The sequence below is a fragment of the Nostoc paludosum FACHB-159 genome (assembly GCF_014698835.1).
In the GTDB taxonomy this organism is placed as follows: domain Bacteria; phylum Cyanobacteriota; class Cyanobacteriia; order Cyanobacteriales; family Nostocaceae; genus Nostoc; species Nostoc paludosum.
In genome coordinates this window covers 1-57,671 of sequence record NZ_JACJTU010000038.1, presented here as the reverse complement: position 1 = coordinate 57,671, position 57,671 = coordinate 1, and the positions used below count along the sequence as shown (strand labels likewise).

Below are 57,671 nucleotides of genomic sequence, written 5' to 3'. Positions count from 1 at the left end.
CATAAGCCGGACGTAGCATTACGCATTTTTCCAAACCTGGGAGACTCCGCAACATTTGTAGTTGCAGATTTTCTGGCAACCCTGTAGAAAAGCCTTGAATATAAAGTTCGGGTATATCTCGTCCTTCGGGTTCAATAAAGATTTGATGGCTTTCTTTATCAGTAAAACGAACAATCTTATCTTCAATACTGGGACAATAACGGGGCCCTTTGGCTTCCACCCAACCACCATAAACTGGCGATAGGTGTAAATTTTCCTGAATTAAACGATGAGTTTCAGTGGTTGTACGGGTAATGTAGCAAGGCATTTGTTCGCGTTCTACCCACACATCAGGGTCAAAGCTAAACCAGCGCACATCTTCATCCCCTGGCTGGATTTGCATTTTACTGTAATCCACCGATCGCTTGTCTACCCTGGCTGGAGTTCCGGTTTTGAGTCTGCCGGTTTCAAATCCCAAGCGATTCAGCGTTTGTGTTAATCCCTCAGCCGCAAATTCACCAGCTCGTCCGGCTGGCATTGATTTATTACCTACCCAAATTTTCCCACCCAAAAATGTGCCAGTTGTCAAAATGACGGCTTTGCATTGGAAAGCCACGCCAAAATAAGTTTCCACGCCGATGACTTCATCGTTAGCACCCAACACCAAATCTACTGCCATACTTTCACGGATGGTCAGGTTTTCTTGGTTTTCCACAATATTTTTCATCACCGCTGCATATTCGCGCTTGTCAGTTTGGGCGCGTAAAGCCCAAACAGCAGGCCCTCGTGAAGAGTTGAGGATGCGCTTTTGCAAGTATGTACGGTCTGCCATTTTGCCAATTTCCCCACCCAGTGCATCTACCTCATGGGTCAACTGGGATTTCGCTGGCCCACCCACTGCTGGGTTACAAGGTTGCCAAGCGATTTTATCCAAATTGAGTGTCAATAGCAAGGTACGACAACCGAGGCGGGCAGAGGCGAGAGCTGCTTCGCAACCGGAGTGACCTGCACCGACGACAATCACATCAAAAGCGTCTTGGAATTCAACAAGGTTGTGCATGGTCATACTTACAGGAACAGCAAGCTGAAAGTTCTCTCCAATTTTAACCTTTCCAGTGATTTCATGGATGTAACTTTACTAATAAATAAGTTATCAAATTTACTATTACTCAATAACAAAGAAATTTCTATTTTTTACAAAGATTTCTCATTTTGTCAGTGATAATCACAAGTTGATTTCTGCCGTGATGTAGATTAAACATCTTGCCAAAATAGATAACTTGGAGATATGGCGACAGATACACACAGATATAGTGGGGGCGCACAGTTGTGCGCCCTTACCTGTGTAGATAATTTGGGGATAAATTATTGTTATTAACTCATAATTTTTAACCAATAAATACCTGATTGCCACAAAAACTTTCTGAAGATTAATTCTAATTATATTTAGGTAAATGTTAAAAATGAAAGCTATCGCGAACAAAAAGTATTTCAATAAGAAAATTGTCAAAATTGCAACTTTTATCACTATAGTAATTTCGATGATTTTCGTGCTAGTAGCTAGTCATGAGATTAGCCATCATAGTTTGGGTAAAACTGCCCAACCATTAAACGCATGTTTAACCACTGATTTAGTATCCTGCACAGATACTTCAAAAGATTTATCCCCACAACCATTTATTCCCGACCAAAAATTAAACGAGCAACAGCGTTTTTTAGCAGCGATCGCCAAAAATTTATCGACAATTCCCCAGCCAAATACTTATGAATATACTTTGCTACGTACATACGGCTCAGTTTTTGTCAATCAAGATATAGGAATTAAATTACCACCAAAAGAAATTTTTGCTAATGAAAAAGAAACCCAAGATTTCCAGAATACTTTAACAATGGGTCATGTTGATGGAACTAAAGATTGTTATTTACAAAAATCAGCGGCAGATGCTTTGAATAAAGCACGAAAGCTAGAAAACATTCCACTTAAATCTGGTTATGGTTCTGGAGATTGTACTCGCACTTTCAACACGAATTTAAGATTTTGGCATAAATATGCAAATAATCAAACTTTGGCAAGAGTTCAACAAGGAAAAGAAACAAAAATTCTCGGTGTAGTTGCACCCCCCGGAACTTCACAACATCTCTGGGGATTAGCGATTGATTTACGCGTATCCAGTCAACAACAGAGAAAAGCGCTAAATGAAAATGGCTGGTTTCAAACTGTAGAAAACGATGTCCCACATTGGACTTATATAGGTTTATCTGAAGACAAATTACCTTTGTTTGGTTTGAAAAATAAACTTGTTCGGGGTATTAGTTATTGGTTGACCCCACTTTAAGTCCTGTTAAAAGCTAGGAGACGCGATGAATCGCGTTTCTACAAGAGTTAGGTATTAAAAATCATAATTTATATAATAAAATCTTCTTCCTCTTGATTAAGAAGGTTTTGAATTGTGGCTCCTGAATTCTTCTGTTAGATACTACACAAATTTGGGAATACTAAACCAAAAGGTGTATTGTCAGGGATTTAGGTATGCCAAATGAAGCTGCTAACAACGAGCAAACTTTCTTGATTAGTTTATTAAAAGCAACATATCAAAATCAGGAGTTATATCCGATTTTGCAAGATAACTTAAGTAAACTGAATGATAATTTGGCTTTAATGTTGCGAAAATGGGTAAGCGATCGCTTTGCTAAAGAACCTGCCAATGCTATTAATATAGCTAGAGTTATTGTCAAACTGAGTACAACGATTCAAAGTTTTGAACAAGGCAATCCTGCGATTAATTTAGAAATTGCGATCGCTGGTTATGAAACTGTTTTACAAATTTACAACCGCGAAAAATTTCCTAAAGAATCTAATATCGTCCAGCAAGCTTTGATAACTGCTTATCAGCAACGCCAACATACCCTTTCCAAAACTCTTGGTGAACTCCAGCAGCAGACTGTTCAAACTCAGACTCAAATTAAGATAGTAACTGAGCAATTACAGCAAGAATTACAACAAGCCAATTTACAATTTAAAGATTTAAACACAATAATTAGGCACTTCAAACAGCAAGCAATTAGTTCGGATTCAACATCTTTAATAACTGAACTTCATGATTTAAAACAGCGCCAGATTCGTTTAGAGGAGTTTACTAACACGGCGAATGATTTACCGAAAATTGAGAAGTTCAATACAGCTATTTTTTATGATATTGAAAATTTAACAATGGGCAGAAACGAGCCTAATTTAAATTTTTCTTTAAAACAAATTCAAACTGATGTAGAAAAAGTTGGTATGGTGAATAAAATTGCTATCCAATGTGCTTATGCTGACTGGAGTGATTCGCGTTTAAGGCTACTCAAGAATCAGATTCAAGAACTGGGAATTGAAGCAGTCCAAATTTTTGATTACAGTCATAAACGCAATGCAGCAGATATGCAACTGGCAATTGATGTCATGGAATTAGCTCAGAGTCGCCCTACATTGGAAGTTTTCGTTATTGTATCAGGGGATGGTGCGTTTGCTGCTTTAGCTAAAAAACTCCATGAATATGGAAAGTCTGTAATTGGATGTGCTTACGAAGGACAAATGAATCGTGTCCTTAAATCGGTTTGCGATCGCTTTATACCTATACCTGCTCCCCAAGTTAAAATAGAAGATATTCAAGTTACTGAAGTAACTGAAGATAATTTATTCAATGATGAAATATTTGTCAAAACTAATAAAATTTTACAGGAATTGCAGCAAAATAGCCAGCAAGCTAGTCAACTTCAAAAAGCAGGCATTTCCATGTCTCAAATTCATCAAATTTTGAGAAATAACATCCCAGATTTTGATGAAAAATGGAAAAAATATAATAGTAAATTTACTAACTTTATCAAGAGAATTATTGAAGAATCAAATACTGGTTTAGATATTAGTAACAATAAACTTATTTGGAAAGAAAAGTTAAATACAATTTCTCATGGCTCATCAAAAAAAGCTATCAAAGGTCTAAATAACTCTAGTATTAACTTAAAAGAAATTGCCGTAACTGCTAAAGTTTAAGTTAGTTATACCAAATAATCAAAAATGTGCTTTTTTTGACATAAAATTAGTGCGTTTACCTGGAGTTTAACTTTTTTATCAGCAATTTCAATTACTTGATAAAGCAAACTATTAAAATTTACATTCGGGCTGCGATAATAATTACTACAATAAAATAGTCACACACGCGAACTCTGGAGTTCTGGTAGTGGGTTTATTTGATGATTTGAGTCGGTTTCTAGAAAACCGTTTAGAAGAATTCTTGCGTAACAATCCACATTTGGAGTTAGAGGCGCTGTTAGAACAGCTCCGCGAGCAAGAGGAAGATACATTAAAGCTGATTGCAGATTTACAATTACAAGAGAAGCGATCGCAAGATGATATTCTGGCTACAGCTCAAGAAATCCAGCGTTGGCACATCCGCGTTCAAAAAGCCAAAGACGCTGGTAGACAAGATTTAGTAACTGCGGCAAGCGAACGAGAAGCAGCCTTGTTACGAGAAGGAAATCAGCGCTGGGGACAGATGCAAGGGCTGAAAGAACGCATTAACCAATCTCAAGAATTACTCCGGAAAATTCAGCAGCGACGACAAGAGGTGCAAGCCAAAGCCGCCGAAGCACAAACAGCCCGCGCCAAAGCCCAAACCCAGCAACGCTTAGAAACTAATGGCTGGTGGAATCAAACCACCAGCGATTCTAGTAGTTTTGACGACTTAGAAGAAAAGTTCCGCCGTTGGGAAACACAAGACGAATTAGAGCAAATGAAGCGGAATATGGGAAAATAATCCCAAACTACAGAGCATTAAGGATGAAAGTTAAATACTATTTATCATTTCATCCTTCATATTTCTTATTTTATTGATTATCTGTATTGCCCCTCACAAGTTTAACTATAATTAATCTGATTCAATTTATAAAAATCACAGATCCCTGCCTTCTCTAAGAAGTCGGGGATCTCTTTGTTGACAAGCAAGTCAATTATAGAAATTGTATTGAATTTACTAATCAGGATTTATTTTGATGATAAATTCTAGGAAAGCCAAGTTTTACCTTTTCTTTGTACTACTCCTATCTCATTGTCAGAATACCTAAACTTGTTTGAGTAACCGCTAAGGAGGAAAAGATATAGGAACTTTTGTAGTTAAAAAAGAGTAAGTGCAATTAAAATCACTGTTTTATAGCATCCGTAAATGATTTGCCAGACATGCTGCTTTGTGCTGTTATCCCAGTATTTCCTACATGTTCTCAATGAGAACTGAGGCATGGAAAATAACATGTTTTTAGAATTTTTAGCTAGCCTGCAACGATTATTTGTTGGTTACATTCCAGCCGCTGTATTAGGTAGTTTCATCGGATATTTCATCGGTATGAATAGCATGGTTTATCAGCTATTCAGGCGGATATTTCAGATACCACATAGTATTCCCCCTATAGCTTTACTACCGATTACTTTATTAGTATTTAGAGAAAGTGAAGCTGCTGCTATTGTCGTAATTTTTTTTGCAACTCTCTGGACAGTCATCATTAATACTGCAATAGGCCTGCGACATTTTCATAGACAAAATAAGAACTTTCGAGTAGCTATATTTCATATATTTCATGCTCTGAAAGTTGGGATTTGGGTAGCCTGGTTTACAGTGATTGCCATAGAAATGTTGACAGGGCCAAAAGGACTTGGCTTTCTTCTCTGGGATAGTTATAAAGCTGGTAACATCGATTCCATAATCGAGGCAATACTTTACATTGGTATTATTGGTTTTTTGCTGGATCAGTTGCTAGATTTTGCAGCATATATTCTCTCACAAATGGTTACAGATGGCAAAAAATCTTCGTAGTAAAATTTTTAATTTTAGATTGAAAAAGCCTTCGTAACCTGGATTTAGTGAATCCATATACGGCGATCGCTTTTGAAATTAGTATAAAATTTATCAGCAAAATCCAAAAGGAAGTAAGATTTTCGCCTGACAAGATTGGATGGTTTATTTGTTATAAACCCATTACGCGATTGAAATATTTAGCGTGATTCTATTTTAGACACTCGCTCCTCTAGTTTATTGACTTGTTGTTTCAATTCAATTACTAAAGTTGCAAGGCGATCGAACATAGGATCTTGCCGTGATAAATTCTGTCTGGAACCTGTTGATTGTCGTGGAGTAAGTGTTGTTCTTGGGGATGGCGATCGCCCACCTCGATTTATTTGAGATTCTAGCTGGTTTAACCGCGACTCAACACGATTAAAGTCCGCTTCCAAGTTGTTTAGACGCGACTCTATTTGCTGCGATGAAGCAGTGTTTGAAAATAACCCACCCCAGATAATTACTCCTAAAATACCAGCAAGTATTAGCAGCTTGATTTTATTCATATTAATATCTTGCACTGTTCTTCATAACTGAGAATTCAGAATTCAGAATTCGGAATTCAGAATATGCTCATGCCTAAACTCAGGGGTTCCGATAGAGTACTCAGGCTTTGAGCAAACACTCAGCATTACCCAGATTATAAAAATTACTGAATTCTGACTTATGACTCCTGAATTCTGAATTCCGACTTGTTATTTATCCTGTTCTAAATTAGAAAATAACCTCTGCCAATCGATAGAGTTAACAGTATTATTTCCCTCTTTCACCTCAAACGTGACATTACATGCCTTTGCTATTTTTAGTACTTGCACGCAAAGTTCTGCGACATCTTCACGGCTAATTTTGCCTTTAATATTATCGCCTTGCTCAAATATTAATTCCTTACCCCCTGCTTCCTCAGTTAAGGCACAAGGTCGAATAATTGTATAAGGAATTCCACTTGTTCTTAAACTATCTTCTCCTTTGAGTTTCCAAGTTAAAATTCCTCCCAATTGGTCATTTAATCTCACTGCTGGGGGTTCTTCATCTAAATTAATGCCAGGACGCCCAGGACGAGTTACGCCTGCTGAACTGACAAGGATAAACTGGGGAAATTTTTCGCCGCCGTAAGCTTTAATTGATTCTAACTGGAAAGCAAAACCACCTGGAGAAAATTTAGGATTTAAAGCGCCGTCATATTCAAATTTGCTCAACATCAGTTGGAATGAACAAATTCTACTTTGTTCAATTGGCGGTGCATCTTTGACAACTTTTGCCCGAAATACAGGAACCAAATCTTTAAAGGGAACGTGAATATCAACCCAGGTATTAGCTACAGTATCGAAAGAATAGCTATAGCCAATGCCATCCCATTTTGTATCTGTTCGGAGAAAGATTTTATAACGCTGACCGTCACCTTTGACGCGCAATTTCACACCTTCATAACCAGATAAATTAAATGGTGGAGCGAAATTCTTAGTTCTCACAGAAGCAAATCCGCCAGAGTTCGCAGTGGAAACATTGCCAGCAAACAAAGCTGTATTTTCCACTAATTGGATATTACTAGCACTCACGCCACCCATCACGACATCATCCAGCGCTCCCCAAACATCTTTTAATTCTGCTGATGGTTTTGTAAAATCAAATATTAGTTGTTCGTTTGCTTGGGGCAAATATTTTGCTGCTGCTTGCACTAAGTTTTTGACACCTTGATATTCGACATTTTCTGGAGTGTCACCAACAATTTCTGGCTGGTAAAACTTAACACCTTGGTAGTATTTTTCTCTATCTGCTGTGTCTCCCTCTACTGGTTGTACGCGCACTGCCGTGCAACAAATTACAGCTTCAATATTAGCCATAACTACAGGAGTTAAAGTTTCTGGTTTGGTGATATCTGCAACTACTAAGTCAACATCATTACCAAGAATTGACCGTGCTTTGTCAATATCTCTCACCAATGCGCGAACTTTATAACCGCGTTCGAGCGATCGCTTTACCACTCGCTTACCTACACCACCTGTCGCACCTGCTACTAATATTACACCCACATTTCTTCCTCCATTGGGTCTATTTCGATCATCCTGAGGACGGCCTTGGATTAATTGCTGTACCCAGTTAAGGAAAGGAATTACCTCAAAGTAAGTCAGGGTTTCGATAAACCTGCCTAAGTCCCATTGAGAACGATTTTTGTCAGTCATATTTGCGTCCTCATAACTTTCTTCACTCTAGCAATTTTGGGGAGTAGCGAGTGGGGGAAATGAGGAGCAGCATGGGCAATGTATGATTTATAACTCCAATGCGAGGTTTAAGATATGAATCCACGCGTAGCAACATCGTAATATAAAAGCGGATATTTATAAATTCAGCTAATCGTGGCGATGTCTACGGCCGGCTACGCCTACGCATTTAAAAATCCCATTGATGACTATCAACATCACCATCTAGGTGTTAGAGATTGGGTACTGGGTATTAGAAAATAGTAATTTTATTTACTAGTCCCCAGCACTACCTCAAAGCTTCGTCTAATTACTCACATTTTAATAATTTAAATTTTGCTGATAAATTCCTAAGAAATTTCTCAAAAAAATATCAGCTTTCTAAACATTACTCCTTATATTTATATAATTTTTAAAATAATTATTTAAGTAATAATACATTTAAAGCTGAAACCAAAAGCTATATTACTGATTGATGTATTGTGTATTGAAGCCATGAAAATAAAACATTTGTTAATTGTAAGTTTGTTTTCTCTTGCCATAGCTAGCTGTACGACAGAAGTATCAAATAAACAGCCTAATAAAACTCCTGCGCCTGTTAGTACATCTGTTACAGCATCTTCAACTCAGACCAAGCCTTTAGGCCAATCAGCAGAATCTCAAAATTCAGCTGTTATCAAGTCAGGGACGTTTGTTTCTGGAGAACATACAACTCAAGGAACAGTCCGTATTACTAACAAAGACGGCAAATCATCTCTAGAGCTTGACCAGTCATTTACAACCTCTGAAATGGGGCCAGATTTGGTAGTAATTTTGCATCGTTCAGATAACGTCATCAATTCAACTAAGCCACCATCGTATCCTTTAAAAAAAGGAGACTATATCGTTATTGCTCCTTTACAAAAATATAGTGGCGCTCAAGCTTATTCCATTCCTCAAAACATCAATTTAGCAGACTATAAATCTGTTGCTATTTGGTGTCGCAAGTTTAATGCTACTTTTGGCACTGCCAATTTGAGTTCGTAAACATTAAATTAACTCAAAGCTCAACAATAAATCACAGATAAAATATTCCTTCGCCTGCTGAACCTTTGCAGGGATAAAAAATAATGCAATTTTAGGTTTCGTATTATGAATACGAGGGCGATCGCTATAATTTATTTTTTAGAACAATTTCCCCTTTGTTATTAATCTTCACCGGATTTTTAGGAAAAGCTTGATTATTCAAGTAACGCAAAAGTTTCACAGTCGTAAAATGCCGATCTACTTGAGGAATTCCCTGCTTATCCATGCGAATAGGGATAACTTTACTTGATACCAAATTTCCAGATGAATTGAGTTTGACTTCTAAAATTAGGGAGTCACCAGCTTGAGCATTTGTAGATAAAGTCCGATATCCCAAAAAATTTCCTAAAGAATAGGCTATGATTTTATTCTTATAAATTTCCATCGCTCTCGGAACGTGAGGGCCGTGCCCCAATACTAAGTCTGCTCCTGCATCAATCATTTTTCTGGCAAAATTGATTGAATTACCTCGGTTTTCTCCATAAAAAAACTCTGTCTGATTTTTAACGTGTAATGCCTCGGTTCCTTCGGCTCCAGCGTGCATCGATACTATTACAATGTTGGCATTCTTTTTGGCTTCTGTTACAAGTTTTTCGGCTGCTGCTAAATTATGGATGGAATTATACATTTCATAAGGAGAAAAACCAATCATCCCTACAGGTATATTGTTAGCTTTTAGATAGAGAATTTGGTTTTTATGACCTAATGTAGCAATACCCGCAGCCTCAAGATTCTTCTTTGTATCTTTGAACCCTACCAAGCCAAAATCCATTGCATGGTTATTCGCCATATTGAATACATTAAAACCAGCTTTAGCAAATAGCTGAGCATATGCAGGTGGGGAGCGAAATGCAAAAACTTGTTCTCGATTAATATCTTTAGTAGTGTATGGATAATTAGTTAAACTACTTTCAAAGTTACCAAACAAGATATCAGATCCTTGCAAGTGGGTTCTCACTGATTTTGGTAACAGTCGATCTCGAAAGCGGGGTAATCTGTAGTTAGGAAAATTAGTACCAGGAATAATATCTCCAACAGCTTTAATGGTAATTGTGCCTGCAAAGGTTTGTTTTTTTGATGTTGGCTGTGTAGATTCAGGTATGGTCAATGGTAACAAACCAGGTTGAGCAGGTGTAGTAGCAGCATTTGTTCGCTGGGATTGCCCCAGCCGAATTACGATTCCTGCACCAATACCCAGATAAAAACAAACACCAACAAAAGCGAACGAAACTGCTCGCCCTAAGCTTGTATTAGCCATCGTTCACTCCTCACACGATGGCATTAGTTTATCCTAAAAATCTGTGTTCGCGATGTATATTTTAGTGTTTCCTAGCAAATATCAAGCTAAGTAATTACTGAAGTATTGTCGTTCTAACTTGCGTGCAATACATCTAGTAATTAGAAGGTCACAGCCGAAACTTCTGACTTTTAGTATGAGTTGTAAGACTATGTTGTTAACGGAGAGGGGGGGATTCGAACCCCCGTTGAGTTTCCCCAAAACGCATTTCGAGTGCGTCACCATGAACCGCTCGGACACCTCTCCAGTTATTTATTCACAGATTTGAAATTTATTTACGTTCAAATCTTCTAACATCAGGGAAATATCTAGTACATCCCCTTTGATATAATAGCATTCAAATTAATCAAGCGATCGCCTGAATTCAGCTTCACTAAGGCATGTAGAGATCTGTATAGCTATATATAATATGCGAATGTACAAATCGGGATGACTGGATTCGAACCAGCGGCCCCTTCGTCCCGAACGAAGTGCGCTACCAAGCTGCGCTACATCCCGCCATAAAAATGGCATTATAAATCCAAAATATCACAAGCTGTGCCAAATGACAAAATTAGATCTATATACGATCGCTTCACCAAAGGCTTTGCTTGCTACCATAAAATTTGTATAACTTTAGTGGTAAAAGCGGATTGTGACTGTAAAACCAGACTGGTTGCGGGTGAAAGCACCTGGGCGTGAGCGCATCGGTAACGTTAAAGACATTTTGCGGGATTTAGCCCTCAATACAGTTTGCGAGGAAGCGTCCTGTCCGAATATTGGTGAATGCTTCAACGCTGGTACTGCCACGTTTTTGATTATGGGGCCGGCTTGTACGCGTGCTTGTCCCTACTGCGATATCGATTTTGAAAAAAAACCCAAAGCACTAGACCCCACCGAACCTGCACGACTAGCGGAAGCTGTTCGCCGCATGAAACTTAATCATGTGGTAATCACTTCTGTAAACCGAGATGATTTGCCAGATGGCGGTGCATCTCAATTTGTGGGGTGTATTAATGCAGTTCGTACCATATCACCCAACACTACAATTGAAGTACTGATTCCTGACTTGTGTGGTAATTGGGATGCTTTAGAGTTGATTCTCCAAGCTGAGCCAGAGGTGTTAAACCATAATACGGAAACCGTCCCACGCTTGTATCGTCGGGTACGTCCCCAAGGGAACTACGATCGCACATTAGAATTATTGCAGCGAACTCGCCAACTTTCTAAGAGCACCTACACTAAATCCGGTATCATGGTTGGACTCGGTGAAACTGACGCCGAAATTCGCAAAGTAATGCAAGACTTACGAACTGTAGATTGCGACATTTTAACAATTGGGCAATACCTCCAACCCAGCCAAAAACACCTGAAAGTAGATGAATTTATCCACCCAGAACAATTTGCTGCTTGGAAGGCATTCGGCGAAGAAATAGGATTTTTACAAGTTGTTTCTTCACCATTGACAAGAAGCTCATATCATGCAGAACAAGTCAGGGAATTAATGGAACGTTATCCGCGCTCAAAAGTTAGGAGTTAGGAGTTGGGAGTTGGGAGTTGGGAGTTGGGAGTTAGGAATTAAAAGTTATGAGTGAGCAGATGTACTCCAACTCAAAATTCTCCCTTGCAATTCTGGGTGCAGGTGCTTGGGGTAGGGCGCTGGCAAATCTAGCAGCTGCGAACGGCCATGAGGTGCGTCTTTGGTCGCGTCACAGTTCTCAAACTCTCGAAGCAGTACTCAAAGATGTCCAAATAGTCTTGTCGGCTATCTCTATGACAGGCGTCAGAGATGTTGCTTACCAAGTCCACTCTTTCCCCCTTTCTCCAGAGACAATTTTCATCACAGCAACCAAAGGGTTAGATCCTCAAACCACCTGTACGCCATCGCAAATTTGGCAAACAATATTCCCTAACCATGCAGTAGTTGTTCTGTCAGGGCCGAATTTATCTAAAGAAATTGAACAAGAATTACCAGCAGCAACGGTGGTAGCGAGTAATATTCCCAAGGCTGCTGAAGTAGTGCAGTTAGTATTTTCTTCACATCGTTTCCGGGTATATACCAATCCCGATCCCCTTGGTGTAGAACTAGGGGGAACTCTAAAAAATGTTATTGCGATCGCTGCTGGTGTGTGCGATGGTTTACAACTGGGAACTAATGCCAAAGCTGCTTTAGTCACCCGTGGACTTACAGAAATAATTCGCGTCGGTAACGACTGGGGCGCAAAGACGGAAACATTTTATGGTTTATCCGGTCTAGGAGATTTGTTAGCAACCTGCAACAGTCCCTTAAGTCGCAATTACCAAGTCGGCTATCAGCTAGCTGGCGGTAAGACACTCACAGAAATTCTGGCAAATTTACAAGGAACCGCTGAAGGAGTTAACACTTGTCGGGTTTTGATACAACGAGCCAAGCAACAAAACATTGCTGTGCCAATTACCGAGCAAGTTTACCGCTTACTTCAGGGTGATATCACAGCCCGACAAGCACTTGATGAACTGATGCTGCGAGATATCAAACCTGAGTATAACTACTAGCAGGCAGATACGGCGACATAGGGAAAAAGGACACGGAGGCGCAAAGATACGGGGACACGGGGAATCGATAGCAAACACTCTCCGCGTCAGAGCGTTTCTTTCTCCCTGCATCTTCTTCCCACACTAATCAGTTCTCCCCAATCTATTAGTTAAACTTATTCCCAAATAATCCTGAGAAAAAATTGCTAAATCGTCAGGATATTACTTTGGTAGCCATGTAAATGTGACTATGACAAATATAAACAAGATATTCACTGAATTATGTTTATACAGTGTTACAAAAGTAACTATCAAAAACCATCAAATTTGAAATCTTAACTAAGTAGTTTAGATCTTGAAAGCCTAGCTGCGGATTTGAATAGCTATTGGTTCAATCAGAAGCTTAGCAGTCGATTAAGTTCAGTAATACTGTATTCAATAAAACCATTACCCTAATTTTCTCAAAAAATTAATTGTAATGGAATTCTCTACCGTGTTAGTTCATCGCAAATCACGGGAACAATAGCAACAGTTGAATAGCTGACCGTAATCTTAAGCTGACCCTAATCTATTGTTACCTGGAGCCATTGAGACGCTTTATGCCAGCAACATCTTTTTATGCAGATGCCGCCTACAATACCCAAAAGTCCCGCCAGGTTTTGGACTCGGATCTCACGGTTGATGAGAGTGAGCTATCGGTAGACGATCTACAAGAGTTAGAAATGGCTTCTGTAGACCATGCTAACTTTGCTGCTAACGCCAACCGCCGTAGTACAGATCTTGTACGTCTATATCTTCAGGAAATTGGTCGGGTTAGGTTGTTAGGGCGGGATGAAGAGGTTTCAGAAGCTCAAAAAGTTCAGCGCTACTTGCGGATGCGGATAGTGCTTGCTAATGCAGCAAAGCAAGGAGATGAGGTAATTTCACCTTATCAGAAGTTAATTGAAGTTCAAGAGCGTCTGACTTCAGAACTAGGACATCGACCGTCTTTGGAAAGGTGGGCTGCCACTGCTGGTGTCATGGTATCGGATCTCAGACCGATTTTGGCAGAGGGCAAACGTCGCTGGGCTGAAATTGCCAAGTTGACAGTAGAAGAATTGGAACAAATCCAGTCCCAAGGACTCCAAGCAAAGGAACACATGATTAAGGCTAATCTTCGCCTGGTTGTGTCTGTTGCTAAGAAGTATCAAAATCGTGGTTTGGAATTGTTGGATTTAGTCCAAGAAGGTACTTTAGGTCTAGAAAGAGCTGTAGAAAAATTTGACCCAACTAAGGGTTATCGCTTCAGTACCTATGCTTACTGGTGGATTCGTCAGGGAATTACACGGGCGATCGCTACTTCTAGTCGCACAATCCGCCTACCTGTTCATATTACAGAAAAGTTAAACAAAATCAAAAAAGCCCAACGCAAGATTGCTCAAGAAAAAGGTCGCACCCCGACTCTAGAGGATCTAGCAACTGAGTTAGAAATGACACCTACACAAGTACGTGAGGTTTTGTTGCGGGTTCCTCGCTCCGTGTCTTTGGAAACCAAGGTAGGAAAGGATAAAGATACTGAGTTAGGAGAATTACTCGAAACTGACAATGTAACTCCAGAAGAGATGTTAATGCGAGAATCTTTACAAAAAGACTTGCATCATCTTCTGTCAGATTTGACTAGCCGCGAACGCGACGTAATTTTGATGCGATTTGGTTTGGCAGATGGTCATCCTTACTCTTTAGCAGAAATTGGACGCGCTCTCGATTTGTCACGGGAACGAGTAAGACAAATTGAATCCAAGGCTTTGCAAAAGCTACGCCAACCCAAGCGCCGCAATCTCATCCGCGATTATTTGGAGTCTCTAAGTTAGTTAACGATCATTTATCATTAGTCCTGTTTCACAAAGTCTGAACTCGGCTTGCCGCGCTCAGACTTTGTGTCTTGTTATTTGAAAACTTTGCCTCACAAGTGACTAGCAACAAAGAACTGTATTCGAGCTACAGACACAAAACTTATCACAAGCTTATAGCTAATTATTTGCATCTGAGCTTACAGCAGTTTCCCCAGACCTTTGCTCAGAATATATTGAAGGTGGGGATCGATTGCGAGCTGATTATTCATAAATTTTTGATGAATTTTTCTTGAGCCTTTAGTAAAGATTCTCAATAAGCAATGATTGTTGCAAATTGCTCCCAAGATTTGTTATATTCTCAACTAACAAGCTTTGTTGAGAAATATTAGCTATGACCGCCTACACAACTACTTCACTCAAAGCAGAACTGAACGAAAGAGGCTGGCGTTTAACTCCCCAGCGCGAAACAATTTTACACATTTTTCAGGAACTTCCGCAAGGTGAACATTTAAGTGCGGAAGATCTTTATCATCGGTTAGAAACTGATGGCGAAGGGATCAGTCTGTCAACTATTTATCGAACTTTAAAGTTGATGGCGAGAATGGGGATTCTCCGGGAATTAGAACTGGGTGAGGGACATAAGCATTATGAACTCAACCAGCCCTATCCCCATCACCACCATCACCTAATTTGTGTTCGTTGTAACTCAACGATTGAGTTTAAAAACGACTCAATTTTAAAAATTGGGGCGAAAACTGCTCAAAAAGAAGGCTTTCACCTGCTTGACTGTCAAATGACCATCCATGCTGTATGTCCCAAGTGCCAACGAGCGCTGATGCCGCTTTAGCAGTTGGGTAGATAAAAAAACGAAACTACTCAAATTAACCAAATAAATGGAATTTTGAGCAGTTCCTTTCTTTGCTGTTACTGGAGGCAAGCAACCAGTTGAGGACTGATACTAACAACACCAAAGCGGATGCTAAAAGCGTCCGCTCTTAAGATCCTTGAGGCTAATGCCGTAGAATTCTTGGGCTTGTTTAATTGCTTTTTTGGTGTCATCTGCCATTACACCATTGAGCTTGCCTTTATAAAAACCGCGCTCCCGCAAGCGTGTTTGGATTTCGAGGACGCTAAAGTCGCTTTTTGGGGCAGTATTTATCGAGCTATATAATTTAGCTCTAGTAGTTGGGCCAGCAACGCCACTTGCTGCTAAGAAATTAGCTGCTTGAAATCTCTTGACAGCATCGGCAGTGTAGGGGCCATAGTAACCATTTGGCTCTCCCTCTAAATATCCTGCTTGAATTAGGTGTTCTTGAAGTAATCTAACTGGCTCACCGCGATCGCCAAGGCGGAGTTTGCTTCGATCTGCTACCTTTTTAGGAGCTTCTTCTCCATCACCAACACCAACTGGTGGCAATTTACTTAATGTTGCCGGGCCAACAATCCCATCAACGCTTAAGTTGTAAGAATCTTGGAAGCGCTTAACAGCTTCTTCAGTAATCGGGCCGAATATTCCCGTAGCGTTCCCGTAATAGAAGCCTGCGACTCTTAAGCGTTCTTGCAAAACTCTAACATTTTCGCCTTCATCTCCCTTCGTCAAATAGTTAGAATTGCGGCCTTGGTTGATTGCTGAACTAGCTGAACTTGTAGCACTAGTTTTTTTCGCTTGTGTAGTCGCAGCAGTTTTTTTCGCTTGTGTAGTTGCGGTACTGGGCTTTTTAGCTTGCCAGTTTTCTAATTTTTGTAAAGTGGTTGCTCCAACAACACCGTTTACTTGTATCCCAGCAGCCCTTTGGAAGCGCCGCACAGATTCTTCTGTGGATGCGTCATATACTTGGGTGATGGGAGCTTGATAAAAACCTGCTGATTTTAACTTTTGTTGTAAATTTCTGACAGAAGGACCTTGATCGCCTTTTTCCAGTGCCATAACGCTGCTGACAGCACTGAGAATAGACAAAGACAGAGCAAGGGGCAGCATATACTTCCAAGCCTTTCCAGAAAGCCGTCCCCAGTCTGGTGCAGTTGCATTGTTTAACAAAGAACTGAGCGATATCAATTCACTGGGTGTGCCGTCTTCGTAGGCGTAAGCTAGGTGTAAATACGCAAGATTCTCCATATTTTTTTCCTACACCATTGATTTTTCTTCGATAACTGCTTCAGCTTGATGTACTAGGTTTCTCAAACTTTCTAATGTTCCTATATTTACATCCTGCCATAAATTGCGCTTGTGTGCTTCTAATAATCTTTCAGCAATATCACGCAGTGCATAAGGGTTTTTTTCCTCAATGAATTCTAAAACAACTGGATCGAGTAAATAAGCTTGGACAATGCCTTGATACATATAATCTTCGACACATTTAGTTGTAGCATCATAGGCGAATAAATAGTCCACTGTTGCTGCCATTTCAAAAGCACCTTTATAACCGTGACGCATGACTCCCGAAATCCACTTAGGATTAACAACGCGAGAACGATACACCCGTGCGATTTCTTCTCTGAGTTGGCGGATTCGCGGTTGGGCGGGTATAGAATGATCCCCAAAATAAATTTGGGGATTTTTTCCTTGTAGAGAACGCACCGCAACTGTTAAGCCTCCCTGAAATTGGTAATAATCATCAGAATCTAGTAGGTCGTGTTCGCGGTTGTCTTGATTGTGGAGTACGACTTGCATTTGGGCTAAGCGTTGCTCGAAGATTTCGGTATTGGGCATTGGGCATTGGGAATTAGGAAGAGTTTCAGCTTCCCCTGCTCCCCCTGCCTCCCCTGCTCCCCCTGGCGAGGAGTAGGCGTAAGAACTCCAGTTGATGTAGGCGCGGGCTAAGTCTTGGTCATCTGTCCAGTTTTGCGATTCTATTAGGCCTTGGAGTCCGGCGCCGTAGGCACCTGGGCGAGAGCCAAAGATGCGATAAAGCGATCGCTCTTTTGCTGTTTCTAAAGTTAAACCTTGTTGAGTCCACAAATCAGTCTCTTGGCGAACTGCAAGGGCGAGGGGGTTTTGTTCTGGGGGTTCATCCAAGTTTGCCACCGCTGTCACTGCTTGAGCGAATAAATCAATTAAGTTGGGAAATGCATCGCGAAAGAATCCGGAAATTCGCAAGGTAACATCTACGCGGGGACGCCCCAAAACAGCCAGGGGCAAAATTTCAAAATCCACAACTCGCCGTGCTGCACCATCCCACACGGGTCTCACTCCCAGTAAAGCCAAGGCCTCGGCAATGTCATCGCCTCCAGTTCTCATGGTGGCAGTCCCCCACAATGATAAGCCTAGTGTTTTTGGATACTCACCATGTTCTTGAGTGTAATATTCAACGAGGGTTTCAGCGGCTTTTCTACCGATATCCCAAGCTGTTTCTGTGGGAATGGCACGAATATCCACAGAGTAAAAGTTTTTACCCGTCGGTAGAACTTCCGGGCGTCCGCGGGTGGGTGCGCCAGATGGGCCGCTTGGGATATATCCGCCATCGAGTCCGTGTAATAAATAGGTAATCTCTTGGTCAGTTTTTTGTAAAGCGGGAAGGAGGCGATCGCGTATCCAGTCGAGGGTAGTGCTGAGTGGAGACTGGGGAGATGGGAGTGAGGAGTTAGGAGTTGGGAGTGAGGAGTTTAGAGTTGGGAGTTCTGAATTCTGAATTCTGTTAGCGTAGCGGGGCGTAGCCCATTCTGAGTTCTGGCTTATGATTTGTTCTACTAGAAGGGCGGCGTGTTGTTCTAGGACTTCAACAATATCACCGATGGTGCGACATTCTGTACCATTAACTACTGAATATTGGCCGCTAGTCATGGACAAGTCTGCTGTTAGGGGGTCGAAGTCTAGACGCCAATCTTGGGCTATGGCACGGGTAATGCCTAAAGAATAGCGATTGGGTATGCGAGCGATCGCTACTATTAAATCCCTTAATTGCTGTCCTTGGGGGCATTGCCCAAAAATGTGCAAGCCATCGCGGATTTGAGCTTCTTTGAGTTCACAAAGATAACCATCTAATGAATTCAAAATTTTAAATTCAGCATTTAAAATTTCTTCGTTTTGGATTCCTAAATCTAGATGTAAATTTTCTTGAAGAATCAATTCCCGGATGCGATCGCGAATTGTTGGTAAACGGGAAGGATCTAAACTTTCCGCTTCATAATACTCATCAATTAAATTTTCTAACTGTTGCAAAGAACCGTAAAGTTCTGCGCGAGTCATCGGCGGCGTGAGGTGGTCTATAATCACAGCTTGGGCACGGCGTTTGGCTTGGGAACCCTCACCAGGATCATTGACAATAAACGGGTACAGATGGGGAAGTGCGCCGAAAGCTACTTCTGGATAACAATTACTCGATAAAGCCACACTTTTACCGGGTAGCCATTCTAAATTTCCGTGTTTGCCCACATGAACTACAGCATCAGCACCAAAACATTCTCTAACCCAATAGTAAAAAGCCAAATAAGCATGGGTTGGTTCTAAATCTGGTGCATGATAATTCAAACTGGGGTCATTATCATAACCCCTTGGTGGCTGAATTCCCACAAAGATGTTGCCGAGTTGAATTCCAGAAATGGGTATTGGGCATTGGGAAGAATCTTCCCCAGTCCCTAGTCCCCAGTCCCCAGTCCCCAGTCCCCAGCGTTGACTAATACCTTGCCTAACTTGTTCTGGCAAAGCAGTGAAATATTCTTGATACTCTGCCCAAGAGAGACTTTGTTGTACTGGACGCCATTCTCGACTTTCCGGATCGTTGGTGATGCCAGATGTTAGCCGTTGAATCAACTCATCTCCTTGAGCAGGTGGATTTTCTACTTGATACCCTGCTTGGTGTAAAGCTTGCAGGATTTCTACGCAACTGGCTGGGGTATCGAGTCCTACGCCATTAGCTAGGCGTCCATTGCGGTTGGGGTAATTTGCCAGAATAAGGGCAATTCGGCGCTCTTGGGGTGGTTTTGAACGCAGGCGCACCCAACTTGCTGCTAATTGAGCAACGAACTCGATGCGATCGCTCACTGGTTCATAAACTACCACATCTGTCTGTAAATCGGAATTACGAGTTTGCACCGCTTTAAAAGACACAGCACGAGTAATAATTCGCCCATCTACTTCTGGTAGCGCTACATTCATCCCAATATCGCGGGGAGAAAGACCTTTAAACTCTAACTCCCACTGTTCAACTGAACCGCCACTGAGGATAACCTGCAATACAGGCACATCTAACTTTTCCCACAGTTCGGTTTGAGGTGTCTCGCTTTCCAACTTTGCTAGAGAAAAACTGGTGGTATTCAACAGCAGCCCAATTCCTTCGGCTTCTTTGGGTTGAAAAAATTCACTCAACTCAAGTTGAACATCCGGTTCGCGCAATGAGGAAACAAAAATTGGTACAGGTTGTAAATTTTTCTGTACTAAGGCTTGGCATAAAGCATCGATTACCCTGGTGTTTCCCGCTAAATAATGGGCGCGGTAGAAGAGGATGCCGACTTTGGGCATTGGGCATTGGGCATTGGGCATTGAGGATTGGAAGCTTTGAGGTTCTGAGGTGGATAAATCCGGTTTTGAGGTGGATAAACCCAGTTCAAACTCTCCTCTACCCCTGTGCTCCTCTGCTTCTGTAACCGATGCCCCATGCCCCATGCCCCATGCCCCATGCCCCATGCCCCATTCATACAATCCCACACGTGGAATGCGTCGGGGTGGTGGAGGATTGTATGCAGTTGACAGACAACTGTCGGCGATAAATTGCAAAGCATTGACAAAATTTTCTACGCCGCCTTCGCTAAAATACTGCCATACCTGGTTAACAATGCCTAAAGGCACGGTAGACTGGGAGATTAATTCGGGATCGAGACTGTCGTCTCCGGGCATTACAATAAGGGTTGTACCATTACGTTGCACAATTTCCTGCACTACTTCTAAGCCATAAGCCCAGTAGGAACGCCCTCCTAAGAGGCGCAAAATTATTACCTCGGCATGTTCTAAAACTTGCTCTGCGTAAGTATCTATACTTAATTGTTGCTGCAATTGCAACAGGTTGGCGACTCTGAATGTAGGGAAGGGTGCAGGTAATTTGCCAAGCGCAGCTGCCAACGTTTGAATGTCGGTATCAGCAGCCGTAATCAAGACTAAGGTCGCTGGAGTTTGTTCTATAAAAATTAAACTCTCTGACTGATTCAATCCACCCGATATGCCACTAATACGATGCATAATCTTGTATTACCGTCTTAAACTATTGGTTAGTACACAATAAAAAAGGAGCCAGAATTCAGAATTCCGAATTCAGAAGGCTCCATACCTTAATGTATGGAGTTTTAACAAGGAAGAATTTTGAACTTTGTTTCGCCCACAAGGGGACAAAGTTTCGATTAATACTCATCACCGACTCAAGCTCTGATTTCTCCTGAATTCTCACGCCTTGGTGGAGCATCGCTATCTTTGCTCCTGAGTTTTGAATTTTTCCTTAAGAAAAATAAACTTTCGTCCTTGCATTGAGCCCTCTCTTACCAGAATGATTGAAAATGCTGAGTTCTCCTGATTTGAGCCTTTCTCGAACCTTGCCTGTTGTTGTATTCAATCGGCTTGGGAAATTGTTAGAGCAGATGGCTCAAACGCTGGGAAGTCCGGCTGTGGTAATGACAGAAGCTATGTTGGCGTCGATTCGCACACCTATAGAGTGGGAAAGCCAAAGGTTTACAGTAGTACTTTCTGAGCAGTTTAATGTGCTGTTGCTGGGGAATTTGGAGGTAGATGACACAGAACAACTATCTGCTGATAACTCTAGTAGAGACGCGATTAATCGCGTCTCTACTAGATTGACATTTAATTTCGAGGCGATCGCCTCTTTTATATTAGAATTGAGAGATTTGTTTGGGTGCAATTCCAATACTTACCAAAATCTCGAACGTTATCGCCAAGTTATTAAGCCTAACGATCCGACGCTGCAAAGTAAATTTACCCTGTTGTTATTAGAATATTTTCTAACTCAGCCAAGCCAAGAAATAATACCACCTCCCAGTGCAATTGGGCCAGCTGTTTATATATGTCAGCCAGTAGAAGATGCCCTAAAAAAACAAGTTTCTCAAGAACAGCTGTTAAATCAAGTAACAACGCAGATCCGCAAAAGCCTTGATTTGCCAGTAATTATGGCAACGGCAATTACACAGGTGCGAGAGTTTCTAGAATTAGACAGATTAGTAATTTATAAATTTCAGGGTTCCAAAGTCAAGACTCAACAATACCAGTTTGATAACACTGATTTCAATGGCACGGTACTGGCTACAACAGAGGGAATTTTAGCTAGTGGTATCAAACCGGAAATCTCAATTGGAGGTAGTCAAGGCTTAGATTTTTCTGCCGATAACGATAACCGTAGACCCCCAATATCTGTACCAGAAGAGCATCAAAAGTATCGGGGTTATGTTGTCTATGAAGCCTGTGGTAAAGATGGAATTACATCGGTATTGAATTACAGAGAAAGAAATTGCTTTTTCCCAACCTCTCAATGTTGGGAGAAGTATCGCCAAGGCTTTACTTTAGCTGTGGATGATGTCGAAAAAACTTATGCTTTAGAAGAGTGTTTGTTGAATTTTTTAAGGGAATGCAAAGTCCGAGCAAAGTTGGCTGCACCGATTATCTTTGAGGAAAAACTCTGGGGATTGCTAATTGCTCATCAGTGCCATAACCCGCGTCAGTGGACTGATAGTGAAAAAAATTTGCTCACTTCCATCGCCGAACAATTAGCGATCGCTATTCACCAAGCTGAGTTAATGCAAACCCTCACCCAAGAAAAACAAACGCTGGAAGAACGAGTTATTGAACGTACAAGGGCGTTACGCGATGCCTTACTAGCCGCCGAAGCTGCTAGCCGCCTCAGAAGCGAATTTCTCGCTACCATCAGTCATGAATTACTCACGCCTTTAACTTATGTGATTGGCATGTCTTCAACGTTGTTACGTTGGCCTTTGGGTGAATTAAGTCAACGACAACGAGATTATCTGCAAACAATCCACGATAGTGGAGAACATTTATTAGAAATGATCAATGACATCCTTGATTTATCACAAATCGAGGCTGGTAAGGCAGCTTTAAGTATTTCGCAATTTTCTTTGGTGAATGTTGCCCAAAAAACAGTGGAATCACTGCGGCAAAAAGCAACAAGCCAACAAGTAAATCTTAAACTTGATTTGCAAATCGATCCGCAACGCGATCGCTTTACTGCTGACTCCGAACGATTAGAACAAATTCTCTGGAATCTGTTAACTAATGCAATTAAATTCACTCCCGAAAATGGTAATGTTACTCTACGCCTTTGGGTAGAAGACGATACTGCTATTTTTCAAGTTGAAGACACTGGAATTGGCATTCCTGAAGAAAAATTACCACTACTGTTTGAAAAATTCCAGCAACTCGATACACCCTATCGCCGCCGCTATGAAGGTACTGGACTGGGACTAGCTTTAACTAAACAACTTGTAGAACTCCATCGGGGTCGAATCGAAGTAGAATCAACGGTGAGCGTTGGCTCAATTTTTACTGTGTGGATACCAACTCAGACAATGAAAGTGCACAGTAGTGAGTTATGAGTGTTGGGTGTTGACTGAGAAGTGAGGAGTAAGGAATTATTCTTTTTATCTCCCTCATCTCCCCCATCCCTATGCCCTAAATCATTTTGCAGATAAACTAATTAGGATTTTTTCAAAAACTTTTAATGCATGTTCCTTTCCATTGTCTCTGGTGAAAATGGTAAAATTCGGATGAGAATTAATTTCAATTAACCAATATTGATTATCTTTATCTAATACGATGTCTAAACCACCATAATCAAGGTCTAATTCTTCAAAAATGGGTCTGGCAAAATTATCAATCTCTGACAATATTTGTGGATCGCTGATATATTTTGCTTTTGCGCCATCCCAGTGGAGAGGACTTAAATTACCCGTAAAACTTGCGTTACTTATATCTTTTTCGTAGAGTAGAACTAACTCTTTATTCAAGAAAACTGCTCTATATTCAGATTTTATGGGAATTAATTCTTGAGCAATAGCAACGTAATCATACTTGTTATTAATATTAAATATTTCTTTTAAAGCATGTTCAATTTCATCTTGATTGTGGCATAAAAAGACATTGTGTCCGCTTGAACCAGAGTTTCTTTTTACAATCACAGGCGTTTCAAAATTTTCCTTAATTTCTAAGATAATATCTTGAATAGTCGGAAATTTTAAATACATCTTGTATCGGGAATCGCAAATAGGTGAAAGGAAACCTATTGTGCGAGGAAGTTTAATTTTTTTATTTAAAATATGATAAGTATATTCCTTATCTTTTAAAATCTTTGCTACTGCTTGATTAATTAAAGGAGTGCTATAATTACAAAAATAGTGGTGTTTATTATTGAATTTTACTTTGATTAAATTTTCAGCAGGATAAATAATTTCATAGCTGATGTTTAAATTTTCACAAGCTTGGAGCAATAGCGAAACATTGTCTAACATAAATGCTTGAAGCTAAATTGATAAGTTAACTTTGTAGTAAAAACTCAGAATCCACAAATCATAATTAAGAATACTTTCAGTGTTTAGCTTAATAGTTTTATCAACATTATTAAGCTAAGAGCATCCTTAATTTGCTAACAATTTTGGATTCTGACTAATGATTTCTGAATTTTTACAGCTTTATAAAAATCCAGAAGACAAGCTTTTCTGGAATTGATAAATATCAATCAAGCGCTTTTTCTAATTTGCTGAATTATCTTGCGCTAAAGGTTTTGAGAAAAGCCACACTCTAAAATACACCTATCTAATAGATAATGCAACAGTTTATCATCAATTTTCTAATCAATAGCAAAATCCAATAAACATATATTTTCTCGTTAACCAAAAAACGTATTATTTATTTTATTTTTTCATCAGTTCTGGCTTTTAGGGCGTTGCACAAACATAGAAATGAAATTTAGATATTGAAATCTAAAAATCCTGTTTCTCAATATATGCAACGCCAATTTCTAAGTTGTTGTTGAACTTGTTGCTTGTCGTTTAAAAATTACCATTTCATTACCAACCACTGGGTTACGCGCTACTAAGCGATTTTGGGAGTCGATAATTTCTAAATGAGTAAAATCCAGTTGTTGAGAGCGTTGTAAAATCTCGGCAGCGAGTCGATCCTGTTGAGATTCTGGGAGAGTGTACCAATCGTCGTTAATTGTAACAGTGAGATTACTCGTGCGGAAGTTGGCTTGAATTGACTTTATCAGACCAGAGGCGATGCGATCGCTAATTTCAGCGACCTGATTTTCAATAGCCACAATTAAGGCTTGTTCGGGTGTCAATTCTATAGTTGGCGTTGGTGTTGGTGTTGGCGTGGGAATTACTTCTGGTTCCGGTGACGGCGTAATTTCCTCTGGTGGTTGTTGTGCTTCTGGCGGTGTAACTTCTTCTGGCGGCGGCGTAATTTCCTCTGGTGGCTGTGGTTCTGGTGTGACTGACTCCGGTGGAGTAGTTATGGTTGGTGTTGGTGTGGGAACCTCTTCAACTGGTGGAAGTGTTGCTACTTCAGTAGGTTTACCACTCAAGATAGTTGTAGTTGTCCAAACGAGAATTATGGCAATTCCAGTAATAATTCCCGTCAAAGCTGTATCTGATAACTTTGTTGATAAATTTGATGGCAAAAATAAGCGGACTGTCCTTAATAGTCCACCCCAGCGCGACTGAAGCTGTTGCAAAAAACCAGGAGTTGCTTCTGCGCCAGGTGGCGGTGCTGTCTCCAGTTTCTCGACTGTTACTTCTAAAACCCCAATTGTCCCGCGAAGAATTTGGATAATTTTAGCCTTCCAAATTGGCTGAATTCTCTGGTAAGGTTTTTGGGGAGGTTTAGTTACCTGCTCATCGGTCGGTTTTGGATTGTCTTGTGACATGGAACTTTCACCAAAAGCAGCGAATCAAAGACAAACAACGTACATTATTACTGGTGCTGCCTCTTTTGCCTTAATGTATCACTTCAAAAGCACATTACTTCTGTGGAAACTAACTATTTATTAAATTTGGTGAATTATGAACCTGAAACGCCGTCAATTTTTATTTTTAAGTAGCCTGGGTGCTATCGGTACGGGATTTTTGGGCTGGATGTTAAGTAATAAAAATTATCAAAATGCTGATATTAGCTATTCTGCAACAGCCATAGCCGCCAACCCACCGAAAAAAGACTTGTTATTACGTTTTGTGTCTGTTGCAGATACAGGAACCGGCGCTAAAGGACAGTATGCTGTAGCTGGGGCAATGAATTTTTATCACAAAGAAAATCCTTATGATTTAGTCGTTTTAGCTGGAGATAACATTTATAATAACGGCGAAATTGAGAAAATTAGTGCAGTTTTTGAGCGTCCCTATCAAGGGTTGCTCAAGCAGGGTGTAAAATTTCAAGCTTGTTTAGGCAATCACGATATTCGTACTGGAAATGGCGAAGCACAATTGAAGTATGTCGGTTTTAATATGAACGGCAGACGATATTATACATTTCGTCGGGGAACTGTACAATTTTTTGCTTTAGATACTAATAGTAATGCTGATTGGAAAAACCAGTTATCTTGGTTAGAAAAAGAATTAAGTCGCAGTAATGCTGCTTGGAAAGTTGTATTTGGTCATCATCCAATTTATGCATCTGGTGTATATGGAAGTAATCCAGAGTTTATTAAAATTTTTACTCCGCTATTTCAAAAATACGGCGTTCAAGTTTATATCAATGGCCACGAACATCATTATGAACGCACCCGTGCAATTAATGGTACAACTTATTTAATTACTGGCGGTGGTGCGGGTACTCGTCCTGTGGGGCGTTCCGAGTGGACAGAATATTCTGCCGAGAGGTTGAGTTTTGCGGCGTATGAAGTGTATCCAGATAGAATAGAAGTAAGTGCGATCGCTACTAATAATCGCGTTTTTGATAAAGGTATTATTCAATTAAAATCGGCTTAGTGAAACAATGTATCATCCAGATATTCCTGCGGCGATGCCTACGGCGGGCTGCGCCTACGCCAATATTATCCCTTTTTAATCACTACGGAGAAAGAAAAATTTTATTCCCAACTTCAACCTTAGACAAAATCAGAAATTCAGCGATCGCGCTCTAGTTTTCTCATTTCAACTGGTTTGTTAAGAAATGCATAAATGAAAAGAATTAGTGATTATTATCTGCTGAAAGTAACAAAAGAGTAATTATAGAATCATCTCCAACACGGGATGTTCTATTTTCTGAACTAGTACCGTATGGGGATGATTTTTTAGCCTTGAGACGCTATCACACTAACTTAGGTAAAATATCAAATCAACATATAGCAATCCTATTTAAGTGTGAAATTAGTCGTGGAGGCAGGCAATAGGCAAGCTAGCAATAGGCAACAGATTTTTTCACGAATGATTTAGGATTGCCATAGTTTTACAAAATTGTAAATCATCTGACTAAAGGCATAAGAATTAATCAAATAGTGGCTTTATTAAGTCTGAATAATTATAGATTTTAATATACATCAAAAGCTTGAAAGTATTAATAGAAATAATTGTCTTAGCTATATAAATAATATGGTAAGTAAAAAAAGAGCGATCGCTGAAGTTAAACAATGTCTGGTGTTAGCTGTTCCTTTAGCAGCAGCCCAGCTTGCTCAATCGGCAACTGGCTTTGTGGATACGGTAATGATGGGTTTGTTAGGAAGTGAGGCTATTGCATCTGGAGGTTTGGGCGCTGCAATTTTTACTTTTTTGCTTTTAATTACTACAGGTATTGTTTCTGCTGTTAGTCCTTTAGCTGCCCAAGCATACGGAGCCGGAAAGCCTGAACTAGTAGGCAAGATTGTCCGGCAAGGGTTGGGAATATCTCTGCTGTTGGGAATACCGATTGTGATGGTAATTTTTAATGGAGGTGCTTTACTACTGGTATTGGGACAGAATGCCGCTACAGCAGCACTAGCAGAAACTTATTTAAGAGCGATCGCACTGGGTTTTATCCCTGCTTTGGGTTTTGCTGTACTCAAAAGTTTTCTTTCTGTTGTGTCTCAAGCGCGGTTAATTATAATCGCTGTTGTGTTAGGTACTTTGCTTAACATCGCAGCTAACTATGTTTTGATGTTTGGCAAACTAGGGCTACCTGCTTTAGGGCTAGCTGGGATTGGTTGGGCAAGCACATTGTCACTTTGGAGTATGTTTATTGCTTTAGCAATCTATATATATAGCCAGCATCGATTTACAAATTACCGCATATTTCACACTTCATTCCACGACACTTCCACCCAAGAAAATTTCCGCATTTTTTGGCAAATTTTTCAGGTTGGATTGCCTATTGGTGGTTTAGTTGCGGTGGAAGCAGGACTGTTCACAGTTGTCACGTTTTTACTAGGACAAATAGGAACCACTTCCCTAAGTGCCCATCAAATTGCCTTGCAGACAGCTTCTATGTCTTTTCAAATTGCACTTGGTATTTCTTTAGCAACAACTGTACGTGTTGGGCAATTAGTTGGAGAGCAAGATTTAGCGGGTGTTAGTCTAGCTGGATATGTAGGCATTAGCTTAGGTGCTTTGTCTATGGCTATTGCAGGAATTATATTTTGGTTAGTGCCAAAATCGGTTGTTTCTCTTTACCTTGACATCAACAATCCTAATAATGAAGATGTAGTCAACTTGGCAGTTAAATTGCTTGTAGTAGCTGCAATTTTTCAAATTTTTGATGGAGTGCAAGTCACAGCAGTTGGAGCATTACGAGGGTTAAAAGATACGCGAGTTCCTATGTTAATTAGTATTTTCGCTTACTGGGGCGTTGGTTTATCTACTGGTTATGCTTTGGGTATATGGTTAAATTATGGAGCAATTGGTCTTTGGTGTGGCTTAGCCATTGGTTTAGCTAGTGCAGCCATAGTTTTGACTTGGCGGTTTAAAATTTTGCAATCCATAACAGTTCAAGACGCAAAGGAAAATGTATAATCAGCCTATATTTACAGCAGTTTTCTTTTGCATGAAGTACAAAGTCACTGGTTTTGAGGCAGGAGGCAGAAGGCAGTGTTTCGACTACGCGGTAATCGAGCGAAGTCGAGATTCAACAACCAGGCAGGAGCCAGAAGAATAATTTGATTTGTGAATCCTTGGTTCTGTACCTCATTTAGTTGCAAACTGCTGTATACAAAGCCCTAATTTCTAATTCCCTTTCTTCGCGTCCTACTCTGAGAGAAAGTATAGTCAACTTAAGCCCAGTATCATGGAATTCGCGGCTACACAAACTAAAAGAATTTAACCCGCGCAGGCGGGTTTTGGATGTGTAGACGCGGTTTCTAACCGCCGATTTGACGTTAAGCTGACACTACCCATCTATCTGTATCAGGTATTTCCTGAAATAGTATGAGCATCGCATTCACACTCTACTAAATAATAGTAACCTAACCAAAGACTATATGATTCTTGAGGCTGCCATACTTAATGTTAAACCAGGTTTGGAATTCGATTTTGAAGCTAATTTTAAAAAAGCTTCCAAAATTATTTCTTCCACCAATGGATATTTATCCCATGAATTGCACAGATGCATAGAAGTAGAAGGAAAATATTTATTACTTGTTAGATGGGACAGCTTAGAGTCTCATACTGTAGGATTTCGAGGTTCTGCTGAGTATCAAGATTGGAAAAAACTTCTACATGATTTTTACGATCCATTTCCCACAGTTGAACATTTTCAAGAAGTTGAAATTTAGATAGGACTTACTAAGTTCTGTAATTATTTGGTCAACTCCATAATTTTCTCAAACTGAAAATTATGAGCTAAATCGCTTATAAAGTCTCGCAGTGCAGCATTTTCTAATGGTATTTCCTCAATCAAGTCTAAAATTAAGTCATCGCTACATTGAGCGGCGGCATTGTATATTTGTTTCACCCATTGAGGTGACATTGCAGATATCATATTAGCTAAATCTGTAAGGGTCAACATTGATTCTTTTATCTCTTGGTTTGAATTTATTATCTGATAGGTTTGTTCTTGATAAATATATTGAACCCCTAAATATTCTTTCAATTTTTCTAGTAATTCTGACTCACGAAAGGGCTTGTTAATAAAATCATCACAACCCGCTTCGATCATTGCCTCTCGTTGTTCCTCAAAAGCATGAGCAGTTAAGGCAATAATTACAGTGTGAGTATGGAGAATGGAGCATTGCAAAATATTTTGTCTGCGCTGAAATTCTCTAGTTTTAATAATTTTTGTGGCTTCGTAGCCGTCCATAATTGGCATCCGCATATCCATTAATATGAGGTGTGGTTGCCATTGCTCCCAAAGTGCGATCGCCTCTTGACCATTTGCAGCTTCTTGTACAACAAAACCGATGGCTCTGAGAATTTTGATTAGCACTAAACGGCTATCTGTAGAGTCATCAACTACTAAAATGCGATATTGATTTTGACCAGGCGCTAAACTAGAAACTCGCCTTCTAGTCTGCTTGAGGTGTACTTCACTGACTGTGGCTAGACCAATTTGAATATCGAAGCTAAATTTACTTCCCTCGCCAACAGTGCTGCTAACACTAATATTTCCTCCCATGAGTTGCACATATTTGCGGCTAATGGCTAAACCCAGTCCTGTGCCCTGTTGTGATTTCCTTCCAGTTTCAGTTTGTCCAAAAGCTTGAAACAACAAGTTAATTTCTTCTGGAGCTATACCGCAACCAGTGTCTTCGATCTCGAAGACTAGTGATTGGGGATTAGGGATTGGGGATTGGGTACAAGAGAAAGACTTATGCAACTTTCCCCCTGAAGCTTCCCAGTCCCTAGTCCCCATCCCCACCCGCAGCATTACCCTTCCACTATCAGTAAATTTAATTGCATTTCCCAGGAGGTTGAGCAAGACTTGACGCAGTTTACTTTCGTCGGCTTGAGCAACCTGGGGAAGGTCAGATGTATATTCAAATACCAACTCTAATCCTTTGGAAGTGGCGCGGAAACGCAACATTTCTTCGAGGTTTTGCAAAAGGTGAATTAAGTCAAAACTGCTGAGATTCAATGTCATTCTCCCAGCTTCGATTTTAGACATTTCCAGAATGTCGTTTATTAAGTTGAGAAGATGTTCGCCGGCGCGATTGATGATTGCTAGGTTTTGTTGATGTTCGGCGGATAAAGCATCATCGTGGCTCATGAGTTGAGTAAAACCAAGGATAGCGTTGAGTGGGGTACGCAGTTCGTGGCTCATATTGGCGAGGAATTCGCTTTTGGCGCGGTTAGCAGCATCAGCAACGATGGCAGCTTCTTGTAGTGCTTGTGATTGCCTTTGCATTTGTGCCAGCAATTGCGCTTGCTGTAAAGCAACTGCCAACTGATTGCTAATTTGAACTACTATGTTGACTTCTTCTGGTTTCCATTGGCGGAGATCGGAATTTTGATAACTTGCTAGCAACCCCCAAAGCTGATTACCAGATAAGATGGGAACAATGATGTAAGCCTTTGCCTGAAAGCGTTCCAAGAGTTTGATATAAGCAGGATTAAGCCCAGCGTTGTAGATATCTGGGATGCAGCGGTAACTTGCACTTTGGCCGTACAGATCTTGGAGGTAAGTATTTTGCGTTTCATCGTCTGACCGATCCAAGATTTTCATGAGGCAACGGCCATTTTCTATCATCCCTTGTGTGAGATGGGGGTCATTTTTCAGTTCTTCCATCAAAGAAATCCAACCGTCTGCTACTGACTCAGAGATAAATTTGCCGCTCCAGTTAGGATTGAAACGATAGACAGCAACCCGATCGCAATTCAGTACTTGCCGTAATTCTTGGGTTGTGGCTGCAAATATAGTCTCTAAATCCAGTGTTTGGCGCATCCTTTGAATGACTTGGGCGATCGCTCTTTCCCTTTCTGCACTCTCACGCAAGGCTTCTTCTGCCAATTTTCTCTCGGTAATGTCAGTAATCATACCGATATAGCCTTTAATTTCTCCATCCTCTGCAAATTCTGGCAAAGCTTGACAAATTACCCAGACGATGGCGCCATTCTTATGGCAGAAGCGATGTTCGTGCTTATAATTGCTACCGGATATTGTTGCTTGATTCCACGCTATTAACAGTTTTTCTACGTCATCAGGATGCACAGCATTTAACCAACCTGTGCCCAGAGATTCTTTAACGGTGCAACCAGTAATTTCACTCCAGCGTTGATTAAAGTATAAGATATTGCCATCTAAATCAGTATAGAATATACAAGCTGGCGAAGCTTCTGCTAAAAGTTGATATCGTTGTCTACCTTCTTGGACAGCGAATTCTGCTAGCTTGCGATCGCTAATATCTGCCCAATAACCAACGCATTCTATTGGCTCATCAGCTTCGTCACGAATTAACCTCATCTTTTCGTAGAACCAGTGATAAGTTCCGTCAGCGTGTAACCACCGATACTCATAAGAATTGTATTCTTGCTCAACTAGCCGGCTAAATTTTCTTGAGACCAGTTCCATATCTTCTGGGTGGACGCGTTCAAGCCAAAAATTAGGATTCTCAATAAATTCGGCGGCTTCGTAGCCAACCATTGCTCTAACATTCTTACTAATAAAAGTAGTGCTAAAGTCTCCTGATGTTTTGCTGCTATAAATCACTACAGGACTAGAAGTGAGGAGATACTGTAGACGTTCGTTTGCTAAACCCAGTTCTTGTTCAACGCGTTTGCGTTCAATTAACCCACCCAACTGAGCAGCAACAGCACTCACCAATAGAAGCAAACGCCGGTCTACTAATACTGGACTACGTTTAAAAAACACTAAAACAGCTAATACTTGGTTACCAGCCAATATGGGAACGCCAAAACCAGCTTTTAATCCGACCTTTGCAGCTTGTAGCGATCGCAAAAAAATCGGCTGTGATACTTGGGAAACATCTTCTATCCATTCTGGCTCCTGCTTGTGCCAAACTCGCCCTGGTAGTCCCACTCCGAAACCAAATGTAACAGTTTTGCTCTGACGGCAGAATTCTTCTAAGCTGTCTTCCTCTGCATACCAACCCAGACTGTGTTCTAAAACGGTGTTATCTTCATTGGGTATCCAGGCCTCACCAAAATCCCAACCGATGGTCTGACAAATTAAACGCAAAACCACTCTTAAGGCGTTGTTAACATCGCTGGCGCGAGTGATGGCTTGGGTTGTCAACAGCAGCAAACGGCTTTCATTTTCTGCTTGTTTGCGTTCAGTAATATCTTTGGCGGTGCCCAGTACATACCATTGTCCGTCGATGTCGATCATTTCCGCACTAAATAAGGTTGTCCTAATTTCTCCCGAAGAAATGCGGAAATCAACTTCGTGGTTGCGAATGGCTTTAGTTTGTTGCAGGGTGTAGGTGACAAGATTATATTCTTCTGGATTCACCCAAATATTCAATTCTTCATCGGTGCGATGGAGAACTTGAGAGCGAGAATAACCAAAAAACCGACAAAAGCTGTCGTTAACTTCGATATAGCGTTTGTCAGGAACGGTAATTAAGGCAATGGGGTCAGGAGATGACCGAAAAGCTGATGCTAACTTTTTTTCAGAAGCGCGTCGCGCTGCTTCTGCACGTTGGCGAGAGCGTACTTCCAGTACTAAAGAAACTAAATTACCCAAAGAACGAGCGAAATTTTGGTCTTCTAATGTCCAAGAATGAACACCCCCCACCGCTTCCAGACATAAAACTCCTACTGTTTTTCCCTCCAGCCTGACTGGGGTATCGAGTATGGAAGTAATGTTTAATTTTGAGTAAGACGCCGAAAATTCTTTCGTTCTGGGATCGATGTGGGCATTATCAGCGGCAATTATCTGGTCTTGTTGCAAAGCTGTAAAATAAGCTGGATAGTCTGCTGCTGATAAGCAAACTCCTTCGCTATGTCGATCCAGACTCGCTTGAAATAAGTCCATACATTGGATTTTCGTCCTTTTATCGTCATATAGCCAAATACTGGCTCGCTCCACCCCAATATTTTGGGTAGCAGTTTCTGTAATTGCATTCAAGGCTGCTTTTAAGTCACCCTGATAAAGGGTTTGATTTTGCGCTAATCGTGTTAGTACTAAGTTATGAGTGCGGAGCTTAATCGCACTTTCTTCTACTATTTTAAAATTTGTTGTTAAATCTTTGCTAACGCTAATTTCTGGTAAGATATCTTGCGTTTGTCTCTTGCGAATATTTAACTCAAATTGTAGACATTGACGTTCTTGAATTTCTTGTTTTAACTGTTTTTTTAACCTTTGGATAGTCAGTTGATTTTGTACGCGTAATAAAACTTCTTGAGTTTTGAATGGTTGAGTAATACAATCAATTTCGTTAAAACTAAATACCTGAGATTGTGCAAATAATTCATCTGAAGCGCCAAAAAAAATTAGCGCCACATTTTGAGTTTTTTGGTGATTTTTCAAGTCATGGCAAACTTGGTAACTATCCATGTCTGGCAGCATAACATTTAGCAAAATCAAATCAGGAGGAGAAGCGATCGCTTTATCGATCGCCAATTTTCCAGAACTAAGACTTTGCACTTGATAACCTTGACCTTGAAGGATATCTGATAAAAAATCTAAATTCTCTAAGTTATCATCAACTAACAAAATTATGATTTTTTGAGCATCCATATCAGGAATCAAATTAATTTTTAATCAAACTGAATCAGAAATCAAAAATTAAATGTAATAAATTACACAATAATAACACGAACATCTCTTTAGTCCTACTCCAGCGACTAATGTCTCATTTTCCATTTAAACACTAATGTAATAAATAACACAAGGAATGGAGCGAAATCTTGCTTTCCCAGTCTCCATTCCCTATTTTCAAGCCAGGTGCTTATGCGATAAATCACACAAATATGGCAGAAAAATATTTTTTCCCAGTTCTCAGTCAACAATCATTATTTTCAAGCTATATCTGATATAAGAATCAGACTGGATTAGTTCTAAATTCTGAAATTATGAGATTTTTCGCCAAAAGTAATTTCAATTTTGATTGAATTTTAGAAATTCACCTATATTCATTAATTTTGGAGCATCTTTACTGACAATTAACGGCAGCTTACCATCCCATTTTTGTATTGCTTGCCTTTGTAATATTTGTGGAGTTAGTCCGTTACGTAATAATCTATGTACTTCAGCCTCTCCTACTGCTAGATTAACTTGTGCTTCAGCTTCTTTCGTTGCTTTTAAAGCAATAAACTCTGCTCTTTTTGCTTCTTGCTCGGCAATTTGTTTTGCTTCTACAGCCTCGCTAAATCTTTCTGAAAAATGTACATGCACTAAAGAAATATCATCAACTGAAACGTGATAACTATTGAGGCGTGTAGTTAATGCATTATCTACTTCAGCTTTAACTTCTCCTCGTTTAGTAATAATTTCTTCAGCAGTATACTTTGCCATGACGGCTTTTAATATTTCTTCAACTGCTGGATTGATAATTCGGTCAATAACATTTTGCTCATCTCCAATCTCTTGAAAAATGGCATTTACTTCCTGAGGAATAATATGCCAATTTAGAGCCACATCTGTAAAAACATTTTGTAAGTCTTTGGAAGAAGCCTCCGCAGAAATTTCCTGCTTTTGGACTCTAACACTCAATTTTTTAACAGTATTGTATACAGGAATAATAAAGTGTATTCCTTCTCCTAATATCTGGTTTTGGACTTCGCCAAATTTCATTAATACGCCACGTTCTCCTGCATTTACAATTACGCAAGGCGTGAGCAAGAGAGTTATCAAGAACAAAAGAGCAGTCAGTTTACCAGCACGGTTAAAATTTGTATTTTTTGTCATTTACCTGAAACATTTATGCGTCTTGCATACAGACACATATTTCGTAGTTGTATGCTTCTTGTCGTCATGCTCTTATAAGTTTGGCTCTAAGTCAATTTTTATTTGACTTTAGTAAATGTTTGGGTAGGCGTTTCCTATGTTAAATAAAAAAATAAAATTTATCTCTGATATGAGAACGCAGACATTTTATTGCCTGAAGTAAGATTTTATAAGTAACTTTAACAGGGCTAGATAGCTTTAGTCTATCTTCAATACTGTAATTTTATCGGAAAGCCGTAGATTTTAAAAGCTAAATTTGTTCTTAAATGACTAAACTCATTAGCTGTCGATCTAGCCCAATGAGGTAATCTCGACCGTAAGCCCCATTTTCTAAACCTGTGATGAGATGGTTGGGGATGTCTTGGTAATTTCTTCGCTACAAGAACCAGCGGCTAGTGTGTAGGCGTAGCCCGTCGTAGACATCGCTGCCACTGTATCCACATCACCGCTAAAAGCGATGCAATGTTGTAACAGTTGGCTCATACTGTCATTTCGCATGACGGCAGTGATGGCTGCTCTGACACTCATCCAGCCTTTGGATTTTACTTCACCTTGCCACGCTTTAGACCACTGCCCAGATACATAAGCTTCTAAAAACTTGCCTAATTTGCGTTTTGGCCCCAGTCGATAGATAAAGTAATGTGACATCAAGGCTGCGGCAACAGCGGCGTTGATTCCATCTGGTGTATTGTGAGTAATGGCGGCTTGAATTGTTGCCGCTTCGATGACTTTTTCTGGTGTGTGATAAATGCCAATGGGTGCGGCACGCATCGCTGCACCGCTTTTGTCACTGTCTGGGCGAATTTTTGTAATAAATTCTTCCCCATTTTGGATTTCTCTAAGAGAAAATTATAAAAGTTTCTTGCATAACCTAGCCGGGGATCGCGTTTAAAAGCTCTAACAAAACTTTCGGCTAAAACTTCTGGCGTCCACGGTGCTTGAACAACAATCACTTCAGGGATGGCAATGCTCATCTGGGTATCCTCAGTGTAGTTGCCAGGAATGAGTCGAAAACGTGGGTGTTGCACGTATCGACTCAAATCGTTGTTAACGAGCATTTCGTCAGCATATTCAAAGCCTGCACCGTAGGCATCTGCGTAGGCGTAGCCTGCCGTAGGCATCGCTAACTCTAGCAACATATTGGTACTACACTAAAAATGGACGCGCCAGAAAAAAGCTAGAGATTGATTTAGCGTCTACCGATTCTCCATCCAGAATAGCTTTTTCTAATTCTTCCGGAGTCAACAATACAGTTTCCATATCCTCGTCTCCATCTTGAGGTGGTGGAGTTTCCAGCTTTTCTAAATCTTGAGCCAGAAAAGCATAAATAATTTCATCAGAATAACCAGGCGCTAGAAAAAATTCTCCTAGTTTGTGCCATTTTTGGGCACTATAGCCAGTTTCTTCCTGAATTTCCCGTTGTACCGTTTCTAAAGGATCTTCGTTGCGTTCTAGGGTTCCCGCCGGAAATTCTAGTATCCGTCCTTGAATTGCAAAACGATACTGGCGCACGAGTACAAGTTTACCTTCTGGTGTCACAGGCACAGCTAAAGCGCCGCCAGGATGGCGAATACACTCCCATTCTCCTTCTGATTTGTTGGGTAAGCGTAAGCGATTAACTTCAAAATCAAACTTGCGTCCTTTATGAAACAAGCGTTGTTTCAACAGTTGTGGTAATTCTCTACCTAATGGCATAGTAAAAAATCTGAATTATCAGTAAATAGTTGAAAATTATATGGACAAATATCCAATTTCATTAGTTTAGAAGTTTTAGTTTCATGGCTGAAAGATACAACTTCTATCTAATTTCAAGAATGCAGTCAGAACTACTTTTGTTGACAAATTCCTGGTTTGATTACCTCGCTATTTTTAGACTAGAGGTTAATGAAGGAAGAAGCTACAGAATTCGTACTTTTTGCAAACTAGATTAAGAGTTTCACCTTTTTAGAATTAAGTGATTACCTGTGGGAATATATCTATATTTTACAACTTCTGGCTATACAATCCGCAAAGTTTTGCAATAAAGAGCTAAAATTAGCACTGTTGTAAGCTGCCGATAACATTTAACGCAGCACATCTTTTTGTATTGGCTGTTAACCGTCAACGCTCAAAAGTATGAGCGACTGTGCAATTTCAAAACCAATTGCTGACGTTTATGGATGGTAATTTTAATTGCCCACCAATAAATGTACACCTGAACAGTCTACCTCTTTGAGCAGTTCTTTAATGACACGCCCAGAAACAGGTTCTACCCAATCTGAGGCGATTTCCGCAAGTGGTACCAATACAAAAGCGCGATCCCGCATTTCAGGATGAGGGATTTGGAGATTTGGTGTATCGACAATAAAGTCATCATATAATAACAAATCTAAGTCCAGGGTTCGTGGCCCCCACCGTTCTTGACGCACGCGCCCAAATTGCCGTTCGATTTTGAGTAAATTTTCTAATAACTCCTGGGGTAGCATTTCGACTTGCAATGTGACGCACCCGTTTAAGTAGTCTGGCTGTGGTGGCCCCAGGGCTTTGGTTTTATACCAATTGGATTTTGCTTCTAGAAAAATGCCTGGGGTTTGAGCTAAAGTTGCGATCGCTGCTTCTAAAATTGCCTGGGAATCTCCCATATTACTACCAAGGGCAAGGGCGGTTTTAGCACGCTTTACCGTATTGTGGCCGTTTTGGGATTGTTTTTGCGGATGCTCCCCCGCAGCTGTTTGCCTAAATTTCAATAGTTTTGATATTCCGAAGACTTTTGAATCTTGCAGTATTTTGACAAAACCCAATTCATTAAATCGAAAAAACATTATTTTTCAACAAGCATTCATCAGTCGGTCGCCAACACTCACCGATTGGCAATAAATTACCACTATTTGTGGGTTGGGCGTCTGGCCTGGCCGTAACTAAGGGCGGACAAGATGTCCACCCCAGGGGAACATTGGATATTTTTTATAAGTTTCAATATACCAGCCCTTCGGCTTATCGAGTTAGAATTGTTTATTTGTATAAAAAAATACTTCTTTAGTCTGAGTTTTGAATTCTTCTTAATAGTGAATTAAGTTAATTATTAATAGGATAGTATACTAACACAATGTGGTGCTATAACCCCAAAGCTTATTGATGGTGGTTAAGTAGTTACTACTACTTCGATCGAGGAACTGATGTGGGGAAGCTGACCTCCTGGTTCAAACCAAGACCAAGTAATTTGAGTGGCTCTAACAAAGAACCACGATTGCCACCTGGTAATCATCATCGACACGAGGAATCCGCAACAAATGAAAGCTTACCACCAGCACATGTGCCACAGGCGAGGCAGTTACTGAGCAAAATGAAAATTTTACCATCAAGAATGAGGGCCGAACGGGCAACTAGGAATAAACCAATCTATCGTCGGCTCTGGTTTTGGGCAGGACTAGGTGTGGGTGGTGGGATACTTGCCTCGATCTATGGCGTCAGTGTAATAGATCGCACCTTGCCAGATAAAGCCGAACTCAATGCTGTTGTTAGAGAACAAACACTGACCATCAAAGCTGCGGATGGTACCATATTACAACAACAAGGTGAAGCCACTAGAGAACAGCTAAAGCTAGAGCAAATACCAGATAATTTAAAAAAAGCTTTTATAGCCTCAGAAGATAGAAGATTTCAGCAACACAATGGAGTCGATGCTCAAGGTATTCTCAGAGCGGGTTTGAATAATTTGCGATCGCAAGGTGTGGTAGAAGGTGGTAGCACCATCACCCAACAACTAGCCCGGATTCTGTTTTTGAAACAAGAGCAGACAATCTGGCGCAAACTCAAGGAAATCCGCCTAGCACAAAAAATCGAGTCAGAATTAACCAAAGATCAAATTTTAGAGCGTTACCTCAACTTGGTTTATTTGGGAGCTGGCGCTTACGGTGTCGCAGATGCCTCCTGGGTATACTTTAGTAAATCCCCAGATCAACTTTCTCTAGCCGAAATGGCTACCATTGCTGGACTAGCTCCTGCACCTAGCTTGTACGCCCCAGACAAGAATCCAGCAGCTGCCAAACAGCGGCGCAACCTGGTATTAATGCGGATGCAGGAAGAAAAATTTATTACGCCAGAACAAAGGCAAGCAGCCGCCCAAGAACCACTAACCCTGAAAACCAGTGTACCCAAGCGACTGCAAGTAGAGTCACCCTACTTTACTACCTACATCCAGAAAGAATTGCCGAAGTACGTTTCTGCTGATGTGTTGTCCACCGGAGGTTTACTGGTGGAAACTACCCTCAACCCCACTTGGCAAAAAGCAGCAGAAGAAGCGGTTGCCAAAACCCTGCGAAATCAGGGACGTTGGGAGAACTTTAAAGAAGCGGCCATGGTCGCCATCGATCCCCGTAACGGTGAAATCAAGGCAATGGTTGGGGGGAAAGACTTTGGCAAAAACCAGTTTAATCGCGTTACCCAAGCACAGCGGCAACCGGGATCGACATTTAAAGGATTTGTTTACGCAACTGCGATCGCCAGTGGTAAAAGCCCCTACGATACCTATGAGGATGCACCCTTTGTGGTAGACGGCTACGAACCGAAAAACTATAGTGAAAGCTTCCGCGGCTCGGTGAGCATGAGGGATGCCCTCACCCGTTCTACTAATATCGTTGCAGTGAAGGTGTTGATTGACGTAGGTTTTAAGCCAACGATTAAACTAGCCCATGATATGGGGATTAAATCCGAACTTAAGCCTACTTACTCCCTAGCTCTCGGCTCGAATGAAGTTAATCTACTGGAATTGACCAGTGCCTACGGCAGTTTTGCTACCCAAGGATTGCACACAGAGCCTCATGGTATCACCCGGATAGTTAACCGCCAAGGCAAAGTGATTTGGTCAGCTAATTTCAAATCAAAACGGGTTCTTGATGCTGACAGCGCCGCTATCATGACTTGGATGCTACGCAACGTGGTGGAAGCTGGTACTGGTGGCGCCGCCCAATTAGGTAATAGACCAGTTGCTGGGAAGACCGGCACCTCCGACGAAGCCCGCGATTTATGGTTTATTGGTTACATTCCCCAAATGGTGACAGGGGTTTGGTTAGGTAACGATAACAACCGCCCCACATATGGCAGCAGCGGTAGTGCCGCTTACACCTGGCACGAATTCATGGAAAAAGCCGTGGAAGGAATGCCGGTAGAAAAGTTTCCCAAACGACCAAAATTAGAAGGTCGCAAAGGCACCATCAAAGCACAGTCAATTAAACCCAAACAAGTGCTCAATCGTTCTCTTTCCTCTAATGATGATGAATCAGAATCGGAAAGTTATAGAAATTCTGAAGATAACACTGGTTCATCTAGGAGGCGTAGAAGCAGGAGGAGATCTTATCAAGAAGAACAGCAATCAAGCAGTGACTATACCCCAAGACGGAGAAAACGTTATCGCAGCAGTGAAGAATCAAATTCTAGTAACTCTTCTTCAGAGTCATCTCGTCCACGGCGGCGCTATAGAAGAGTAGAATCAGATTCTCCTCCACCTCGAAGAACTCGGCGATCCTCATCTCCTGCCAACAGTTCCGGTTCTTCAGGTTCTTCATCATCACAACCATCGTGGCGGGATAGGCTCAGACCTTCTCAGTAATTGGCATTGGGCATTGGGCATTGGGCATTGGGCATTGGGCATCGATACAAACAGAGAATGCTGACTGTTAACGCTTGAAGTTAAAAGTTATTCTTTGTCCCCTTGTCCTCTTATCTCCCCATGCCCCATGCCCCATGCCCCTCTTCCCTCTGCAATATCAAGTTGCTCAAACTACAGGGGGATGTTAGGTGATACGCTGATTTTATATTGTCTTAAAAATAGTATTACCTGACCTTGGAGAACATACCCATGCATTTATTGATGCAAACAGCAGCGCAAGCCGCAGCAAATAGTCCTCATTTTCCTTACGCTTTTACCTTGGTGTATGTCGTTGGTTTTATAGCTGCTGTCACCATTGGTTCAATAGCTTGGTACAACTCGAAACGCCCCGCAGGTTGGGAAAGTAAAGAGCGTCCTGATTTTGTGCCTAAGGTTAATAAAGAAGAAACTCCGGGTCTGGGTGAACCGAAGTCATAAACAGTAGCGAGAATGAGTGATGAGTGATGAGTGATGAGTGATGAGTGGTGAGTTAAAAAACTCCCAACTCCTAACTCCCAACTCATAACTCCCCAACTCATAACTCCAAATTTTCTGTTAGTTTTGAACTTCAACCCAACGACGGTAAAGTTTTTGGATTTGTTTGAGAAGCTGAGTGTGGGCCGGTTGGGCTGACCCATTCGGCTTTGTTATATCTCGCAATTCGGTCAGGAGTCTAGCTTCTTCGATCGCAACATCGCCGTCGCTGTAAATTAAGCCACTGATGGCTTCAATCAGATTTTCACAATCTTCAAGGCTAGGGCGATCGCCTAAGTACTCCCTAACCCACTCATAGCACTCTTTTGGCTGTACGGGAACTAACTCGTACAGCCAAGGTTTAATTTCTGGGTCGCTAGCCAAACCTTTGGCTTGAGCTATTTCGCGTAGATATTGCCGTTCTTCTGGTTGAATTCTGCCATCGAGCCAAGCGGCTCCAATCAGGATTTTAACTAAGTTTTTCACATTGGAATGGGTAACCATTGCTGCCTCCTCTGGTAGATTCTGGCTTCAACCAAATCGTACAATCCCAAACAGTATTCACTCGGAATTATTGGTTTTTCTTAAGCGCACCATAAAAAAACCATCCATGTCTTCTCGATGAGGCCAGACTTTAAACCAGCCTTCAGATGTAGTACGTGCAAAATCAGAGAACTCAAAGCTGCTAGGAGACTGAATTTGCCAATCAGGTGACTCCGCTAAAAATGCTGAAATCACTTCTTCATTTTCTGCTGGATGTAGCGTACAAGTGGCATAAACTAGTACGCCACCAGGTTTGACAAAAGTGGATGTATGTGATAAAAGTTCTTTTTGAAGCAACGAAAGTTCTCGGACTGATTCTGGTGTCTGTCGCCAACGAGCATCAGCGTGACGGTGCATAGTTCCCAAGCCAGAACATGGAGCATCGAGTAATACGCGGTCTGCGATGTTGTGAAATTGGTTAAAATTGCGGCTATCGCCGGTGCAAATTTGAATAGATTTTAAATTTAGGCGTTGAGAGTTTTCTTGGAGTTTGCGAAGACGAGAAGAAGTGCGATCGCAAGCCCAAATTTGCCCCTTATCTTGCATTAACTCAGCTATATGAGTTGTTTTACCCCCTGGTGCAGCACAAGCATCAATCACCACCTCACCCGGTTGGGGGTCAAGCAAATGACTTACCAATTGAGCACTGCTATCTTGTACAGTCCACCAACCTTCTTGGAAACCAGGTAATTTTTGAATTGACCCAGGACTACTGATTAATCGTAGCGCTTGTGGCAAATGACGAACGCGCCTCACCAAAACACCAACAGATTGCAACGCCGCCTCAACTTCTTCCATTGAAGTGTGAAGCGGGTTGATTCGCAAATCGATTGTTGGTGACTGATTCATCCATTCACATAGCTGTTCTGTCTCAACTAAACCCAGTTGTTCTAACCAAACTTGAATAATCCAATCAGGAAAACTGTGTAAAATCCCCAGCCGTTCTACTGGATTTTCTGGGAGTTGTAGAGATGAAGAAGACGCGGAGAGTGGGTGACGCGGTGACGCGGGGAAAGAATTCTCCGTGTCTCTATGGTGTCCCTGTGTGTCCGTATTCTCTTTCTCCGTGTCCCCGCGTCCCCGCGTCCCCGCGTCCTCTCCCCCTTTCCTGAGATACTGGCGTAATAGACCGTTAACAAAACCTGTGAGTCCAGAAAAACCGTTTTCTTTGGCTAGTTGGACGGTGGTGTTAACAGCAGCTGAAGGGGGAATACGCTCTTGATATCGCAGTTGGTATAAGCCTAGATGTAGGATGGTGCGGAGGTCTTTTGGTTGTTGGTGAGATTTCTTTTGAGCAAGTTGGTCAATGAGAGTATCTAGGGTGCGTTGTCTTCTGACACTGCCATAAACTAATTCTGTCACTAGGCGGCGATCGCTATCAGCCAAACTAACTTTTTGCAGCACTCTGTCTAAAGCAACATCAACATAAGCCCCCTTGTGAACATCTCGTAAGGCGATAAAAGCTACTTGACGGGCATTTGTCATCTAAATACAAATCAGGAGTCATAAGGCTTTTGTATTCTAACTCCTCACTCTGGCAATTTTAGATTTGGAATTTTGGATTTTGGATTTGATAAAAAATCTAAAATCCAATCACTCTTAACTCTTGTACAGACGCGGATGAATCGGCGTCTGTATTGTACAGACGCCGATTCATCGCGTCTCTTACTATCGAGGCATATAGGGGTCTACGCTAGCGATTTCAAATTCACAGGCTCTAGAAACCATTTCTGGCGGTAATTTACCAAAGGTAATTAATGGTAAATAATTGGGGTTTGCTATGAGTTCTTTTGCTAATAAAAACCCAGTAATTGTCCAAGTTTGATATTTTCTGGCTTGTTTGCCAATTAGTCGCCCCTTCTTACCGTCGTAATATTCTGGCCATTCATCTTCACACAGGCGTGCTTGGGCAATTTCAATTGCTCTTTGTGCAAGACTTGTTCTCTTGGTTTTTATCGCCGCTGCTGCCAACATCCACATTAAAACCGGCCAACTACCTGCATTGTGATATGACCAAGGTATATTTTTCGGGTCGCATCCAGTCACAATTCTGTATTCTTCATTTTCTAAAGCTGGAAAACAGATTTTCATGGGCATATCTCCCACCAAGTCATCCCATCGTTCCTCAATGAGAGCCATAATTGCTTGTGACTGTTCTTCGGTAGCTAAATCAGAAACGATGGCCATCAAGTTTCCCACTGCAAAGAAGCGAGTATCTAGCTGTGACGGGCCAACATTACCTGCTAAATAACCGCCTTTTTTAGGCAGCCATTTATCTAATTCATAATAGGGAATTGAGTCTACATATATATTGAATAAATTGACGGCGGCTTTGCCATATTCTTCACTTTTGAAGCGATAAATTGCATTCAGACGATTAATATCTATCCAATAATGTTGGCGAATGTGGGCACACAACAAAGGCAAGCGGTTATCAATGGCGACGACAATATCTTGATTACCTTGACAAATCAGCAGTTCGCGAGATGCACGCAGGGCTGTGTAAAAGAGAACTTGCAGTTCTAAAGGATGGCCATAAATACCCATACGACGGTCAATCATACAAGCGCCATCTGGAACTAACAGCGTTGGGTACATGTCAAAACGATTCGCCAAACAAATCTCCATGATTAACCTGATACCATTTTGGAATTCAGGCCGATGAGCTAGAGAAAAATCTTCTGTGGCGACTACGTAAGCACGCAATAAAATAATCCACCATAGACAAGAATCAACTGGTGTAACTCTGGCGATCGCATGTTCCCCAAAATCCGCTTCTAGATATTCTTGCCCATTTTCTGATAATACTTTAAAGCTAGCTGGAATTAATCCGCGACCAGGTTTATAGGCATCTAACGCTCTTTCTTTAGGTTGTAACTTTAAGGTTTCTTCTAAGAAATTGCGAACAATATCTGCTCTACCTTTAAGCAAAAAAATTAGAGCCGAGGAAACAAAATCTCGAATAAAGCACTGGTCATAATTTAGAGCCTCTACAGAAAAATCATAAGCGGCTACTGTACCTACAGGGCGTCCTTGATAGTAAATAATTGACTTTTCTAGTGCTTGCCACGCTTCTGTTACTTCTTTTGAATTTTCAGTAGATTTTAATTCGTTTAATTGCATCGCCAGAATAACTCCATTTAGGTTGTAAATTTGTGGTAGATGCGCCTTCATTCATTAGTTTTGCTATTCTCAGCATAACAAAAACACATTTTTGAATAGCAAATATAATTCCGTAACTTGCTTGCATATTAACTAATAAAGCTGCCGATAAATATGCAACTTTGTTAATAGTTAATTTCCTTATAATCAATTATTCTTCACCGTCAGTAGTAATTTGATTCATCAAACAGTCACATAAGATATATTTTTAGATTATTTATGTTTCCGTTTTGATATCCGGAATCTTTGCTTTACCAAACAAAAACATAACTTCAGTGCTGTTTAAGGTTTGCGTGAAGTTAATACTAATTGCGGTATTTTTACTTAAATAGGATTAGTTTTTGACACTAAAAGGTCAGATTATTCCCCCATAAGATAATAATTTATAACGTTTTGTCATAATATGCAAGATAAATGGTCAAACAATTTAATATGTCAATACTTCTGGAGGGCTATATATTTTACCCTATCGATAGATAATATGCGGTGCTTGTAGAAGTGAAGTGAAAAAAAGTAAAGTTAACACAGTCATTGAAATTAAAATGTAACAGATTAAAATACTCATCACCTCATTGGAGTTAGCTGTTGGTAGTAGCTGACTCCAATCTGTGACGTATGCATAGCCAACTAGGTGCAAACGGTTAATTATACTAGTGACGCCTTTGGGAGAACCAATCAAGATATGTTTAAGTAGCGCTCATAAACAGAATTGACAATGAGAGTATGAAAATTTCTTACTGCTACATCCATTTTTAAAGCGGGTCGATTATTGCAGCAAAGGAGTTGTGCCGTTACCGTTAGTTGACGTATTTGCAATTGCAGCTTGAGCAGGTTGGGTAGCAAGAACCGCTGTAACTTGAGTAACTTTTGAACTAGATTTTTTAGTTCGTTTTCGAGTAGAGCCGCCAGCCTTGGAATACTCCATACTTTTTTTGCCGTAGACAGTTGCAACTCCAGTTAGCATTCGTTCAGACATTTCGGAGAGGGTTTCCTCCATCTGGGTGACTGTTTTACGCGATTCTTCAAGATTGGACAAAAGGGTGTTATGAGCTTCTAGGATTGCACGGGTACTATTGATTAGGTGGTTGTAGGCTTCAATACTTAACCCATGTCCTAAATTCAGATTTTCATCAATGGATTTAAGTAAGGCGAGACGACGTTGGGCTTTGTCAACAGTAGCAGAACCACGAGTTCTTAAAGACATCAGATATCCTTTTTTGATAATCCTTTTTTGATAATCCTTTTTCAAAATAGTGGAGTATTCTTTTGTCTGAGATGGGTAGTTTTGGGGATTTATTTCATTAAAAGTTCAACAAAATAATTACTAGGTTGCCTGTGTTTTTACTCATTTTTCATATCGATTTTTTGTTTGAGAATAAGTGCGATCGGCAAAAGTAATCGTCAAAATCAAAATTGCAGTCGTAAAATCTTAAATACGAGCGCCAAAATCAAAATTGCAGTCGTAAAATCTTAAATACGACTGCCAAAATCAAAATTGCAGTCGTAAAATCTTAAATACGAGCGCCAAAATCAAAATTGCAGTCGTAAAATCTTAAATACGAGCGCCAAAATCAAAATTGCAGTCGTAAAATCTTAAATATGAGCGCCAAAATCAAAATTGCAGTCGAATTATCCCCTCTTGTGCGTACACAGTAGCGCCTTTAAAGAGAGGGGCTGGGGGTGAAGTCAAAATCCTGTATATTGAATTATGTTGACTTAAGCCAAAGGCAGAAAAAAACGAAACGTACTACCAACTCCCAATTTACTTTCTACCTGAATCTGACCGCCTTGTAGTTCAATCAAACGATGGGAAATCGTTAAACCAATACCAGTACCTCCCGAATTGCGATCGCGTGATTGGTCGGCTCGCCAGAAGCGTTCAAACACGTGGGGCAAATTTTCTGGGGCAATACCAATACCTGTATCTATGACTGCAATCCAGAGTTTAGATGCTTCAATCTCAGCACGAATAGTAATTGAACCTTCTTTGGTGTAACGCACTGCATTACCAAGCAGATTAACTAAAATCTGTTCTGTGCGATCGATATCTGCCAATACAGGAGGCAGCACAGGGGGACATTCCAAGTATAGACCTGGGCCATCTTCTAACAACTGGTCAGTAAATTTCTCGACTAATGACTCTAACAACGGACGCAGATTTACCCGTTGTATATTAATTGGCAGATAACCAGCTTCTGCCTTTGACAGTTCTTGTAAATCATTTACCAACCGCTCTAAGCGCCTAGTTTCTTTCGCTAAACGTCGATAAATTTCTGGAGACGCTTCAATTTCTCCATCAGCCAGTTCTTCTAAATAACCGCGCACAACTGTTAACGGTGTCCGTAGTTCATGGGTCATATCTCCAATCACTTCTCGTCGCCGCACTTCCACCCCTTCTAAACTGGCTGCCATCCGGTTGAAACTAGCACCTAATCTATTGAGTTCTGGAATGTCATACGCTGGTAGTCGTGCATCCATCTGGCCGGCAGCAAATTTTTGGGTGATTTGTTCCATCTCAGTCAAGCGCACCATAATCCTTCTGGACACCCAGTAACTCAATCCTCCAGCGGCGCTGCTACCAACTAAAACTGACCAAATAGTACTCCGCTGCCAAGCAATTTCAAATCCTGTCACCAATTCAGTACGAATATCGATTAAATCAAACCCTTGATTTTCTAGTCGTTCCAAATGCAAGACAAAAAATCGGGGAGAAGAAACTTTACTGATAATGACTAGACTAGCTACCCCCACTATCATGACTACCAAGTGAGAAAAAAATAGTCGTCCTCTCAGCCCCATCTTCATAAGATTTATGCTATCGGCGAGTCTTCAAATTTATAACCAACCCCAACAACAGTTTTAATAAAAGTGGGATTTGCTGGGTCAGGCTCAACCTTTTTTCGCAATCGAGCTACATGGGTATCTACCACGCGTTCATCACCAAAAAAGTTATCTCCCCAGAGTTTGTCAATTAGTTGCGTGCGGTTCCAAACTCGACCAGGATTGCTAACAAAGGTAGTTAGCAAATTAAATTCTAGAGTAGTTAAGTCGAGAATTTCAGGTTGCTCAGAATTGATCTGCCGACTAGCAGTGCGCTGATCTACATCTACTATAAAGTGTTGGGTACGATTGACTTGATGTTGTCCCCCTTGCCGGAGACTACGCCGCAATAGCGCTCGTACCCTGGCTACTAACTCTCTAGGGCTAAAGGGCTTCACCATGTAATCATCAGCACCAGTAGATAAGCCAATGACGCGATCGATTTCCTCGCCTTTCGCGGTGAGCATCAAAATATAAGGATCTTTTGCGCCTGGTTTTTGGCGAATTCTGGCACAAACTTCCAGCCCATCCAAACCCGGAATCATTAAATCTAGAATGATTAAATCGGGTGGCTGCTCCTGAAACATCCGTAGAGCATTGATCCCATCACGGCTAATGCGACAGAAAAATCCTTCTTTTTCTAAAGAGAGTTGAATTAAATGAGCAATTTCTGGTTCATCTTCAACTATTAAAATATCCATCCGAAAATACGCAGATTTAAAAAGATGCGGGGATGCGGGGACCGGGGACGTAGGGACGTAGGGACGTAGGGACGTGGGGATACAAGAAAAAAATTCTCCGCGTCTCCCACTCTCCGCGTCCCCGCGTCCTCTTACTTAGAGATTTGAATTCGTCGGAGTTCGGTAAGTATAGCCAAGATTAGAGTCTTTTTGAATGTATGCTTTAATGCTATCTATGTCAATAAAACAGTCAGCAACATCAATTAAGCTTTCGCTAGTGGTTGTTTGCAGACTAACAACTTCCACTCTAACCCCCATTCTGCTGACAGCATTCACAGCATAAGCTAGGTCTCCATCGCCGCTGACTAATACCGCTGTATCATAGTAAGGAGCTAAAGTGATCATGTCTACAGCAATTTCTACGTTCAGATTTGATTTTTTAAAATTATCTGGCGAGACAACGAGGTCTTTTGCTACTACACGATAGCCATTACGACGCATCCATAGTAGAAAACCCTGTTGCTTCTCATTGGTGATATCAACCCCAGTATAGAAAAAAGCACGTAAGAGTCTCGAACCGTTGGTTAAATGACAAAGCAATTTAACGTAGTCAATTTCTATGCCGAGTTGCAAAGCTGTATGAAATAGACTTAAGCCATCAATAAAAATGGCAACTCGACCGCGATTCAAGGTATTCAAAATGGAAGTATCAGTTGCAGTATCTCGCATCTTGGTATCTTTACCTTTGACAGCAGTATCGCTCAAGTTTTGCCCTTGCCAATGTGGTTTAGCTTTGAGTACTTTAGATTCATTTAATTCATTTCTTTGTTTGCTAAAATTAGTTATAATCATTGATACCTCTGAATTTTAAAACTGAAAAGGGTTTTAGCTAAATTTTCTTTAGTATAGTCTCTGCTGATTTATAAACCTAGCAGGAACTTGAGTGAAGTCCCTAGATGCAAATAAACTTAACTCATCTTTAATAGAGCCTAAAATACTTTAAGTAAAAGTTTTTCATTTCTTTTAGGTTGATTTAACGAGATATCATCTCTAGAACATAGATATGCTAGTCTTTAGCAACTACAAGTGCAACAGTTGGGAGAAAATATCTTCCTATGAGCCTATAACCTTAAATCACCGATAGTTGGGCGTCATCGAGCTATTTTTATTTTACCTCTGTATTTTAATAACCTTACAGCCAGGAAAGTTTTTGAATATTTATTCTATAGGATTGACTTCTAGCTGTGACGCTCAAATTTTAACAGAGTTTGCAGCAATAATAATGTAATGTGCGATCGCCTCCAAAAGAGAAGTTATATTAAGCTATTTCGCTAATCTTTAAACGCACCTTTTATAAAAATTCATTTTAATGACAAAGTAATCTTTGATTGCTAGCCATAAATCATCAACAACTGACAATACAAGATTTGCGACTCCTTAAAGAAGTCGCAAATTTCAAGCTTAGGGTTTAGCTAACTTGTTGTTGGATGTGTAGTAAACCTTACTTCCAGTATCGGGTACAAAATGGCAGTTCACACAGGAATTCCATAATGATTTCCAAATTGGTTCGTCTGATTTGCGGAAATACTCACCCATCACTGGTTTTATCGCCTCAGTCGCCTTCAGCAAATTGTAATGAGGGATGTTAAGGAATATGTGGTGAGCAACATGAGTGCCAATATCATGATGGATATGATTAATCAAACCATAATCGCGGTCAATACTGGAAATTGCACCTTTTAAAAAAGTCCACTCTTCTCCACGATACCAGGGAATATCTGGTTCAGTGTGATGCAAAAATGTTACTAAATCAAGCCAAATTACGAACACAATGTAAGGTGCAGCGTAATACTTCAGCAACCACATCCAACCCCATAAATAGGTAAGGTAGCTAAGCAAACCTACCATCCCAATCCAAAGCACGGTACTAGTGATAATATCCCACTTTTCTGATGGTTTAAATAGCGGACTGCTAGGTGAAAAGTGAGAGCCTTCTTTATTTGGAGAACGCTTAAATAAATACACAGGATAAGCCAATAGAAAAACATAATATCGGCCTATCTTTTGTATTAGCGGCATTTCCTTATACTGTGATTCACTTACAGGATACCAGCTTTCATCATTATCGAGATGGCCGGTATTTTTGTGGTGAGTTCTATGGCTAATTCGCCAACCATGATAAGGAACAAGTATGGGTGTATGAGAAAGATGTCCAATCAAATCATTCAGCCATTTATGCTTAGAAAAAGATTGGTGTCCGCAGTCGTGTCCGACTACAAACAAAGCCCAAAACATTGTTCCTTGCATTAACCAAAAAATCGGAAAGAAAAACCAAGAATCCAGGTAATAAGCAACTGCGTAAAGCAGACTAATAATCAGGATGTCGCGAAAGAAGTAATAAAGTGATTTTGTCACATTGGGCTGAAAGCATTCAGCAGGGATCGCAGCTTTTAAATCCTGAAGAGTAAAAGGCAGTTTGGTAGTCTCCCCAGATAATTCATGATTCTGAGGATCGTTGAGCGTGATGATATTTGATTGCACTGGCTGGATTCTTTTGTTGAAGATAAATCGGAACTTTATTTGAGGCAAGATAATCTTACCCCACAAGGCAAAAGTCAAAAGAAAAAAGCAAAAGGATTACTTTTGATTTTTTACTTCACTAGTATGCCCAGGATACTAAATCTCGTAACATCCAAGAGTAAATTTTCTGGCAATTTACCTAACAGTATTTAATAAGTCAAGAATTGCCAGATTGTATTGAAACCCACACTAAGATAAACGCTCTCGTGGAGTTCAAGAGCGTGAAGAAAGGTTGCAACGCGGTTTATCGTTCTGCGTAATATTCGTCGAAAGTCTTATAACCAACATCAGTTGTGTACAGTTGACATTGGTCTGTAATCTGCTTCATTAAAGACCAAGAAAACTGACATTCATCATGCAGATAAGACCCCCAATTTTCTTTGATGCTGCTGTAAGCTAGCCGCAAATTATAAGAAGGAATGGCGGTGGAAATATGATGGGGGACATGAACATTGATATCGTGGCAGAGGATTTCTACCCACCGGGGATAATCGCAATGAACCGTACCAAATAGTTGAGCTAGAGCTTCGTTCCACTTATTTGCTCCAACAAAAGGAACGTCAGAAGCAGTGTGGTGAACGATGGTAAAAGTACTCATCCAAAAGTGGTAGACCAACCAGGGCACTAACCAAAACTTGACAAATCCCCAGATACCTGTAGTGGCGATCAGGGTTGGGAAAGCGATCGCAGCAAACAATACTACCACAGCTACAGAAAGCTTGATGCTGGATTGGTCTTTAGTTTTGAAATTGCGCCAATCAAAATGCACTACTGCCCAATGTCCAATGGAACCTACCCACCAGAAGCGTTTGCGAATAAACAACTCAAAAGCAGACTGTCGGGTTTTATCCCAACTTTCAAACACTTCTGGTCTGATTGGATGCCAAGCATTATCCTCATCGAGTTTGTTGGTATGAGTATGGTGATAATTATGCTTGATCCGCCAACTGTGAAACGGATAAATTAACGGCGCCATAAAAAAGTGTCCCACCACATCATTTACCCAACGACGTTTGGCAAACGACCTGTGACCACAATCATGGCCAATTACAAAAAAACCTGTTAAAGCAGTACCCGTAAAAACCCAAGCTAGGGGCAAAAGAAACCAAGGAGCGATCGCCAAGCTGTAGTAGCCCAAAGCAACTGCCAAGACACTGAGTATTACTTGTGTCCAAGCCTTGCGACGGCTTTGCTGAAAACATTCTCGTGGCAGGGTTTTGACAATATCTTTGAGCCTGAAGTTAGAATTTGCAGACTCGTCACTTAGTTTCTGGGTATTAATTATTGATGTAGTCATGAACACCTGAAATACAACAAACTCCTCAACCAAGTCATCAAAAAATAACTTGCCGTAAAGTTGCTTAATATTAGCGTCTCGGATTATAGCAACCTAACCTATACAAGCGCACCCGTAAATAACTTTTAAAGGAGATTTTAGAATTGGCGCATGTACTTGGTTGCACAGAAAATTCTTTGTCATTAGTCATTGGATATGGGCATGGGGCATGTTAAAGAACAATGACTAATGACTAAGGACAAGTCACTTACTGCTTTGTTGGAGCCAATTTCACATTAGTAGCCAGACCAACTGCTTGTAGCAATTGAATTGTCATCCAAGTTAAATCAATTTCCCACCATTCCAGCCCATGACGAGCTGAATATTGAAAAGCATGGTGATTATTATGCCAGCCTTCACCGAAAACTAGTACGGCTACCCACCAGCAGTTGGTTGATTTATCGCCAGAATCATGGCTTTGATAACCAAATTTATGAGTAGCGCTGTTTACCAACCAAGTGCAGTGGTAAACCCAGACAATACGAACAAAAATTCCCCAAATAACAAACGGCCAGCCACCCAGAAACAAAAGTAATACACCCAGAGCAACCTGGAGCAAAATGAAATATTTTTCTAAAAACTGATAAACTGGGTCTTCGGCTATGTCTTTGGTGAAACGAGGAACTTGCTCGTGAGAGGGACAAAAATGAATCAGCCAACCCATGTGGCTCCACCAGAAGCCTTTATTGGAATCATGGGGATCTGCCTCAGTATCTGAGTGCAAATGATGGATACGATGTGTCCCTACCCACTCGATTGGCCCTCCTTGACAGGCGAGTGTCCCGAAGAAAACCAAGATATACTCTAGCCATTTGGGAGTCTGAAAACTGCGGTGGGTAACAAGGCGGTGAAATCCCAGAGTAATGCCTAAACCACCACTCACCCAGTAGAGCAACAAACCCACGCCAACTGCCGTCCAGCTAAAGTTACCAGGAACAAAGGCAAACAGCGCACCGATGTGCAGACCAATGAAAAACAGGGTATTAACCCAGTTGATTTGAGGTTTAGTTGAAGTAGCAATTGTCATGCAGTAACCTGAATTGGAATTGTTCGGCCGAATTTGCGCGATCTGAAAATCGGCATATTTATAATTTTTTGTGAACGAGGAACTAATGAACAGCTTGGAACAGCTGCGGCAAGCAGAACACGCACTGTTAGAAATTTTTTCTGGTATTGACACTCAGGTCAAGCATAATCTAAAACGAGTGCTAGATGCCTTTCGTAATCACCGTGTCGGCGCACACCATTTTGCTGGTGTAAGTGGTTATGGCCATGATGATTTAGGGCGAGAAACTTTAGATAAAGTTTTTGCCGAAGTTATGGGTTCCGAAGCAGCAGCAGTGCGAGTGCAGTTTGTTTCGGGAACTCATGCGATCGCTTGTGCTTTGTTTGGGGTACTCCGTCCTGGAGATGAGATGTTATCAGTAGTTGGTTCTCCCTACGATACACTTGAAGAAGTCATTGGTTTGCGGGGTCACGGTCAAGGTTCCCTTATAGAGTTTGGCATAAAATACCGCCAATTGGAGCTAACCCCCGAAGGAGGGGTGAATTGGGAAGCTTTAAGCCATACAGTGGATGACAAAACCCGTTTAGTCACAATTCAGCGCTCTTGTGGCTATTCTTGGCGTCCGAGTTTATCAATTGCTGATATTGAAAAAATCATCCATATAGTTAAACAGCAAAACCCCAACACAATTTGTTTTGTAGATAACTGCTACGGCGAATTTATCGAAACCAAGGAACCCACAGCCGTAGGCGCTGATTTAATGGCGGGGTCATTGATTAAAAATCCTGGTGGCACTATTGTCGTTGCTGGTGGTTATGTCGCCGGTCGCGCTGACTTGGTGGAAGCCGCCGCTTGTCGCTTGACTGCTCCGGGTATCGGTAGTTATGGCGGTGCTACTTTTGACCAAAATCGTTTGCTGTTCCAAGGGCTATTTCTCGCACCGCAGATGGTGGGAGAGGCGATGAAAGGGACATACTTAACTGGTTATGTATTTGATAAACTCGGTTATCCAGTGAATCCCCCGCCACTAGCGCCGCGTGGAGATGTGATTCAGGCAATTAAACTGGGTTCTGCCAAAAAGCTAATTGCTTTCTGTAAAGCCATACAACAGTATTCTCCCATCGGTTCCTACTTAGACCCCATTCCAGATGAAATACCGGGGTATGAGAGCCAGGTGGTGATGGCTGGGGGGACGTTTATTGAGGGGAGTACTTTGGAATTGTCGGCAGATGGGCCTTTGCGTGAGCCGTATGTAGTTTATTGCCAAGGGGGGACTCATTGGACTCATGTGGCGATCGCATTGGAGGCGGCGATCGATGCTGTGGGAAGGGTTGGGTGAGGGTTATATAATACTTATGTATTTAAGTAAATTTGCGAGAAAATTCGATGTATAGTCTCACGCAAAGGCGCAAAGTTAAGGAAGATGGATGAGAATGAGGGTGGAAATATGGGTGATATAAAGAACATTAGTTAAGATGGTCTCACGCAAAGGCGCAAAGGCGCAAAGTTAAGGAAGATGAATGAGAATGAAGTTGCGAAAGAGATTGTCGATGCGGCTTACAAGATTCATACGACTTTGGGACCTGGTTTGCTGGAATCTGTTTATCAGGCAGTTTTGGAATATGAGTTGCGAAAGCGAGGATTGCAGGTAAAAAGGGAGCAAGCCATACCGATTGTTTATGAAGATATACATTTGGAGGTAGGTTTTCGCGCAGATCTCATAGTTGAAAACAAAGTGATTATTGAACTCAAATCAGTAGAAGCAGTTCATCCAGTACACAAGAAGCAACTACTGACATATCTTTGCCTTGCAAACAAACGTCTTGGCTTACTAATTAACTTTGGAGCCTTGTTAATCAAAGATGGTATCTCACGAGTAGTCAATGGTTTGTAAAAATCTAACTTCAAAGATACTCTCTTTATTTATTCTTTACTTTGCGTCTTTGCGTCTTTGCGTGAGCTTTTAAATTTTAGATCTTGAATCTTAAATCCAAAATCCAAAATTTAAAATCTAAAATTCGTTGATTTTACTCTGGCAACTCATACTGCCCAACAATACGCTTTGCATACTCCGGAACATGCTCCTCCAACTTTTCCGGATGATTCCGCTTCACATACAAATAATTTCGAGTAAAGTGCGAATCAATGGAAAACCGCGCATATTCCAAACCCTTAGGGCCAATTTTCTCAATCACCACACCCATCAATTTCGCAGCCCACATCGGCAAAGTTACCCCTTTATCGTAGGCGGGAATGCTTTGCTGTACAGCTTCCTTACGATTCCCTTTAGACATCACCGGTTGGGTATCTAACTGGTCTTTTACCAAATCCAGCATTTCCCTACCAGTGTCATTTCTAACTACAATCCACTGCCAGCCGAAGGGTGCCCCCATGTAGCCGACGACTAAATCAGCTAAGGAATTAACATAATCAAAACAACTCATACAAGATGGGGCAAAGACATCTTTAAGTTTATTAGTTTTCAAACCAAAGAAAGGTACGGTTTCTGTTGAGCCATCTTCATGTTTGAAGTGAACTCGAAAGTCTTGCATGAATTCATAATGTACAACTGTGTCTGGCGATCGGCTAGTAGTTTCTAAGAATTTTTGCAGCCCAGCGCGGTTGACATTATCTACACAAGGCGTACCCAAAACATACAGCTTTTCCAAACCAAGTTGTTTTTCTACAGCTCGTAATGCTTGAATTTGGCAACCAACACCAATTACCAATAGCCGCTTGAGTCCTGATTTTTCTATTTGTTCCAACACAGAAAGATTAGGTGAAAGTGTTGGTTTGTTTACTCTGGCTGCAAGTATTTCTTCTGGAGTGCGGGCGATGATGGGCATGGGTTGAAAGCGGTCTTCTTTGGTATTTTGGACGCAGACAACACCTTCAACTAAGCCGCGATTAAGCATTTCAATAGCAATGCTGCTAACGATCCCCGTCCATTGTGCGCCTTCGATTGGTTGCTGTTTTCGCGCCGCCATCATGTCTTGATGAACGCCAAAGTATAGCTCATCGGGGTTATCGAGATTGCGCGATCGCCTGTGTGTTTCTGCTTCAAGTTCACCTATTTGCTGATTAAGAAAAGCGCAAGCTTCCTTGACATAGTGAATATAGTATGTATCGCACAGTCCGCACTCGCTACAAAGTTCTTTAGCAGGGCGACGGCTAGTAGGTTTGAGAGCTTTAGCTTTTTTGTGAGGAGAAACTGAGGTCATATAAATTTTTTGTTTTATTCAGGAATCGCTTTTATTACAATACCTTCACTGGCTATGAACTTGGCGATCGAGATTGAACAAGAAAAAGATGGGTGCTTCCTAGCTGAAGTCATTGGTTTTCCTCGTGTACTGATGAGTTAATCGGTTAAGAGTACCGCAGGAGGGTTCACAATAAGAGGTTGTTTGAAAAGTGGTTAGCTGTGATTTTAATCACATTTTTACCCCCCTTGCAAAGCTACGGTGTACACACAAGTCTTGAAATCCCATCTAAAACTTGGTTTCGTTGCCCTAGCCCTAAAATTAGCGTCCAGTCCAAACATTTGCAATACAACAAATTGACATCAGGTAGTCACGTCGGTGTCATACCCAATTGCTATTTTGAAAGTATCCAAATTCTTGGTTTTTTGAAGGGGATCAAGATTTTGAATTTGTATTTAACATAACGTTAATTCGGCATTGTGGATCGTATGCCTAATATTGTTCTGGCGGCTTTTTTGGTTAGTTTACTCACCGTATCTGGTTACGCTGCGATCGCCTACCTGTTTCCTCAAAATCGTTCTCAGGACTGAGCAGGTATCAAAATATTGGTATATTTGCTCTGTTTTTGTTTTTGATTTTTTATACAATTAGACTCATCCGCGAATCATGAAAGCTTACCAGGAGAGAGTTACAAGGATTTGCACGGAAGGAGCGATCGCCATCTGGCAGTACGAGAAAATGAGGGTTTGAAGGCA

General features: G+C 40.9%; 41 protein-coding genes, 2 tRNA genes and 1 pseudogene (1 of these 44 running past the window's edge). 17 read left to right on the top strand and 27 right to left on the bottom strand.

Going from position 1 to position 57,671, the window contains the following annotated elements; translation table 11 throughout:
* On the bottom strand, positions 1–1,045 hold the 5' portion of the coding sequence (mnmG, locus tag H6H03_RS28470) for a tRNA uridine-5-carboxymethylaminomethyl(34) synthesis enzyme MnmG (RefSeq protein ID WP_190958415.1). Its footprint begins 878 nt before the window's first position; the window shows 1,045 of its 1,923 coding nt (coding positions 1–1,045); its start codon is at positions 1,043–1,045; the stop codon falls past the left edge of the window.
* A 397-nt stretch (positions 1,046–1,442) separates the two neighbouring features.
* Here mnmG and H6H03_RS28465 point away from each other — a divergent pair, with 397 nt between their 5' ends.
* From H6H03_RS28465 to H6H03_RS28450, 4 genes are all read left to right on the top strand, one after another.
* Complete coding sequence (locus tag H6H03_RS28465) at positions 1,443–2,315, top strand: D-alanyl-D-alanine carboxypeptidase family protein (RefSeq protein WP_190958414.1); 873 nt, start codon at positions 1,443–1,445, stop codon at positions 2,313–2,315.
* A 194-nt stretch (positions 2,316–2,509) separates the two neighbouring features.
* Positions 2,510–4,012 (top strand): NYN domain-containing protein, encoded by a 1,503-nt coding sequence (locus H6H03_RS28460; RefSeq protein ID WP_190958413.1) that lies wholly within the window; start codon positions 2,510–2,512, stop codon positions 4,010–4,012.
* Positions 4,013–4,199: 187 nt separating this feature from the next.
* Positions 4,200–4,775, top strand: coding sequence for a TIGR04376 family protein (locus H6H03_RS28455; RefSeq protein WP_190958412.1), 576 nt, complete (start codon positions 4,200–4,202; stop codon positions 4,773–4,775).
* A 477-nt stretch (positions 4,776–5,252) separates the two neighbouring features.
* Positions 5,253–5,825: a nitrate transporter gene (locus H6H03_RS28450; RefSeq protein WP_190958411.1), complete on the top strand. Its 573-nt coding sequence runs from the start codon at positions 5,253–5,255 to the stop codon at positions 5,823–5,825.
* A 179-nt stretch (positions 5,826–6,004) separates the two neighbouring features.
* Here H6H03_RS28450 and H6H03_RS28445 read toward each other — a convergent pair whose 3' ends face one another.
* Positions 6,005–6,352, bottom strand: a complete 348-nt coding sequence (locus H6H03_RS28445; RefSeq protein ID WP_190958410.1) for a hypothetical protein — start codon at positions 6,350–6,352, stop codon at positions 6,005–6,007.
* A gap of 189 nt (positions 6,353–6,541) precedes the next feature.
* A complete protein-coding gene (locus tag H6H03_RS28440) occupies positions 6,542–8,026 on the bottom strand; it encodes a CIA30 family protein (RefSeq protein ID WP_190958409.1) in 1,485 nt (494 codons plus the stop codon).
* Between the two features lie 513 nt (positions 8,027–8,539).
* Between H6H03_RS28440 and H6H03_RS28435 the strand changes: the two genes are divergently transcribed.
* Positions 8,540–9,070 carry a DM13 domain-containing protein gene (locus H6H03_RS28435; RefSeq protein WP_190958408.1) on the top strand — a complete coding sequence of 177 codons (531 nt, stop codon included), beginning with the start codon at positions 8,540–8,542 and terminating at the stop codon, positions 9,068–9,070.
* 124 nt (positions 9,071–9,194) lie between these two features.
* On the opposite strand, the gene H6H03_RS28430 is transcribed toward H6H03_RS28435, so the two are convergent.
* The 3 genes from H6H03_RS28430 to H6H03_RS28420 form a co-directional block, all read right to left on the bottom strand.
* The gene (locus H6H03_RS28430; RefSeq protein WP_190958407.1) at positions 9,195–10,367 is read right to left on the bottom strand and encodes a CapA family protein; all 1,173 of its coding nucleotides are present in this window, start codon (positions 10,365–10,367) and stop codon (positions 9,195–9,197) included.
* A 200-nt stretch (positions 10,368–10,567) separates the two neighbouring features.
* Positions 10,568–10,652 (bottom strand) — tRNA-Ser (locus H6H03_RS28425).
* A 178-nt stretch (positions 10,653–10,830) separates the two neighbouring features.
* Positions 10,831–10,904, bottom strand: a tRNA-Pro gene (locus H6H03_RS28420).
* A gap of 136 nt (positions 10,905–11,040) precedes the next feature.
* Between H6H03_RS28420 and lipA the strand changes: the two genes are divergently transcribed.
* The 4 genes from lipA (at position 11,041) to H6H03_RS28400 (ending at position 15,578) form a co-directional block, all read left to right on the top strand.
* A complete protein-coding gene (gene lipA, locus H6H03_RS28415; protein ID WP_190958406.1) occupies positions 11,041–11,925 on the top strand; it encodes a lipoyl synthase in 885 nt (294 codons plus the stop codon).
* A 47-nt stretch (positions 11,926–11,972) separates the two neighbouring features.
* The gene (locus H6H03_RS28410; RefSeq protein WP_390842905.1) at positions 11,973–12,920 is read left to right on the top strand and encodes an NAD(P)H-dependent glycerol-3-phosphate dehydrogenase; all 948 of its coding nucleotides are present in this window, start codon (positions 11,973–11,975) and stop codon (positions 12,918–12,920) included.
* Positions 12,921–13,498: 578 nt separating this feature from the next.
* On the top strand, positions 13,499–14,749 hold the full coding sequence (gene sigC, locus H6H03_RS28405) for an RNA polymerase sigma factor SigC (RefSeq protein WP_190958405.1): 1,251 nt from the start codon (positions 13,499–13,501) through the stop codon (positions 14,747–14,749).
* Positions 14,750–15,122: 373 nt separating this feature from the next.
* Positions 15,123–15,578, top strand: a complete 456-nt coding sequence (locus H6H03_RS28400; RefSeq protein ID WP_073643287.1) for a Fur family transcriptional regulator — start codon at positions 15,123–15,125, stop codon at positions 15,576–15,578.
* 132 nt (positions 15,579–15,710) lie between these two features.
* Here H6H03_RS28400 and H6H03_RS28395 read toward each other — a convergent pair whose 3' ends face one another.
* Positions 15,711–16,847 carry a peptidoglycan-binding domain-containing protein gene (locus H6H03_RS28395; protein ID WP_190958404.1) on the bottom strand — a complete coding sequence of 379 codons (1,137 nt, stop codon included), beginning with the start codon at positions 16,845–16,847 and terminating at the stop codon, positions 15,711–15,713.
* Positions 16,848–16,856: 9 nt separating this feature from the next.
* The gene (gene cobN / locus H6H03_RS28390; protein WP_190958403.1) at positions 16,857–20,903 is read right to left on the bottom strand and encodes a cobaltochelatase subunit CobN; all 4,047 of its coding nucleotides are present in this window, start codon (positions 20,901–20,903) and stop codon (positions 16,857–16,859) included.
* Positions 20,904–21,214: 311 nt separating this feature from the next.
* Here cobN and H6H03_RS28385 point away from each other — a divergent pair, with 311 nt between their 5' ends.
* Positions 21,215–23,278, top strand: a complete 2,064-nt coding sequence (locus H6H03_RS28385) for a GAF domain-containing sensor histidine kinase (RefSeq protein WP_190958402.1) — start codon at positions 21,215–21,217, stop codon at positions 23,276–23,278.
* An 81-nt stretch (positions 23,279–23,359) separates the two neighbouring features.
* On the opposite strand, the gene H6H03_RS28380 is transcribed toward H6H03_RS28385, so the two are convergent.
* Positions 23,360–24,190: an ATP-grasp domain-containing protein gene (locus tag H6H03_RS28380; RefSeq protein ID WP_190958401.1), complete on the bottom strand. Its 831-nt coding sequence runs from the start codon at positions 24,188–24,190 to the stop codon at positions 23,360–23,362.
* 509 nt (positions 24,191–24,699) lie between these two features.
* Positions 24,700–25,608 carry a hypothetical protein gene (locus H6H03_RS28375; RefSeq protein WP_190958400.1) on the bottom strand — a complete coding sequence of 303 codons (909 nt, stop codon included), beginning with the start codon at positions 25,606–25,608 and terminating at the stop codon, positions 24,700–24,702.
* A 136-nt stretch (positions 25,609–25,744) separates the two neighbouring features.
* Here H6H03_RS28375 and H6H03_RS28370 point away from each other — a divergent pair, with 136 nt between their 5' ends.
* From H6H03_RS28370 to H6H03_RS28360, 3 genes are all read left to right on the top strand, one after another.
* Complete coding sequence (locus H6H03_RS28370) at positions 25,745–26,665, top strand: metallophosphoesterase family protein (protein ID WP_190958399.1); 921 nt, start codon at positions 25,745–25,747, stop codon at positions 26,663–26,665.
* Between the two features lie 603 nt (positions 26,666–27,268).
* Positions 27,269–28,660, top strand: a complete 1,392-nt coding sequence (locus H6H03_RS28365; RefSeq protein ID WP_190958398.1) for an MATE family efflux transporter — start codon at positions 27,269–27,271, stop codon at positions 28,658–28,660.
* Between the two features lie 464 nt (positions 28,661–29,124).
* Positions 29,125–29,418 carry an antibiotic biosynthesis monooxygenase family protein gene (locus tag H6H03_RS28360; RefSeq protein ID WP_190958397.1) on the top strand — a complete coding sequence of 98 codons (294 nt, stop codon included), beginning with the start codon at positions 29,125–29,127 and terminating at the stop codon, positions 29,416–29,418.
* A gap of 23 nt (positions 29,419–29,441) precedes the next feature.
* On the opposite strand, the gene H6H03_RS28355 is transcribed toward H6H03_RS28360, so the two are convergent.
* From H6H03_RS28355 to folK, 6 genes and pseudogenes are all read right to left on the bottom strand, one after another.
* On the bottom strand, positions 29,442–34,280 hold the full coding sequence (locus H6H03_RS28355) for a PAS domain S-box protein (protein ID WP_190958396.1): 4,839 nt from the start codon (positions 34,278–34,280) through the stop codon (positions 29,442–29,444).
* 360 nt (positions 34,281–34,640) lie between these two features.
* Positions 34,641–35,450, bottom strand: coding sequence for a prohibitin family protein (locus H6H03_RS28350; protein WP_190958395.1), 810 nt, complete (start codon positions 35,448–35,450; stop codon positions 34,641–34,643).
* Positions 35,451–35,819: 369 nt separating this feature from the next.
* Positions 35,820–36,293, bottom strand: coding sequence for an ADP-ribosylglycohydrolase family protein (locus tag H6H03_RS41500; protein WP_390842906.1), 474 nt, complete (start codon positions 36,291–36,293; stop codon positions 35,820–35,822).
* A 107-nt stretch (positions 36,294–36,400) separates the two neighbouring features.
* Positions 36,401–36,547, bottom strand: a pseudogene (locus tag H6H03_RS42105) (ADP-ribosylglycohydrolase family protein); the annotation flags it as partial.
* Between the two features lie 88 nt (positions 36,548–36,635).
* Positions 36,636–37,184 carry an NUDIX hydrolase gene (locus H6H03_RS28340; RefSeq protein WP_190958394.1) on the bottom strand — a complete coding sequence of 183 codons (549 nt, stop codon included), beginning with the start codon at positions 37,182–37,184 and terminating at the stop codon, positions 36,636–36,638.
* 473 nt (positions 37,185–37,657) lie between these two features.
* Positions 37,658–38,215, bottom strand: coding sequence for a 2-amino-4-hydroxy-6-hydroxymethyldihydropteridine diphosphokinase (gene folK, locus H6H03_RS28335; RefSeq protein WP_277927402.1), 558 nt, complete (start codon positions 38,213–38,215; stop codon positions 37,658–37,660).
* A 431-nt stretch (positions 38,216–38,646) separates the two neighbouring features.
* On the opposite strand from folK, the gene H6H03_RS28330 reads away from it, so the two are divergent.
* Entirely contained in the window at positions 38,647–41,076 is a 2,430-nt protein-coding gene (locus H6H03_RS28330; protein WP_190958392.1) for a transglycosylase domain-containing protein, read from the top strand.
* Positions 41,077–41,325: 249 nt separating this feature from the next.
* Complete coding sequence (gene psb35 / locus H6H03_RS28325) at positions 41,326–41,553, top strand: photosystem II assembly protein Psb35 (RefSeq protein ID WP_185568458.1); 228 nt, start codon at positions 41,326–41,328, stop codon at positions 41,551–41,553.
* Between the two features lie 117 nt (positions 41,554–41,670).
* Here psb35 and H6H03_RS28320 read toward each other — a convergent pair whose 3' ends face one another.
* The 10 genes from H6H03_RS28320 to H6H03_RS28275 form a co-directional block, all read right to left on the bottom strand.
* Positions 41,671–42,093 carry a tellurite resistance TerB family protein gene (locus H6H03_RS28320; protein WP_190958391.1) on the bottom strand — a complete coding sequence of 141 codons (423 nt, stop codon included), beginning with the start codon at positions 42,091–42,093 and terminating at the stop codon, positions 41,671–41,673.
* Between the two features lie 57 nt (positions 42,094–42,150).
* A complete protein-coding gene (locus tag H6H03_RS28315) occupies positions 42,151–43,617 on the bottom strand; it encodes a 16S rRNA (cytosine(967)-C(5))-methyltransferase (protein WP_190958390.1) in 1,467 nt (488 codons plus the stop codon).
* Between the two features lie 183 nt (positions 43,618–43,800).
* Positions 43,801–45,255, bottom strand: a complete 1,455-nt coding sequence (locus H6H03_RS28310; protein ID WP_190958422.1) for a glycoside hydrolase 100 family protein — start codon at positions 45,253–45,255, stop codon at positions 43,801–43,803.
* Positions 45,256–46,060: 805 nt separating this feature from the next.
* Positions 46,061–46,498, bottom strand: a complete 438-nt coding sequence (locus tag H6H03_RS28305; RefSeq protein WP_190958389.1) for a hypothetical protein — start codon at positions 46,496–46,498, stop codon at positions 46,061–46,063.
* Positions 46,499–47,010: 512 nt separating this feature from the next.
* Positions 47,011–48,099, bottom strand: coding sequence for a sensor histidine kinase (locus H6H03_RS28300; protein ID WP_190958388.1), 1,089 nt, complete (start codon positions 48,097–48,099; stop codon positions 47,011–47,013).
* A 5-nt stretch (positions 48,100–48,104) separates the two neighbouring features.
* Positions 48,105–48,815: a response regulator transcription factor gene (locus H6H03_RS28295; RefSeq protein ID WP_190958387.1), complete on the bottom strand. Its 711-nt coding sequence runs from the start codon at positions 48,813–48,815 to the stop codon at positions 48,105–48,107.
* Between the two features lie 135 nt (positions 48,816–48,950).
* A complete protein-coding gene (locus H6H03_RS28290; RefSeq protein WP_190958386.1) occupies positions 48,951–49,646 on the bottom strand; it encodes a LabA-like NYN domain-containing protein in 696 nt (231 codons plus the stop codon).
* Between the two features lie 609 nt (positions 49,647–50,255).
* Entirely contained in the window at positions 50,256–51,335 is a 1,080-nt protein-coding gene (locus H6H03_RS28285) for a fatty acid desaturase (protein WP_190958385.1), read from the bottom strand.
* A gap of 283 nt (positions 51,336–51,618) precedes the next feature.
* Positions 51,619–52,671, bottom strand: coding sequence for a fatty acid desaturase (locus tag H6H03_RS28280; RefSeq protein WP_190958384.1), 1,053 nt, complete (start codon positions 52,669–52,671; stop codon positions 51,619–51,621).
* 247 nt (positions 52,672–52,918) lie between these two features.
* Positions 52,919–53,737 (bottom strand): acyl-CoA desaturase, encoded by an 819-nt coding sequence (locus tag H6H03_RS28275; RefSeq protein WP_190958383.1) that lies wholly within the window; start codon positions 53,735–53,737, stop codon positions 52,919–52,921.
* An 85-nt stretch (positions 53,738–53,822) separates the two neighbouring features.
* Between H6H03_RS28275 and H6H03_RS28270 the strand changes: the two genes are divergently transcribed.
* Both H6H03_RS28270 and H6H03_RS28265 read left to right on the top strand, forming a co-directional pair.
* Complete coding sequence (locus tag H6H03_RS28270; RefSeq protein ID WP_190958382.1) at positions 53,823–55,055, top strand: methionine gamma-lyase family protein; 1,233 nt, start codon at positions 53,823–53,825, stop codon at positions 55,053–55,055.
* Positions 55,056–55,232: 177 nt separating this feature from the next.
* Positions 55,233–55,610 carry a GxxExxY protein gene (locus tag H6H03_RS28265; RefSeq protein WP_190958381.1) on the top strand — a complete coding sequence of 126 codons (378 nt, stop codon included), beginning with the start codon at positions 55,233–55,235 and terminating at the stop codon, positions 55,608–55,610.
* A gap of 133 nt (positions 55,611–55,743) precedes the next feature.
* Here the strand turns inward: H6H03_RS28265 and H6H03_RS28260 are convergent, their stop codons facing one another.
* Positions 55,744–56,937 carry a Coenzyme F420 hydrogenase/dehydrogenase, beta subunit C-terminal domain gene (locus tag H6H03_RS28260; RefSeq protein ID WP_190958380.1) on the bottom strand — a complete coding sequence of 398 codons (1,194 nt, stop codon included), beginning with the start codon at positions 56,935–56,937 and terminating at the stop codon, positions 55,744–55,746.
* Between the last annotated feature and the right edge of the window lie 734 nt (positions 56,938–57,671).

Coding starts and splice junctions, on each gene's coding strand:
- H6H03_RS28375 (WP_190958400.1), bottom strand. CDS start 25,608: ATGTCACAAGACAATCCAAAACCGACCGATGAGCAGGTAACTAAACCT.
- H6H03_RS28380 (WP_190958401.1), bottom strand. CDS start 24,190: ATGTTAGACAATGTTTCGCTATTGCTCCAAGCTTGTGAAAATTTAAAC.
- H6H03_RS28350 (WP_190958395.1), bottom strand. CDS start 35,450: ATGACAAAAAATACAAATTTTAACCGTGCTGGTAAACTGACTGCTCTT.
- H6H03_RS28270 (WP_190958382.1), top strand. CDS start 53,823: ATGAACAGCTTGGAACAGCTGCGGCAAGCAGAACACGCACTGTTAGAA.
- H6H03_RS28400 (WP_073643287.1), top strand. CDS start 15,123: ATGACCGCCTACACAACTACTTCACTCAAAGCAGAACTGAACGAAAGA.
- H6H03_RS28465 (WP_190958414.1), top strand. CDS start 1,443: ATGAAAGCTATCGCGAACAAAAAGTATTTCAATAAGAAAATTGTCAAA.
- H6H03_RS28320 (WP_190958391.1), bottom strand. CDS start 42,093: ATGGTTACCCATTCCAATGTGAAAAACTTAGTTAAAATCCTGATTGGA.
- H6H03_RS28360 (WP_190958397.1), top strand. CDS start 29,125: ATGATTCTTGAGGCTGCCATACTTAATGTTAAACCAGGTTTGGAATTC.
- H6H03_RS28430 (WP_190958407.1), bottom strand. CDS start 10,367: ATGGCTAATACAAGCTTAGGGCGAGCAGTTTCGTTCGCTTTTGTTGGT.
- H6H03_RS28300 (WP_190958388.1), bottom strand. CDS start 48,099: ATGAAGATGGGGCTGAGAGGACGACTATTTTTTTCTCACTTGGTAGTC.
- cobN (WP_190958403.1), bottom strand. CDS start 20,903: ATGCATCGTATTAGTGGCATATCGGGTGGATTGAATCAGTCAGAGAGT.
- H6H03_RS28395 (WP_190958404.1), bottom strand. CDS start 16,847: ATGGAGAATCTTGCGTATTTACACCTAGCTTACGCCTACGAAGACGGC.
- H6H03_RS28310 (WP_190958422.1), bottom strand. CDS start 45,255: ATGCAATTAAACGAATTAAAATCTACTGAAAATTCAAAAGAAGTAACA.
- H6H03_RS28410 (WP_390842905.1), top strand. CDS start 11,973: ATGAGTGAGCAGATGTACTCCAACTCAAAATTCTCCCTTGCAATTCTG.
- H6H03_RS28340 (WP_190958394.1), bottom strand. CDS start 37,184: ATGCCATTAGGTAGAGAATTACCACAACTGTTGAAACAACGCTTGTTT.
- H6H03_RS28290 (WP_190958386.1), bottom strand. CDS start 49,646: ATGATTATAACTAATTTTAGCAAACAAAGAAATGAATTAAATGAATCT.
- H6H03_RS28460 (WP_190958413.1), top strand. CDS start 2,510: ATGCCAAATGAAGCTGCTAACAACGAGCAAACTTTCTTGATTAGTTTA.
- H6H03_RS28295 (WP_190958387.1), bottom strand. CDS start 48,815: ATGGATATTTTAATAGTTGAAGATGAACCAGAAATTGCTCATTTAATT.
- H6H03_RS28260 (WP_190958380.1), bottom strand. CDS start 56,937: ATGACCTCAGTTTCTCCTCACAAAAAAGCTAAAGCTCTCAAACCTACT.
- sigC (WP_190958405.1), top strand. CDS start 13,499: ATGCCAGCAACATCTTTTTATGCAGATGCCGCCTACAATACCCAAAAG.
- H6H03_RS28275 (WP_190958383.1), bottom strand. CDS start 53,737: ATGACAATTGCTACTTCAACTAAACCTCAAATCAACTGGGTTAATACC.
- H6H03_RS28450 (WP_190958411.1), top strand. CDS start 5,253: ATGGAAAATAACATGTTTTTAGAATTTTTAGCTAGCCTGCAACGATTA.
- H6H03_RS28445 (WP_190958410.1), bottom strand. CDS start 6,352: ATGAATAAAATCAAGCTGCTAATACTTGCTGGTATTTTAGGAGTAATT.
- H6H03_RS28370 (WP_190958399.1), top strand. CDS start 25,745: ATGAACCTGAAACGCCGTCAATTTTTATTTTTAAGTAGCCTGGGTGCT.
- H6H03_RS28440 (WP_190958409.1), bottom strand. CDS start 8,026: ATGACTGACAAAAATCGTTCTCAATGGGACTTAGGCAGGTTTATCGAA.
- H6H03_RS28265 (WP_190958381.1), top strand. CDS start 55,233: ATGAATGAGAATGAAGTTGCGAAAGAGATTGTCGATGCGGCTTACAAG.
- H6H03_RS28280 (WP_190958384.1), bottom strand. CDS start 52,671: ATGACTACATCAATAATTAATACCCAGAAACTAAGTGACGAGTCTGCA.
- H6H03_RS28315 (WP_190958390.1), bottom strand. CDS start 43,617: ATGACAAATGCCCGTCAAGTAGCTTTTATCGCCTTACGAGATGTTCAC.
- H6H03_RS28435 (WP_190958408.1), top strand. CDS start 8,540: ATGAAAATAAAACATTTGTTAATTGTAAGTTTGTTTTCTCTTGCCATA.
- H6H03_RS28305 (WP_190958389.1), bottom strand. CDS start 46,498: ATGTCTTTAAGAACTCGTGGTTCTGCTACTGTTGACAAAGCCCAACGT.
- H6H03_RS28355 (WP_190958396.1), bottom strand. CDS start 34,280: ATGGATGCTCAAAAAATCATAATTTTGTTAGTTGATGATAACTTAGAG.
- psb35 (WP_185568458.1), top strand. CDS start 41,326: ATGCATTTATTGATGCAAACAGCAGCGCAAGCCGCAGCAAATAGTCCT.
- H6H03_RS28365 (WP_190958398.1), top strand. CDS start 27,269: ATGGTAAGTAAAAAAAGAGCGATCGCTGAAGTTAAACAATGTCTGGTG.
- H6H03_RS28385 (WP_190958402.1), top strand. CDS start 21,215: ATGCTGAGTTCTCCTGATTTGAGCCTTTCTCGAACCTTGCCTGTTGTT.